This window comes from Tateyamaria sp. Alg231-49 (assembly GCF_900143535.1).
GTDB lineage: Bacteria > Pseudomonadota > Alphaproteobacteria > Rhodobacterales > Rhodobacteraceae > Tateyamaria.
The window spans coordinates 1-57,671 of sequence record NZ_FRFA01000020.1 but is presented as its reverse complement, the minus strand read 5'-3'; the positions used below and the strand labels follow the sequence as shown (position 1 = coordinate 57,671).

Sequence of the window (57,671 nt, the reverse complement as noted above, 5' to 3'; positions counted from 1 at the left end):
CCAGATTTTGCATCCATGCATCAACCGATGAAAATTGGTGATGAGCTTGTTTTCTTTGTGGAAAACAAGTTTCTGGGCGTGCCTTACAAGGTCACTATGGGTCCGTCGCGAAAACTCAACTACGCGCCCGTGGCTATGGCGGAATAGGTCTGGGACCAAGATAAAAAGACTGGGACCCGACGGTCAGAGCGGCTTGAGTATAAGCACGCCTGAAACTGTCCGTGGGCCAAACAAAAGAGCAGTGAAAACGCTTGGAAAACGCTTCTTTTGATGACTGCGCCTGCTTCCTTTGGCGCGGTGGAACGCCCGACCGTTCGTCCGGACGGGCATTCTTTTCCCAGCATCCCAACAACCAGCTTGGTAAGCGAACTGACGAGTAGATGAGCGCAAAAAAGGCGGTGCGATGGGCGAGCGCACGAGACGTCGGCGCATGAATGCCCGTCGCACACTGGAGAACTGGCTTGCATAGTCCATCGGATGTAGGTGTTTTATGATTGGAAATTCGGATCTGGCTTCGTCTGCGAAATTGGACAAAACGCTAAAAACTGATGTGACTATGGTGATCGAGATGACACAAGTAATGCCAGACCAAAAATTGGGTTTTCTGACAGGCAGAGGCGGACGCTGCGGCCCAAACCTCGCCGTATTGGCGACAGCGCTGGTCTGCATTGGTGGTCAGTGCGCCGCCCAATCTGGGCCTTTCAAAAATGGTGCTGCCGTTCCTGAAACTGAAACGGCCGAAGCTGTCGGCGTTCGCAACGGCTCGTTCATTGTTGCTCCGATTCCGTTTTCCAGCCCATCCCTCGGCGCGGGGTTGGCCCTGGGTGGTGCTTATCTATTTCGCGCGGATGAAGGGTCAAATTCTTCCACAGTCGGGTTCGGCGCATTCAAGTCCGACAATGATAGCGAAGGCTATGCTCTTGGCTGGGACGTGAATTTTGGCAATGGAGAATGGACGACCAGCTTTCTTTTGGCTGATGCGAACTTGAACTATGACCTCTATGTTGCTGGTTTTCCAATTCCGGTCTCGCAATCCTTGCAAGGATACACGATTGGGTTTGCGCGCTCCATTTCAGAACAAGTTGAGATTGGAATCGGGATTGGTTACGGCGAGTCGGAAGTGCAGTTGCGCGGCGGTGGCGCTCTGCCGCCAATATTGGAAGCTGCCACTCAGCTAAAGCTTGCGCGACTTACGTTTGATGTCGAACGCGACTTTCGAGATGACAATTTCTATCCGACCACCGGGTCGCTTTCCACAGGATCACTGATCTACGGGCGTGCAGTTGACAATGGAGAGCTGCACTACGGAAAGCTTGTGCTCACATCCAATTACTACTGGCCGGTTACCGAAAAAGGGGTCCTCGCCGTCCGTGGATCGGTCTGTGCCTCGACGGACGAAGCTCCTTTCTTTGACAGTTGCGCTCTTGGTGGGGTGGATGCCTTTCGCGGGTACGTTGCGACTGAATTCATCGATAACGCACTGTTATCTGCCCAAGTGGAGTATCGAGGCCGATTGACTAACCGATTGGGGTTTGTTGCCTTCGCGGGCATCGGTAGCGTTGGCGAAGACTTTGGGGACGCTTTAGGAAATGATCTTAAGGTTGCGGTTGGCATCGGCGCACGCATCCGTCTGTCCAAAACTTTCCCCGTCGATTACGCAATTGACCTGTCCTACAACGAGGCTCAAGAAAGCATCCTGTACGTTTCAGTGGGTCAGAGGTTTTGAATCGCGCTTGGTAAAACCAATCCCGTCGATGTCGGAACAAGCCCAGATACACCCCGCGGCACTACTCTCGATTGTCAGAATATACCCTTGTTCACCGCATTGAGTGGCCGCCGCTAGCGGCCCTAGGTTTGAGATATATTTATTAATATCAGAAGTTTATTGGAATCGTGCATACCGTTCTGGGCTTTCAGAGCTGTTGGCGGCATGACCTCAAAGCACAGCAACTTGAATTCTGGACAGAAAGCTTCATCGTCCCTAATGTCGTTACATAGGAGATCATTGATGTGTCATTGATCTCTGTGTCGAGAGACAAAAGAAGCCTTGTACAAAAACAAACCAAACAAGGCGCGTCAGGGAGGACGATTATGAATAGACTGCTCGGAACATCGATTGTTTCCGTTTTTTTGGCGACGGGAACGGCCGCTCTTGCATTTGAATGTGTGCGACCGGAAGCGTCGTTCGATAAGCCTGATGGGTTCCCGGAAAGGGCCCTCACCATGGTGGTTCCATACGGGCCCGCAGGTGGTTCGGGGCAAGTTGCGGCGGCAATGGCTGAGGCTGTAACCGAATTGACCGGCGTTGCAATCAACCGCGACCACAAACCCGGTGGGTCGGGTACGGTTGGCATGACCGCTTACATGGCGTCGCCTGCAGACGGCTACAACGTTCTTGAGCACATTGATGACGCGTCATCTGCACATGCGTTGGATTCCTCGGTGCCCAACCCGGCCTCGGATCTGATCCCCCTTGTGGTCAGCCAGGTAACCTTCTCGCAAATCTATATCCGCACCAATGAGGACCGCTTTTCGGACTGGCCCTCATTTGTGGAATGGGTGAAAGCGCAAGACGGCAAAGCGACGATCGCCAACGTGTCCAAAGAAGGCTCGATGGAGCGTGTGACGATGAAGTTCATCACAGACGCCAGCGGGATGACAATCCAGCAGATCTCGTTTGACAAAGGCGCGCCGCGCTATGGCGCCCTGCTGGGTGGCCAGGTCGACGCGCTCTTTGAACAACCGGGCGACGTGCGCAACTTCCTTGATGCGGGTCAGTTCAAGCCGATCCTCACCATTTTTGATGAGCGTCCAGGCGTGTTTGCCGACACACCAACGCACCGTGAAATGGGCATGGATTTCGACCCACTGCTGCGCTTCCGCGGTTTTTATGTGCATGCAGATGCGCCAGCAGACCGTGTGGAGTGGCTGAAATGGGCTTTCCAGCGCGGATATTGCGAAGACAGCTATCAGTCGTTCAACGAAAGCAAGTTCATGACCGTGATCGACAGCTATCGTGATACTGACGGTGCCCGGGAACTGATCGACCGCTCTGTTGAGCAATACCGTGATGTCTACAAGGCCATGGGCCTGGATGTGAAGTAAATCAAGCGGTTAACGCATTGCGTGGCGCCTTTGGGCGCCACGTTTTTTATGGGCAGGTTGGGGAAGCTATCATGGGACGTCTGAACCGTTCGCATCTGATCGAAGCTGTTGTGTGGCTTTTGATTGTGGCCGTGTTTTACGCCTACTCATTCGAGTTCAATCAACCGATCGAGATTTATATCTTCGGGGCCACAGCATGGCCGCGCGTTGTCATTGCGCTGCTTTTGATCGCGACCATCGGCAACGTCTACTATCAATACAAGAATGGTTCAGACTCACAGTCCGGTATCGTCGGAGCGACGCCAGATCAGGATGATGGTGCGGACTTCAGTGACAGCTCCACATTGCTCCGAATGTTGGCAGTGCTGTTTACGCCGTTTGTGTTTGCGTGGCTTCTAAAACCAGTTGGCATTTACTTCAGCGCGCCATTCTTCATCGCAGCGATTATGTGGCTTTTTGGCGAGCGTCGCTGGAAGGCAATACTGATCATGACACTCGTCATCTATGCAATCTTCATCGGTCTATTTCTGGTGGTGCTGAATGCGCCCTTGCCGCAAGGCAACACCTCGCCCTTCTATGATTTCAGTGCGTGGATCCTGACCATGAACACCAAACTACAGGCTATGTGGTAACACGATGATCGAAAATTTTCTCGCCGGATCGGCTGCCCTATTCGGCGATCCATTCACCATCGGCATTTTTGTTTTCGGCGTTATCGGAGGTATGCTTTTCGGAGCGATCCCGGGCGTCAGTATGCTGACCCTTGCCGCAATTCTGCTGCCGTTCACGGCATCTTTGGAACCAGCGCAGGGTGTGATGTTGTTTGCTGTCATTTACTGTACTGGTACGTATGGTGGGGCGATTACTGCGATCCTGTTCAACATTCCCGGCTCGCCAGAAAACGCGCCGACCGCCTTTGACGGTTATCCTATGACGCAAAAGGGCGAGTCTGGCAAAGCTGTCGGCGCCGCAGTTTTGTGTTCAGCTATCGGCGGTATTGCCTCGGCTCTGGTGATGATGGCGGCAACGGAGCCTTTGGCCAACTGGGCGATCCAGAACATCGGTCCACCAGAGATTTTCGCGCTCGTGTTTTTTGGGCTTGCTGTGGCGTCATCCGTGGGTGCACGCACCATTTGGAAAGGCTGGATGTCGGTTCTGATCGGTCTTTTGATTTCCACCATTGGTCAGGACCCAGTGGGTGGCATCAACCGCTATAATTTTGGTTTGACCGATCTGGCCGCTGGCATTGCTTTTGTCCCTGCGATCCTCGGCTTTTTTGCGGTTTCAGAGATATTTGTGCAGGCCGAGCGCACGGCAGCGGGCAAGTACAAAGCTCCCAAGGTCAGCATGGCCTTTCCTTCATTCCTTGAACTTTGGATGCATAAATTTGCTGTTCTGCGGTCGATCCTAGTTGGGTTCTTCTGTGGCATCCTGCCCGGCATTGGCGCCACACTGGCTGCCTTCATGGGGTACGGCGAAGCGGTGCGCTGGTCCAAGAACAAAGAAGAGTTCGGCAAAGGTAAGCTGGAAGGCGTCATTTCATCCGAAACCGCCAATAACGCGGCCACAGGGGCGGCAATGATCCCGCTTCTGGCGCTTGGTCTGCCGGGGGGGGCGCTGACCGCAATGATGGTTGCGGTGTTCCAGATGCACGACCTGCAACCCGGCCCGTTGGTTTTTTACACCTCGCCTGATCTGATCTGGGTGGTGTTCGCGGCCATGTTTTATGCCAACCTTTCAATCCTGATCATTGGCGTTATCGAAACCAAGACGATCCTGAATCTCTTAAAAATCCCGTTCCAGTTCTTGGCCCCACTCATCCTGATGCTCGCCACGATTGGCGCCTATATCAGCCGGGGTCTGGTGCTCGACGTGATCGTGATGTTCCTCGCAGGCATCCTTGGCTACCTGCTGCGCCGGACCGGATTTTCGATCCCCGGAATCGTGCTTGGTTTGATCCTTGGCACAATCGGCGAGCAGAACTTTGCGCAAGGTATGCAGATGGTTCACTACGATCTTGGCACATATTTCTCGCGCCCGATTTGTTCGGTCCTGATTGCGGCAGGCACTTTGACGCTGCTGACAAGCGTGTATAAGGCCTTTGCCCCCGCAAAAAAGCCAGCCTGACTGGTTCTGATCTGTGAAAAGGATGCACTGATGAGCGATGACAGCATTCAGGCAATCGTTGCCCGTTCCCGCGCGGCCCAAGCACGTTACGAGGCAAACGGATCGCAAGCCCGATACGATCGTGCTGCACAGGCAGTGGCTTGGGCCATCATGGAACCCGCGCGTAACAAAGAGCTTGCAGAGCTTGCCGTGGCAACCACGGGCCTTGGAAACGTGCCGGACAAGATTACCAAAAACCATCGCAAGACGCTGGGCCTGATGCGTGACATTCAAAACGCCAAGACCTTTGGTGTGGTGTCGGACGATGCGGCCACGGGCATCACTGAAATTGCCCGCGCCAAGGGTGTTGTTGGGGCGATTGTGCCTTCGACCAACCCAGCCGCAACGCCGGCCAACAACATCATCAACGCGTTGAAATGTGGAAACTCGATCATCGTCGCGCCATCGCCAAAAGGGGTGGCGAGCGCTGAGCGGCTTCTTGGCTTTATCCATGCTGAATTTGCAAAGATCGGCGAAGACCCCGATCTCGTACAAATGGTCCCGGCACCCGGATCAAAGGAAAAAACTCAATCGCTCATGGAATTGTGCGATATGATTGTGGCCACGGGCAGCCAGAACAACGTGCATCGTGCGCAGACTGCGGGGACACCGGCCGTGGCCGTTGGCGCGGGCAACGTTGCGGTGATCGTGGACGAAACCGCAGACCTAGCCGCTGCTGCCGAAAAGATCCGCGCATCCAAGTGTTTTGACAACGCGACATCCTGTTCGTCGGAGAACTCGGTCGTCGTGGTCGATGCCATCTACGACGCCTTCGTGGCCGCGATGGCAGGGGCAGGCGGTGCGCTTGTGGTTGATGAAGCAGGCATTGTTGAAAAACTCTGGCCCGGCGGTCACCTGAACCGAGAAGTCATTGCGCAAGACGCAGACAAGATGATTGCAGCGCTCGATCTCGATGTACCCGAGGGCACCGACTACATCGCGGTGACGACTTCTGGCATTGGGCCGGACCACCCGTTGTCAGGTGAGAAATTGAGCCGGGTTCTGGCGCTCTATCGCGCCTCCGATTTTGATGATGCGGTCAAGGTCGCGCGCGACATCCAGCTGCATCAAGGCGCAGGCCATTCCGTTGGCTTGCATTCAACCAATACAGATCGACCAATGATTTTGGCCAATGCGATCCCGACCAGCCGGGTCATCGTCAATCAGGCGCATACCTTTGCCACGGGCGGTTCTTTTACCAACGGCATGCCGTTTTCGCTGTCGATGGGATGCGGGACTTGGGGCGGCAATTCGGTGAATGACAACGTCAACTACCGCAACTTCCTGCAATCAACAAAGATTGTGCGCGAGATCCCAGAAAATGAACCCGCTTTGGAAGACATTTTTGGAACCTACTGGGAAGAAACAGGCAAATGAAGTTGAGCACGGCCTTGCCGCCTGAGGGCACAGTTCGTGATTGGCTGAATGCCCGCGCCGATGCTGGTGGAACAGCGATCACCTTTCCCGAAACAGGGCAAGAACTGAGTTGGGCTGAGCTAAGGGCAACTGCTGCCGAAACAGCGGCTGATCTCACGTCCCAGGGCATTGAAAAGGGCGAAAGCATCGCTGTGGTGCATCCCAACGGACTGGAGGGGGTCAAGGCGCTCTACGCGGCGCTCTATGGCGGCTTTCGTGTCACAATGATCAACCTTGCTGCTGGTCCGGACGCGATTGGCTATGCGCTTGATCATTCCGGGGCGCGCGTTGCCTTCGTGCATGAGGCACAAATCGAGATGTTCAATGCGGCCCGGCCAGAGCGGATGTCGCTTTATGCCCCGACAGGCGGCTTGGCAACGCTGCATGATCTGAACGCAAGCGACGACGCGCTTTTGATGTACACGTCCGGGACCACGGGCCGCCCCAAGGGGGTGGTACATACCCATTCCAGCCTGCTCGCCGGTGGCTGGACCGTCAGCAAAGCCCATCACCTTACACCCGACGATCGCGCCTTTGGTGTGCTGCCGTTCTACCACATCAACGGGCTCTGCGTTTCCGTGATGGGCAGCCTCGTGTCCGGCGGTTCGCTTGCGATGGTATCGCGCTTCTCTGCCAGCCAGTTCTGGGATCAGGCAGAGAAAGGCGGGATCACATGGTTCTCTGTTGTACCGACCATCATTAGCCACCTGTTGCACGGCAAAGCGGATCCCTCAGACGCGCTCAAATCGCGATTGCGTTTCGGGCGCTCCGCGTCCTCGGCGCTTGCGGTCGAGACGCAAAACGCCTTTCAGAAGCGGTTTGGCATTTCGATTGTCGAAACCATGGGCCTCACCGAAACAGCCGCGCAATGCCTGTCCAATCCCCTTGATCCGGCACAGCAGAAAATTGGCTCTCCCGGCTACGGCATCGGCAACGATGGACGTATTGCAGATGAGAAAGGGCAGCTTTGTGCTGTTGGCGAGGAAGGAGAGATTCAAATTCGTGGCCCGAATGTCATGAAGGAATACCTTAAGAACCCCGAAGCGACGCGTGAGACTTTCATCGGAGACTGGCTGCGCACAGGCGATCTGGGCCGCATCGACGCAGATGGGTTCATTTTCGTGACTGGTCGATTGAAAGAGTTGATCATCAAGGGCGGCGAGAACATCGCCCCGCGCGAGATTGACGAAGCACTCTATGAACATGGCGACGTTGTTGAGGCGGCAGCTTTTGCCCGTCCGAACCCGGAGTATGGCGAAAGGGTCGAAGCGGCCGTGCGCCTGAGCGAGGGCTCGTCAGCCACGGCGGATGATCTGCTGGCCTTGTGCATAGAGCGTGTTGGCAAGTTCAAGGCCCCGGACCACGTGCATTTGATGGACGAGCTACCCAAGGGGCCTTCGGGCAAAATCCAGCGACTGTACCTGAACGAATTGCTGTACGGCAAAGGGTAGCTTGGGCGCGTTTAAGCGGCCAATCCGTTAAAGATCAACCTGATCCCCATCAGCAGGAATGCGATCAGCACGGCCTTTCTGAAAAGGTTCTGCGACACATGGGAGCGCAAAAGCTCCCCGATCCGATACCCGACCAGAACGACCATCAGCACAAAAACGGACTGTAGGAATACCGGAAAGGTCAGGACCCCGGCCACAATCTGACCTGCACCCAGCGGCAGAACCCCGCACAGGAACAAAAATCCGGTTGCGCCGATAAAGCGTTCTTTGTCAACGTCCCGCGCCACCATGTACATCGCGACAGTCGGTGACCAGATCGAACTTATTCCGCCAAGCGTGCCGGATATGACGCCAAACACGGCTTGCCATCCACGGCCCGGTCCGATGCGCAATTTGATGCCCAGCAGCAAGTTCAGAGAGAACAGAACCATCGCTATGCCAATAGCTACCGTCAAAAGAGCGGTCGGATAGTCTGCGATGAACATCGACGTGACGAATATGCAGACGACGATGGCCAGCGCGAAAAGCCAGTATTCCTTGGCGATATCCCACTTTTTCGGCGCGCGCGCGAATTGGAGTGAGTTGGTGCCAAGGATGGATAGCCAAAGCAATGGGATGGCCTCGGTTGGTGGCATAAGAAGGGTAAGGAACGCCATCGCAGCGGCCGGAAGGCCGATGCCAAGGAACCCTTTGATGATGGCCGCCCCGAGGAAAATCAGCCCCACCAATGCGACATAACCCGGATCTGTGATCTGGAATATCTCAGACCAAGCGCTCATGCTGCGCAGGTCCGAAAATGGGATTTCGTAAAGTTGACGGACCGGGAGGTATTAGTATGTACTACCACCTCAACAGCATCCGTCCGAATATGGAGCAGGCCACTTTATCGGCGCGTGATCTGACCTCTGGCAGTTTCTCATTCGGCTTTTACTTTCATACCGAACAGTCTCCCCTTTGAACCGGAAACAAGCAACGGTTTTGGCGAATAACATGCCGTCATAACGACATTTTTTTGCAGATCAGACCGCGTGAGCATGGCTGACTTGGCAGCCACTCAAGATGAATGAACCGGCAGTAAACCACGCTTTCGCCGTCCGGACGGACCATCTGTTCGGGTCGTCCGCCGGATTGGATCAGGCAAAACCGCTACCAACAGCAGTTGGCAAAAGTCATAGCTGGTGGTCAGGTGATAACGTCAGGCGCGGTGCGGCCTGTATGGCTCTCAATCCCGATGATGCTGTGGGCGGCTGCAATCACCGAGGCGAGGGCTTCTTGTGGCTCAAGGTCCAGTTTATTTGTCTCGAGCGTTTCGAGGTAGAGGCGCAGAGTCGCCCCGCTGGTTCCAGTGCCCGATAGACGCACCACGAACCGCGCACCACCTTCAAACACAACCCGCACACCTTGCTGCGCAGACGTGCTGCCATCAACCCGGTCAAGGTAGGTATAGTCATCCGCATGCGCGACGGTCAAAGGCCCTTCGCTGCGACCCGCCAGCCCGCTCAACGCGCCGCGCAACTCGGTCATCAGCGCGTCGGCCTTGGCCGTCTCAATCGCCTCGAAATCGTGGCGGGAATAATAGTTGCGGCCAAAGCGCGTCCAGTGATCTGCCATGATCTGCGGCACGGATTTGCCGGTCGCTGCCATAATGTTCAACCACATCAGAACGGCCCAGACGCCATCCTTTTCGCGGACATGATCAGACCCGGTGCCAAAGCTCTCTTCACCACACAGGCTGACCCGCCCATCATCCATGAGATTGCCAAAAAATTTCCAACCGGTCGGCGTTTCGTAGCAATCCAGCCCCAACGCCTCGGCCACACGGTCCACAGCAGCAGAAGTCGGCATGGACCGGGCGACGCCTTTCAGACCATCCGCATATCCGGGTGCCATATGCGCATTGGCCGCAATCACGGCCAGAGAGTCAGAGGGGCTAACATAACAGCCGGGGCCAACGATCATATTGCGATCGCCGTCGCCGTCAGATGCACAGCCAAATCCCGGCGCGTCCGCACCCATCATCTCGTCCATCAACTCGTGCGCCCAGGTTGGGTTCGGGTCCGGGTGCATGCCGCCAAAATCGGGAAGGGGAGTGCCGTGTGTCACTGTGCCTTTGGGTGCGCCCAGTGCATCCTCAAGGATCGCGCGGGCATAGGGGCCAGTAATGGCGCACATGGCATCGAACCGGATCGACAAGCCGCCCGAAATCATCTTGGCGATGGCAGGGAAATCAAAGAGGCTCTGCATCAGGTCGACATAGGCCGCAACTGGATCAACGATTTCGACCGTCATGCCGCCCAATGAGCTGACACCGATGGTCGACAGATCGACAGAATCACCTTGCCAGATGTGATAGGTATCGATGGTTTGCGTGCGTTCAAAAATCGCGTTTGTGACTGCCTCGGGGGCGGGGCCACCATTGGGCATGTTGAACTTAATCCCAAAATCCTCGTCGATGCCGCCGGGATTATGGCTGGCTGACAGGATTATCCCGCCATCTGTTTGCATCGTGCGGATCAGGTGGGATGCTGCGGGGGTAGAGAGAAGGGCATTTTGCCCTACAATCGCGCGCGCCGCGCCATTGGCCGCAGCCATAGACAAGATGGTCTGCGTCGCGACATCGTTGTGAAAACGACCATCACCACCAACAACCAGCGTCTTGCCAGCCACGCCGCCAATCCCGTCAAACATCGCCTGCACAAAGTTCTCGAGGTAATGCTCGCCCATGAACACGCGGCACTTTTTGCGCAGACCCGAAGTGCCGGGCTTTTGTCCCTCAAACGGGGTGGTCGCAATGCTCACTTTGCTCATTGGTAGGTCCTCTTAGTGTATTGGCGCCAGCGTAAAGACTGAAACGGACAAGGCGCTGACATGCACAGTCTTGCCAACAAGGCAGTAAGGGCCTTCATCTGGTGCGGCAGTGTTCAAAATCCGTTCCCAAGTCTTGTCTGGGGCGCAGGGGGGCAGGACAACGTCCTGATCCTCATCGTTGTTGAAGACAAGAAAGATCACGTCGTCCGAGGCCGCGTAGTAGGGCGTGGTCGAAGATGTGCGTAACTCTACTCCGATGGTCTTTGTGTCGGGGTCTTCCCAGTCTTCTCGGGTTGGTGCCGTGCCGTCAGGCAAGCGCCAGAACACATCTGGTTTACCATCTGCGCTGCGTGGTCGCGAATGCAGGAAGCGGGCCTGACGCAGCACTTTGTTGTCGCGGCGCAGGGCACTCAGGCGCTGTACAAAAGCGAGCATGTCCTGATCCGCACTGCCCCAGTTCACCCAACCCAGCGGGTTGTCCTGCCCAAAGGTGTTGTTGTTGCCATCCTGCGAATTGCCGATCTCATCGCCGGCCAAGAGCATGGGCGTTCCCTGCGATAAGAAACCGGTGGCCAGCAGGTTGCGTTGGCGCTGGGCACGGGCGGCGTTGATCTCGGCATCGTTTGTCGGGCCTTCGACGCCCATATTGTCAGACCAGTTCGCATCCGTGCCGTCGCGGTTGGCCTCGCCATTGGCATGGTTGTTTTTTTTGTCATAGCTCACCACGTCGCGCAGGGTCATGCCGTCGTGACAGGTGATAAAGTTGATAGAAGACGTGGCCGCACGTCCAGAATGGTCAAACGTATCTGCACTGCCTGTCAGGCACCGGCCCAGCTTGCCTGTCAGGCCCGCGTCGCCCCGCCAAAACTTGCGGATGCCGTCGCGAAACTTGTCGTTGTATTCAAGGAATGGATGCGGCCAATTGCCGAGCTGATATCCTCCGGGCCCCAAATCCCATGGCTCGGCGATCAATTTAACACGGCTCAGGACGGGGTCCTGCCCCAGTGCATCCAGAAACCCACCATTGCGGTTGAACCCTTCGGTCTCGCGGCCCAACACGGTGGCAAGGTCAAAGCGGAACCCGTCCACATGCATGACCTCAACCCAATAGCGCAATGAATCCATGATCATGCGCAATACCATCGGGTGACGGACATTCAGTGTGTTTCCCGTGCCCGTGTCGTTGACGTAATAGCGTTGGTCTTCCTGAAGGCGGTAGTAAGACAGGTTGTCGAGGCCGCGGAACGACAAAGTCGGTCCCAGATGATTGCCCTCTCCGGAGTGGTTGTAGACCACGTCGAGGATCACTTCGATTCCGGCGGCATGGAACCGGCGCACCATGGTCTGAAATTCCCAGATGCCCGCCTGATCCATGTAACGCGGTTCGGGCGCGAAAAAGCCAATGGATTGGTAACCCCAAAAATTTGAAAGGTTCGCATCCACGAGGAACTTGTCGTCCAGAAAGGTATGCACGGGGAGCAACTGTACAGTCGTTACGCCCAGCTTGGTCAGGTGTTCCAGCACCGGCTCGCTCGCCATGCCAAGGAAATGGCCCCGTTGGCCGCGGCGCAGACCGGGGAATTCTGCGGTCATGCCTTTAACGTGGGCCTCATAGATCAGCGTTTCCGACCCGCTGATTTCCGGTGGGGCGTCCTTGCCCCACTCAAAACTTGGGTCCACCACGACCGAGCGCGGGACGTATGCCGCGCTGTCGCGGCGATCATAGCTGAGGTCTGCGGTCTTGGCGCCGATACTATAGCCCATGACTGCGTCGTTCCACGCCACTTCGCCAATGATGCGCTTTGCATAGGGATCCAACAGTAGCTTGTTGGGATTGAACCGATGCCCGTTTTCGGGGTCGTAAGGTCCATGCACACGGTAGCCATAGGACGTTCCCGGTGTCAGCCCGGCGACATAGATGTGCCAGACGTCTCCGTCCCGCTCCATCAGCGGAATGCGCGCAATCTCGATCCAGCCGTCATGGTCAAACAGGCACAATTCCACCCGCTCAGCATGTTCGGAAAAGACAGCAAAGTTGACGCCTTCGCCGTCAAAGGTGGCCCCAATTGGGTAGGGACGGCCGGCAGACATCGAATGATGTTTTAGAACCTTCGGCAGATCGTGCTGTGCGGAGACATTCACTCGGTAAGCCTTTCATACAGTGCAGCATATGCTGCGGACGAGGCCTCCCACCCCAGATGCTGCTTCATTCCCCGTTTTTGCAGGCGGGTCCAGCCTGATTTATCGGCAAACATGTCCGTGACACGACGCAAACAGTGGCCAAAGGCCAAAGAATCCACCGGATGAAACTGAAAACCCGTCGATGCATTCGACGATTGCGCCATGACGTTGGCGTTGATCACGCTGTCAGCCAGCCCACCTGTGGCGGCCACAACGGGCACTGTGCCATAACGCAAACCATAAAGCTGAGTCAGCCCGCAGGGTTCAAATCGCGAGGGCACCAACACTGCGTCCCCGCCCCCGAACATGCGATGCGACAGCGCCTCATCATAGCCGATGCGCAAACCGATCTTGCCGGGGTGATTGCGCGCAAGCAGGCGCATCTGATCCTCGATGGCCGGGTCGCCACTGCCAAGGATAGCAATGCCTCCGCCCGAGGCCACAAACTGCCCTGCGCAATCCGCGATCAGGTCCATCCCTTTTTGCGAGGTTAGGCGGCTCACGATGATGGCAAGCGGGCCGGTGATGTCCGACAAGCCGAATTCAGCCATCAGAGCTTTGCGGTTCTTCGCCTTGCCCTTTAGCGATGTGCTTGAATATGGCGTGATCTCTGGGTCCGTTGCCGGGTTCCAAACGTCCATGTCGATGCCGTTTAGGATGCCGCTTAGATCGCCCGCACGGTGTGCAATCAATCCATCCAGCCCCATGCCAAATTCCGGGCGCATCAGCTCGGCCGCATAGGTCGGGCTGACAGTCGTGATCGCATCGGCATCGACCAGCCCGGCCTTCAACGTGCTGATCTGGCCCCAGTATTCCAGCCCCTCCGATGTGAATTCGGAAATTGGCAAGTCCATCGCTCCCAGCATCGCCGCCGGAGCCAATCCCTGAAAAGCGATGTTGTGCACCGTCATCACCGTGGCGACATCATGGTCACCACCCAACTTCAGATAGGTCGGGGCCAGCCCGGCTTGCCAGTCATGGGCATGCAACACTTCGGGACGCCATCCATCGCTCAGCCCGTCGCGCGCGATGCATGCCGCAGCATAGGACAGGGCGGCAAAACGGACCGGATTGTCCGGGAAATCCGTTGGATTGCCATAGGGACCGCCGGGGCGGTCATAAAGGTGCGGCGCATCCAGCAACAGCACATCAACGCCGCCCGCGACACCCGCCAATACGCGCGCAGGTCCCCCCATCAGATCCTTGAACGCAAAAACCTTCTTCTTGGCGCCAGCTTTAGCAACAAGACCGGGATAGGCAGGCATCAAGGTGCGCATCTGCCACCCCGTCTGCGCCAACCCTGCAGGCAACGCGCCCGCCACATCCGCAAGGCCCCCGGTTTTGATCAGGGGCACACATTCGGAGGTGACGGACAAAACGCAACGCATCGGTTATCCAAGTGCCGCCGCGCGGGCCGCGATCATAGGTTTGGTGATCAAAACAACGCCCCCATCCGACACGCGGAACCATTTGGCGTCCTCGACTGGATCTTCGCCAACCACCAGACCGTCCGGGATGTGCACCCCCCTGTCGACCACACATTTGGTCAGTTTCGCTTCGCGCCCGACCTCAACATAGGGCAGGGCCACTACTTGGTTCAGCGAAGAAAACGAATGGCTGCGCACGCCTGTGAACAGCAGGGATTCAAGGATTTCAGAGCCCGAAATGATGCAACCGCCAGACACCATGGAAGACACCGCCATACCGCGGCGGTTTTCTTCGTTATGGATGAACTTGGCTGGAGGCACGCTTTCGGCATAGGTCCAGATCGGCCACGAGTTGTCATAAAGGTCCAGCGGCGGAGTGAACTCGGTCAGGTCGATATTGGCGCGCCAGAACGCGTCAATCGTGCCGACGTCGCGCCAATAAGGCTCGGCTTCAAGGCCGGACTGCACACAGCTATCCGAGAACCTGTGGGCCTGCGCCTTGCCGCCTTTGACCACCTGCGGAATAATGTCGTTGCCGAAATCATGGGCCGAATTGGGGTCTTCCATGTCCTGGATCAGCAGATCACGCAGGAAGGACCATTTGAACACGTAGATGCCCATCGACGCGAGCGCGTGATCCGGATCTCCGGGAATGGCGGGGGGATCGGCAGGCTTTTCCAGAAAGTCAGTGATGCGGTCGGCTGCGTCGCAATGCATGACACCAAAGGCAGTTGCCTCCATCCGGGGCACGGTCAAACAGCCAATGGTGACGTCAGCGTCGGTGTCCACATGCTGTTGCAGCATGATCTCGTAATCCATCTTGTAGATGTGATCCCCGGCCAGAACGACAATGTAATCAACGTCATAGCTGTCGATGATGTCGATGTTCTGGGCAACTGCATCAGCGGTGCCAAGATACCACTTGTCTTCGGATGTCCGCTGGCTGGCTGGCAGAATATCAAGGTATTCGTTCCGCTCAGCCCGCAGAAAACCCCACCCGCGCTGGCAGTGGCGGATCAGGCTGTGGGCCTTGTATTGCGTGGCGATGGCCATCTTGCGGATGCCGGAGTTGAGCGCATTGGACAGTGCGAAATCCACGATCCGCGTCTTGCCGCCGAAATAGACCGCTGGTTTGGCGCGGCTGTCTGTCAGCTCCTTGAGGCGACTGCCCCGCCCACCTGCAAGCACAAAGGCCATGGCGCGATTTGACAGGCGCTGGTTGGGTGTTGGTTTCATGTGTCGTCCTCCCCTTCGATCAAGATAACCGCCGACAGGGGCGGCAATGTGACATTGGCCGAATGGGATTGCCCCATCCATTCAACGGCCTCGGCGTGCACTCCTCCCAGATTGCCACGCCCGCCGCCGCCATATTCGACGCCGTCTGTATTCAATGCCTCGCGCCAGAACCCTTTACCGGGCAGGCCGATCCGGTGATCTGAGCGTTCTACCGGCGTCATGTTCAGCACGATGATTGCGCGTGGGTCATCTGACCCGCCTATGCGCTGATAAACGTAGATCGAGTTTTCCATGTCGCCGCCGTCGATCCAGCCAAATCCACTGGGCCGGCAGTCATTGAGGTAGAGCGCTGGCGTCGAGCGGTAAAGCGCGTTGAGGTCACGCACCAATGTCTGGATGCCCGAATGGGCAGGCGCGTCCAACAAATGCCAATCAAGGCTCTGGTTATGGTTCCACTCGTCGCGCTGTGCGAATTCCTGACCCATAAACAGCAATTTTTTGCCCGGATGGGACCACATAAACCCATAGTAAGCCCGCAGGTTTGCGAATTTTTCCCAGTCATTGCCGGGCATTTTTTCCAGCATCGACCCTTTGCCATGCACAACCTCGTCATGGCTGATCGGCAGCACGAAGTTTTCCGAAAACGCATAGGCGATGCCAAAGGTCATCAGGTGGTGGTGGTATTTGCGGTTGATGGGTTCCTCTTCCATGTAACGTAGGGTGTCGTTCATCCACCCCATGTTCCACTTGAACCCAAACCCGAGGCCGCCGTGATAAACGGGGCGGGAGACACCGGGAAAGGCTGTGCTTTCCTCGGCTACGGTCATGATACTGGCGTCTTCGCCGTAGACGAAAGTATTGGTCTCTTGCAGGAAGGCGATAGCCTCAAGGTTCTCGCGACCGCCATGCGCATTGGGCACCCATTCGCCCTCTTTGCGCGAATAGTCGCGGTACAACATCGAGGCGACAGCATCCACACGGATGCCGTCCAGATGATATTCTTCCATCCAGTACAGCGCGTTGGAGCGCATGAAGTTCACCACTTCGCGCCGCCCAAAATTGAAGATCAGGGTGTTCCAGTCCTGATGAAATCCTTCGCGGGGGTCGGAATGTTCATACAGGTGCGTTCCGTCGAATTGCGCAAGGCCGTGTTCATCGGTCGGGAAGTGCGCCGGCACCCAGTCCAGCAGAACGCTGAGGCCTTTGTTATGGGCGGCAGTGACCAATGCGCGGAACTCATCGGGTGTCCCGTGACGAATGGTTGGCGCGTACATCCCAACGGGTTGGTATCCCCACGAACCGTCAAAGGGGTGCTCAGTGATCGGCATCAACTCGATATGGGTAAAGCCCATGTAGGCGACGTATTCGACCAGATCTGTGGCCAATTCCTCGTATGATAACGGGCGGTCGCCCTCCGCACGTTTCCAGCTGGCAAGGTTCACTTCGTAAATGCTGATGGGCACATCTGTGTTGTGACGCGCAGCACGCCCTTCCATCCACGCGCCGTCTTTCCAATCATGTCCCGCAATGTCGCGCACAACGGATCCGGTCTTGGGGGGATGTTCAGAACCAAACCCCACTGGATCTGCTTTGAGCGGCAGATCACTGCCATTCGCGCGAATTGCGTATTTGTAGACATCACCGGGCATTACACCCGGAACAAAAATCTCCCAAACACCCGAAGCTCCCAACCGCCGCATCCCATGGCGGCGCACATCCCAAACGTTGAAATCGCCAACCACGGCGACGCGTTCGGCGTTCGGGGCCCAGACTGCAAAATGCACGCCTGCCACCCCGTCGATCTCTGTAACGTTTGCACCCAGCGTTTTCCAAAGACGGTGCATCGACCCTTCACCAAGATAGTAAAGGTCGTCGTCGCTTAGAACCCGGCCAAATCGATAAGGGTCTTCAAACGTCCAATTGGTTTCGCCCGCGGTGGCGCTCAGCCGGTAAGGCTGATCCTTTTTCAAAAGGGTGCAGAAAAGACCCGGAGCATGTTCAACAGGCTCTAGGGGAGTATTTGTGGCCTTGCCTGTTATGCAGGTGACTGTATCGGCGCCGGGCACAAAGACATTGAGCGCAAAGCCCTCAGGATGCACGCGCAAACCCAGAAACTGGAACGGGTCGGCCAGATGCCCGTCCAAAAGGGCTGTCACCACGTCCCAGGGCGGGGCGGCCTTGAGGGCCATGTCGCGTGTCAGAAGTTTGGCCATGCGAGTGCGGTCTTTCCGGTCCTTTGCGCCCGCCCTTTCTCAGGTCAGGCGGCTTCAGTGTTTCATACTACCCTAGCCGAAAGCGCCTGAGATGACACAGCGCTTCTGCCGGGTGGGCTGCGGCGCTTATCCAAGCGCGCTTTGGTCTGTCCCAGTCTCTAGATAGGCGTAGCCATAGGGTGGCAGTTTCAGGCGTCCTTTTTCCAACGCACCAGCGGGTGTTCCGACCAGAGCAGCGTCGCCACTTACTCGGACTGACTGAGGCTGATCAGATAGGTTGAAGACACCTGTCAGACTGCCCCCCTCATATGTCCGGCACACCGCCAACAAGGGGTTGCGGACTTTAGGAAATGTTGTTTCGCCAAAGCTCAATTCGGGCCGGGATTTGCGGAACGCCAAGGCGGCGCGATAGGTGCCCAAAACCGAGTCATTCTTGCCCTCTTGGCCAGCAGTTGCATGGGCCGCTTGCGGTGGTTTGACCGGTAGCCAAGGCTCACCCGTCGAAAATCCGGCATTGGGTTGGCTTTCGTCCCACACCATTGGCGTGCGGCAGCCATCGCGGCCCTTGTTGTCGGGCCAGAAGCCGATGTTGCCGAGGTCCTGAAGCTCGTGAAACTCGATGTCGGTCTCTGTCTGCCCCAGCTCTTCACCCTGATAGATACCAAGGGTGCCGGGAAAGCTGACCAGCATGTTGATTGACTGGCGCGCGACGGCGTCTTCCATTTCGGGCGTTTTGGCCCAGCGGGTCACATGGCGTTGTACATCGTGGTTTGAGAACGACCAACAGGGCCAGCCATCAGGGGCGTCCCGCATAAATCCTTCGATACAGTTGCGGAAATGCTTTGGCGAATGGTCGTGGCTGAGCATGGCGAAAGAATAGGCCATGTGCAGCTTGTCATTGCCGGATGTGTATTCGCCCATGATCTCAATCTGGCGCAGGCCATCTTCGCCCACTTCGCCAATCATCATCCGGTCGTCGTATTTGTCCAGAAGAGTGCGCAGTTTCTTGAGAACTTCAAGGTTTTCAGGCTGTGTCTTGGAATGGATATGCCGTTGCGCGCCGTAAGGGTTGCCGGGAAACTCCTTGTAGCGTGACGCCGGATTGTTGCGAAGCTGTTTGTCGTGCACATAAAAGTTCACGGTATCCAGCCGGAAACCATCGACGCCGCGCTGCAACCAGAAATCCATCGTTTCCAAGAGCGCCTCGACCACTTCCGGATTGTGAAAGTTCAAATCCGGCTGCGAGACGAGGAAGTTGTGCATGTAATACTGGCGACGACGGGGGTCGAACATCCAAGCCGAGCCACCAAAAACTGACGGCCAGTTGTTGGGCGCGCTACCATCCTTCTTGGGGTCGGCCCACACGTACCAATCTGCCTTGGGGTTGGCTTGGTTCTGGCGGCTTTCTTCAAACCACGGGTGCTGGTCGGAACTGTGGGACAGCACCTGATCGATGATGACCTTCAGGCCGAGATCATGAGCGCGCGCCGTGAGTGCGTCAAAATCCTCGACCGTGCCGAACAGTGGATTGACCCCGGTGTAATCGGACACATCATAGCCCATGTCCTTATCGGGCGAAGTAAAGAACGGGGACAGCCAGATCGCATCCACCCCAAGCGAGGCAACATGATCCAAGCGGCGCGTGATCCCGGGCAGATCGCCGATGCCGTCACCATTGTCATCCTGAAAGGACCGAGGGTAGATCTGATAGATCACCGCGTCTCGCCACCATTCGCGCATCCTGTGTCTCCTGAAACAGTGAAAGGCCCCGCAGTAGGGCCCTTTGTTAGCGCTATCAATATGCAACAAAGTGATTCAAGACAACCACCAGACAACCAAGCGATGCAGTTCTGTCACAGGTTTTTGGGCATACATTTGCATACTGCGAACGCACGAACTCGATCGAATATGCGACGTCGTTTGAAAGACAATGCGCGTATCGGTTTGGGTGTGAGCATCGCTTCACGCGATCAGCACGTCTTTGCCAACCCGATTAGACCGGGGTGCCCGCAAGTCTGTCGCTAAACAGCGCGCAGTGCCACAGGGGCCGGGCGTGTCGCCGTTTGCATGTCATCCATGCGGCGTAGAAACAGGATTGCCGGGCTGACAATGCCTGCCCGCGCAATCTGTTCGACCAAGTCGGGGGCGGCACATTCCAGCACCTTTTGGTTTGCGCGCTGGGCGTTGCTGACCGCTGTCACTTGCACGTCATCGACCATTCCAGCCTCGCGCAGGACATCTGTGATCTGCGCCGCACTTTGTACGCCCATGTAGACTGCGACATTGCTGCGCGCGCTTAGGTGTTGAACCCAGTCGGGACGTTCATTCGCTTCCGCCTTGCGCCCAGTGGTCAGAACCAGTGTGTCGGTCTTGCCCCGTTCGGTCAGGAAACCGCCCACGGCGGCGGCCGCCCCGCTGGCTGCCGTCACACCGGGCACGATTTCGTAAGCCAGCCCGGCCTCGGCAAGCGCCTCAGCTTCTTCGGCACCTCGCGCAAACACACCCGGGTCCCCACATTTCAATCGGACAACCCGTTGTCCGCGCAAGGCGGCGGACACGACAAGGCTATTGATCCGATCTTGCGGCCATGCGTGGCACCCCGGCTCTTTGCCAACATAGACCCGTTCAGCATCCCTGCGGGCCAGTTCCAGAACGCCGGGATCAACCAACCGATCATAGAAGATCACATCCGCTTCTTGCAGACGCTGCACGCCGCGCAAGGTGATCAGGTCACTGCTGCCCGGTCCTGCCCCCACAAGCGCAACAGGGGCGGGGGCCTTTTCAGGCACTTTGCCGGACGCGATGACCGCCTTGATCGCCGCGGCGACGGCGGCATCGCCCTCTTGGCTGTGCTGATCACGTAACGGCCCGTCAAAAACCCAAGCCCACAAATCGCGACGCTGCCGTGGGCCGAGGCGTGCGGCAGCAAAGCCCCGTAAACGACCGGCAAGGGCGGCCAGATCGCCCAAGCGAGGCTCCAGCATCTCTTCCAAACGTGTCTTGATCTGACGGGCAAGAACAGGCGCGGTGCCTTCGGTCCCGATGGCGACGACAACCGGGTCACGGTCAATGATCGATGGGGTTATGGCGTCGCACAATTCAGGCTGGTCGACCACATTCACCACTGCGCCACCTGCCTTCGCCAGCATGTGCAAGCACGTATCCTGCGCTGGACAGCCCGTGGCGACAAACACCAACGCCGCATCTGCAAACTGAGCAGGCGTGATGGACGCCCGGCTCCACGTGATTTTCCCAGACTGCGCCAGACTGTGCAACTCGACATCCAATCTGTCAGCCAACACCTCGATCCGCGCCTCAGTCTTTAGCATCAACCGACACTTTTGCGCCGCCTGTTCGCCGCCACCCACAATCACAACGCGACGGCCCGTCATCTTCAGGAACATTGGAAAGGTTTTCATGGGGGCAAAGCTCCTGTTTTACTCGGCGGCAATGGCGTCTGTGGCCGGCAGCAAAAGCCCGGCGAGCTCGGGGCGGCAGGCCCCGCAATTGGTGCCTGCACCTGTTGCTGCACTCAATGCGTCAATACTGGTGGCCCCTGACGCCACAGCCCGGCGCAGGTCATTTAGCCCAACACCCATGCAGGCGCACACGGTTGCACCGGGATCAAGGGCCGCGCCACGCGCGCGCCCCGACAGCGCGTCCGTCACCTGAGCCTCAGTCCCAATCAATGCGATGGCATGGGCCCTCGACACGGCGACCGGGCCAGGCGCACAGAACATGACCGCGTTCAATTTGCCTTCAACGCGATGTGCGATACGGACAAGCCCCGCCGTTCTGTCGTTCATTTCGCTGATTTCGCCGCCCTGCACTGATGTAAGGACTTTGAATGTCGCGAGTGCATCGTTGAGAGGTCGCCCATCAGCTACTTCTGCCTGCCAGCCCGTGGCTGTGCGGGCGACGGCGCAATAGGCCCCGTATTGGTGGACGGGGTGCGCAGAAGCGACAAATCCATACCAAGCCGCATCAAACCTGCGCGCCGAAACGCGCCCTGATTTGAGGGCTGGCTGACCTGACACCGGATCGACGCGGGTGTGCACCACGGCATTTACGGGACCGGACGCGTTTCGCTGGCGAGTCCAGTGCATCGGGGCAAACAGCGCGCCTTTGGAAACCCGATCCGTCGGAAGGGCGCGCAGCAGACTGCGGTGGCCAACCGCTTCAATCTCGATCAATTCAGTCGCGCCAACTTCCAGGTTTTTGGCATCATCGGGGTGCACTTCGACATATGGCTCGGCCATATGAGCGCCAAGGCGTGCGGATTTCCCGGTCCGGGTCATCGTGTGCCATTGGTCGCGAATACGCCCGGTGTTCAGCTGAAATCCGTTGGCGACATGGGCCAAAGGCGCTGAAATCGGCAGCATGCGCGCGCGTCCGTCAGGGTGATAAAACCCGCCATCTTCAAAAAAACGTCCACCGGCGCTTTTTTGGTTTGGAATGGGCCACTGTGCTGGCGCAAAAGACGCATAATCCGCGTCGGATATGTCAGCCAACCCACTGATATCAAAATCACGCCCAAACTGCGTCACTGTCGCTGACAATGCGGCGTATTCCCGAAAAACAGCAGCAGGACTGTCAAAGTCAAAGGCAGCGCCATACCCCATCTTGCGGGCCACATCGCAGATGATTTGCCAATCTGGACGGACCATGCCAGGCACCGGCAGAAATGCGCGCTGGCGCGAGATGCGGCGTTCAGAATTTGTGACGGTGCCGTTTTTTTCGCCCCAGCCTGCGGCGGGCAGCAGAACGTCCGCAAGATCGCAAGTATCCGTGCGCACCATGATGTCCGACACCACAGTAAATGGGACATGCCCAATCGCTTCAGCCACGCCAGCCGCATCCGGCAAGCTGGCTGCAGGGTTGGTGGACATAACCCACAAGGCTTTGATCTTGCCCTCGGCGCAGGCCTGAAACAGATCCACAGCCTTCAAGCCCGGAGCCGTACAAATTGTAGGGCTTCGCCAGAACGCCTGCACTGTGTCGCGATGCTCTGCATTTTCGATGTCCAGATGATTGGCCAGCATGTTGGCAAGCCCGCCCACCTCACGCCCACCCATTGCGTTGGGCTGGCCAGTGACTGAAAACGGCCCCATGCCGGGCCGCCCGATGCGGCCGGTTGCAAGATGACAATTCAGGATTGCGTTGACTTTGTCAGACCCGCAGGCGGACTGATTGACACCCTGCGAATAGACGGTAACCACTTTCTCGGTGCCCGCCCACAGTGTATAAAACTGGGCCAACGCATCCGCGCTTAGCCCGCTGTCACGGGGATCACTGCTCTCGGCCGCGGCAACTGCTGCGCCAAACCCATTCACGTGGTCGTCGATGTAAGCGGCATCGACATGCCCCTCTGCGGTGATGTGCGCAAGCAACCCATTGAACAGCGCAATGTCTCCGTCCGGGGCGATCTGCAGGTGGAGATCGGCCAGTTGCGTCGTCGCGGTCCGGCGCGGATCGACGTTGACCACACGCATATTCGGCCGCGCGGCCTTGGCTGCTGCGATGCGTTGATGCAAGACGGGGTGGCACCACACAAGGTTCGACCCCACCAGTACGATCAGGTCCGCTTCTTCGAGATCCTCATATGTGCCTGGCACCGTGTCACTTCCGAACGCGCGCTTATGTCCGGCAACGCTGGAAGCCATGCAAAGCCTTGAATTCGTGTCAATATTTGCCGATCCAATATAACCCTTCATCAGCTTGTTGGCGACATAGTAGTCTTCGGTCAGCAGTTGGCCCGAGACATAAAAGGCGACGCTGTCAGGCCCGTGATCGCGAATGGCGTCGGAAAATCGGTGCGCGACCAGCTTGATCGCACTGTCCCAATCCACATCTTCACCACCGATGCGAGGGGCCAAAAGGCGCCCATCAAGGTCAATCGTCTCACCAAGCGCCGAACCTTTGGAGCACAGCCGTCCATAGTTCGCGGGGTGATCTGGATCACCCTTTATCTTGCCATCCGGCGAGGCGATCACCCCACACCCTACACCGCAGTATGGACAGGTTGTGCAGGTGCTCATGCCGCTCGCTCACTGCGCAAACGGGTAGCATCCAACAAGATGCGCCCGGCTTCGACACGGGCAGGGTAGGTGGCAACCTCCCCCTCATCCGCGCCCTGAACATGGCCCGTTTCCAACGAAATCACCCAATTATGGAGCGGGCAGGTCACCGCAGATCCATGCACAATGCCCTCCGCCAACGGCCCGGCCTTGTGGGGGCAGGTGTTGTCCAGTGCAAAGACCTGATCAGAGGCGGTGCGAAACACTGCAACACAACCTGCACGCGTTTTGACAACCCGTGCACCCCGCAAAGGGATGTCAGAAAGGGCAGCAATATCAATCCAGTCACTCATTCCGCGGCCTCCAGAGTAAGGTTCGCCACCGGCTGATAAGTTTCAGCTCTTTTGATAACGTGTTCGGCCCATGGATCCTTTTGATAGACGGTCTGAGACAGGTCGAACCGTGCCACCAAAGCCGCGCGCTCTTCGGGGTCGGAAATACGCTCTCGTATCCACTCGAGCCCCACCTTGTTCATCCACTTGTAGATGCGATCAAGATACTTGGCGTTCTCACGATAAAGCTGTGACATCGCCTTGATGACCGCGATGGTTTCTTCTTCTGTCGGCACGTCAATTAGGCGCTCGACTTCGCGCACATCCATGCCCGCTGCGCCACCGATTCCGATCTGATAGCCACTGTCGACACAGACGATACCGATGTCCTTGCACGTGGCTTCGGCACAGTTTCGCGGACAGCCAGACACGCCCAGTTTCAGTTTGTGCGGCGTCCACGCGCCCCACAGCGCTTTTTCAAGTTTGATACCAAGGCCAGTTGAATCCTGCGTTCCAAAGCGGCAGTGATCCGTGCCCACACAGGTTTTGACCGTGCGCAGACCTTTGGAATAAGCGTGACCAGACACCATGCCAGCGTTGTTCAGATCAGACCAGATGGCGGGCAAATCCTCGCCCTTCACGCCCAACAGGTCGATGCGCTGACCGCCAGTGACCTTGACGGTTGGCACGTTAAACTTGTCCGCCGCATCTGCGATCGCGCGCAGCTCATCCGGAGTGGTGATGCCGCCCCACATCCGGGGAACAACGGAAAAAGTACCGTCTTTCTGGATGTTTGCGTGTTTGCGCTCGTTTATGAACCGCGATTGCGGGTCGTCCAGATATTCCAACGGCCAGTCCGCAATCAGATAGTAGTTGAGCGCGGGGCGACACACATGGCAGCCATCAACGGTTTTCCACGCGCACTCCTGCCAGACCGCAGCCATGGACTTGAGCTCTTGCGACTTGATCATCCGCCGCACGTCCTCGTGGGACAGATCGCAACAGCCGCAGATGGGTTGCGCGGTTGGCATCACGAACGCGTCGCCCAAAGTGACGGCCAGTACCTGTTCGACCAATCCCGTACAGGTCCCACAGGACCCCGACGCCTTGGTTACAGAGCGTACGGCCCCTAAATCTGTTGCGCCGCCCGCAATCGCATCTTCAATCGTTCCTTTGCAAATGCCGTTACAGCCACAGATTTCCGCATCACGCGGTAAGGCTGCAACGGCCGCTAACGGGTCCAGGGGGGCACCCCCCTGATAGGCGGGGCCAAAGATCAGTGTTTCGCGCATGTCCGAAATGTCGGTCTTGTCGCGAATAAGGCCAAAGAACCAATTGCTGTCGGCCGTGTCGCCATACATCACCGCGCCGATAACTACGTCGTTTTCGATGACAAGGCGGCGGTACACGCCGCGCCCCGGATCACGGAACACGATGTCTTCGCGCCCCTCGCCATCGGCGAAATCTCCAGCACTGAACAGATCACACCCCGTCACCTTCAGCTTTGTGCTCAACTCTTTCTGAACAAACGCAGCCTCTTGTCCCATAATGGTCTGTGCGGCGACTTTCGCCTGATCATAGAGCGGTGCGACAAGGCCAAATATCGCGCCCTCATGTTCGACGCATTCCCCGACGGCCAGAATATCAGCATCCGAGGTCACCATCTGGTCATCGACATGAATGCCGCGCCCGACGGCCAACCCAGCCTCTTTGGCCAATGCAACGTTCGGGCGAATGCCCACGGCCATCACGAGCAGATCGCAAGGCAATTCCGTGCCATCATCCAGCAACAAGGCGCGCACCCTTCCGTTTGTGCCAAGGATCTCACTGGAATTCGCCTGACACATCACTTTGATGCCCTTGTCCACCAACGCTTTGCGCAGCAAATAGCCTGCGGCCTCGTCCAACTGGCGCTCCATCAGGTGGCCCATGATGTGCACGACAGTGACGTCGACACCGCGCGCGGCCATGCCTGCTGCGGCCTCTAGCCCCAGCAGACCACCGCCAATCACGACAACCTTGTTGTCCGCACCCAAGCCCATCATCCGTTCGGTGTCTTCGAGATCGCGGTAGGCAATAACACCTTCCAGATCGTGCCCGGGCAGGGGGATCATGAACGGGTTTGAACCCGTGCCAAAGATCAGCTTGTCGTAGGGCAGCACATCGCCGTTCTCGGCAGTTACCGTTTTGGCCGTGCGGTCAATTCCTTTGACCCGTTCGCCAAAGCGGCAGGTTACACCATTGGCTGCGTACCAGTCAGAGTCGTGGGTCACGATTTCTTGGTATGTCTTGTCACCTGCCAAAACGGGAGAGAGCATGATGCGGTTATAGTTCCCGCGAGGCTCTGCATTGAACAGGGTCACGTTCACGTCTGCGTCTGAGTCAAACAGGTGCTCCAACGCGCGGCCTGTGGCCATACCTGCGCCAATGACGATGATGTTCTGAGACATTTACCTTACTCCGCTGCTATCGCTGAAGGTTTGGATTTGGGACTACCACCAGATGTCGGAGACTTGGGTTTTGCCCCGTGCTCGTATTCCTCAAGGAAATCGAGCACGTCCTGCCGGTAGTTGTAGTAGTCGGGGTGCTCGAGCAGCGCCTTGCGCGTGCGCGGGCGCGGCAGGTCAACGTCCACAATCTTGCCGATGGTGGCTTGAGGTCCGTTGGTCATCATCACCACGCGGTCAGCCAGCAAAATCGCCTCGTCTACGTCATGGGTGACGCAAATGGCAGTGACCTTGGTGCGGGACCACACCTCCATCAGCACCTCTTGCAACTCCCAGCGGGTGAGGCTGTCGAGCATCCCAAATGGTTCATCGAGCAACAGCAACTTGGGCGAAAGAGCAAAAGCGCGGGCAATGCCGACACGCTGTTTCATCCCGTTGGACAGGCTGTCAGCCTGCTTGTCCATGGCGTCGGCCAAGCCCACCCGCTCAAGGTAGTAATCGACAACATCCTGCCGCTCAGCCCGGCTGGCAGAGGGGTAAACCTTATCCACCCCAATCGCCACATTTTCGCGGGCCGAAAGCCATGGGAACAAATTGGGCGATTGAAACACGACGGCGCGTTCCGGATCCGCGCCTTCCACGTGACGGCCATCCAACTTGATCGCACCCTTTGAAATCTCGTTCAGACCAGCAGCCATTGTCAGCACGGTGGACTTACCACAGCCCGAGTGGCCGATCAGCGAAATGAATTCGCCCTTGTTGATCTTCAGATCGAAATCCTCAACCACGGTCAGTGGGCCCTTGGGGGTCGGATAGACCTTGTGAAGCATCGAGAAATCGAGGAACCGGTTTTCGATCATGCCCTTTTGGGCATCAACAACGGCATTTGGCACACCGTGGATCGGGGTCACATCGGGCAGTATCTTGCTGCCTTCGATCTTGGCCTCAATCCCCACATCCATCAGGTATTTGGTCACATCCGCGCGCAGGCGCTTGAAGGCGTCATTGTGGTTCATCTCCATCCGGTCGCGTGGGCGCGGGATCGTAACCTTGAATTCCTGTCCCAAGGTGCCGTCCGGGTTCAGCGCAATGATGCGGTCGGCCAGAATAATAGCTTCATCGACGTCATTGGTGATCAGCACACAGGTCTTTTTGTCCGCTTCCCAGATGTGCTCGATCTCGTCCGCAAGATTGGCGCGGGTGAGGGCATCGAGGGCTGACAACGGCTCGTCCAGCAGCAACATTTCGGGGTTCATGGCCAAGGCGCGGGCGACGTTAACGCGTTGACGCATGCCACCGGACAGTTCCGCTGGACGGCGCGTTGCAGCGTGGGACAGACCAACCATGTTCACATAGTGATCAACCTTTGCCGCGCGCTGTGCCTTGCTCAACCCACCGTGCACTGTGTCCACAGCCAGACGCACATTGCCGTTTACCGTTAGCCAGGGCATCAGCGAATAGCTTTGAAAGATCACGCCGCGTTCAGGGCCGGGGCCGGTGACAGGGGCACCCTTAAAGGTCACAGCTCCGGATGTCGGCGTATCCAGTCCGGCCATCAGGTTGATCAGCGTGGTCTTACCTGACCCTGAGAAACCCAGCAGGACAAGAAATTCACCCTCCTGAACCTTAAGGCTGATGTTCTTCAGCACGTCCGTGCGGTGAGTACCCGAGCCGTAAGATTTGGAAACGTTGTCAAAAACAATCATGTCGGTCACCGGTTGTTCGTGAAGGTGAACATGGACTGGATGGCGTACATCAGACGGTCCAGGAGGAAGCCGATGATGCCGATGGTAAAGACAGCCACCATGATCTTGGCGAGGCTTTGAGAACTTCCGTTCTGGAATTCGTCCCAAACGAATTTGCCCAGACCGGGGTTCTGCGCCAGCATCTCAGCGGCAATCAAAACCATCCAACCCACACCCAAGGAAAGACGCAGGCCTGTAAAGATTAGCGGCAGGGCCGACGGCAGCACCAGTTTGGTCACCTTGGTCCATGTGTTCATTTTCAGAACTTTGGAGACACTGACGAGGTCTTTGTCGATGCTCGACACACCCAATGTCGTGTTGATCAGTGTGGGCCACAGCGAACACAAGGTCACCGTGATGGCAGAGTTGAGAAACGATTTTGCGAACCAGCCGTCGCTCGCATAGGTCGCAGAAACAACCATTGTCACGATCGGCAGCCAAGCCAGTGGTGAGACGGGTTTGAAAATCTGGATCAGCGGGTTGATGGCCGCGCTCACAATCGGGCTCAGGCCCGCCGCGATACCCAGTGGAATCGCGATGACTGACGCAAGAAGAAAGCCGAAGAATACCGTCTTAATCGAGGTCCAGATTTGATCATAATAGGTCGGCTTACCGGTATAGATGCGTTCCTTGACCCGGTCCTCTTTCCCCTCAGCGATTAGCTTGGCATTGCGCTCATCCTGGCGGACATAGAATGCTGCTTCTTTTTCGCGTTCACGAATGGCGTCATCGTTTAGGTTGCCGACCTGCTCCCACACCTGCACAGGGCCGGGGATAGCGCCCAAAGATGTCTGGACCGTCGGGGCCAGCGCAGCCCAGGCCGCCAGAAACAGGCCGATGGCAAGTAACGGAATGCCAAGCAGACGCCAAATCTCTTTGCCTTGGGCGCGCGGGTTGTCGCCAGCGGCGGCTCGCAGAACTGGCGTCAGCCACGCTAAGCCCAGAACCTGAAACCATTTGTCCGCCGTATTGATGCGGGTAAAGAAACGCTGGCGGCGGACCTCACGTGCGTCGTCCTTAAGGTCGGATGGGTCAATGGCGGTCATGTCAGGTGTCTCCTGGCTCTGATGTCTGGCGCGGTCCGGCGGGGGAAGGCCGGGAAAACTGGCGATGCTGCGCTGCACGTCAAGTGAACAGGTTGTGCGCGCGCGGTGCGTCGGGTTTGATGGGTTGCTTTGCGGCGGTGCGGCGCAAGGTGGGCATGCTGCCCACCTCCCTTTGTTCTGGCCTAACCTTCGACTTTATTGCCGACGACCTTCTGTTCTCCCTTCAGGCCGATCGGCAGGCTTTCGAGGTAAGCGTTGGGCGCTTTGCCGTCATAGGCAATGCCGTCGATGATATCCTCGGCAGGGGTCGCCGCTTTGAAACCATCGCTGTTCCAGGGGAAGTCCGCCTCGTTGGCCAGACCTTCGTCTACCAGCATGCGCGCGGCTTCCAGATAGATGGTGGGTTTGTACACTTCGGCCGCCGTGTCGAAATACCACTGGTCAGATTTCGCTTCAGCAATCTGACCCCAGCGACGCATCTGCGTCAGGTACCAGATGGCGTCCGAATAAAACGGGTAGGTGGCGTTGTAGCGGAAGAACACGTTGAAGTCCGGGGCGGGGCGGCGGTCGCCTTTTTCGAATTCAAAGAAGCCTGTCATCGAATTTGCGATCACTTCGTAATCCGCGCCCACATATTCCGACCGGGACAGGATTTCGACAGCTTCCTCACGGTTGGCGTTGTCGTTCTCATCCAGCCATATGGCAGCCCGGATCAGCGCTTTGGTGATGGCAAGCGTCGTGTTCGGGTTCTCTTCGGCAAACTCTGCGTTGATGCCAAACACCTTCTCAGGGTTGTTCTTCCACATGTCATAGTCGGTGATAACGGGCACGCCGATGCCTTTGAACACGGCCTGCTGGTTCCATGGCTCGCCCACGGCGTATCCATAAATTGTGCCCGCTTCCATTGTGGCTGGCATTTGTGGGGGCGGGGTCACGCTCAACAGGACGTCCGCGCCGATTTGACCGGACACATCTTCGGGGCTGTAAAAGCCGGGCTCAAGCCCACCAGCAGCCAGCCAGTAGCGGATTTCGTAGTTATGTGTAGAGACAGGGAATACCATGCCCATGTTGAAGGGTAGGCCTTGGTCTTTGTAATCTTCAACCACAGGTGCCAGCGCTTCGGCACTGATCGGATGCTGCGGACGGCCATCATCCATCAGCGGCACGTGTGGCTTCATCTCTTCCCAGATTTCATTGGAAACGGTGATGCCGTTGCCATTCAGGTCCATAGAGAAGGGCGTGATGATATGTGCTTTGGTGCCGTATCCGATGGTCGCGGCCAGTGGTTGTCCCGCCAGCATGTGCGCGCCGTCCAGCTGGCCGTCGATGACACCGTCCAGCAAAACCTTCCAGTTGGCTTGCGCCTCAAGGGTAACAAACAACCCCTCATCTTCGAAGTAACCGTTCTCATATGCGATGGCGAGCGGTGCCATATCCGTCAGTTTGATAAATCCAAACGTCAGCTCGTCCTTTTCCAGATCAAGCAGTTCGGCATGTGCCACCGACCCCAAAAGGGCAGCAACAGTTCCAACAGCAGTCAGTAGTCGTGGCATAGTTTTTTCCTTGATAAAAACGAAAAAAGCCGCCCGATCCGGACGCGAGGGAGGAGGAACGCGTTACCCGGGTCGAGCGGCTTTGCTCTTGATTTAAGAGCCTCCTACTGTGGAGGCGGTGAGAAGCAGCTTTGCTTCGTTGGATTGAATGTAGCGTGCCCTAAAGTTTGCGGACAACAAGGTTTTGGTGTTTTAACGAAATTTTATTCTGCAATGCAGCATTTGCTCAAAAATTCATCACTCTAAAGGCGTGAAATCATAGATTTTGCCGTCAAAGAAAGCATCTGGCCCAAGAATCATCTGACCCTTCGTGGACGCTACGGCTGTGGAATGCGCCAGCGCTCCCTCAACTTTGGCCGATGCACCCGGCATATCGACGCCCAATGGCCCCAAATGCATACGGTAAGAATCGGGCCGCATCGTACTTTGGGCGACTTCGATGGCGTGAGAACGGTCGATGCCAGAAAGGTGGCTGATCTGCTCTCCGATCCACGCCGCCTGACTGCGCCATGGGAAGTTTGTGGCACGGTCATAGAACCGTACAAAGTCGGGGACGTGCACAGGCGGACCACCGGCGCGCGTTGCAAACCTGCCGGTCAGAGCATGCTCCACTGCGGAAACAGGCAGGCTCAGGTGCGCGCTGCGCTCAAGGATTTCGATGGCCAGCACCCGGTTTTCGGGCTGGTCGAGCCAGCGTGCCGCGCGTGATACGGCCCGCATCAGACCGGATACTGAAGCTGCATTGTCATCGATCCAAACGCGCCGGGCAGCGAGGACCTTTTCTGGTGCCTGCGCCCAGATAGCCACGCCAGGCAGGATCAATTCGCCGACACCTGCGTTGACAGCTACAGAACCCCACGGCTCTCCGACGCAAAACACATCCAACTCGCCTGAGGAAACGGCGTCCGCCATCAAGGGTGGTGGCGTCGTTATGATCTGCATGTCCGAGGCCCCGCCTGAATGCCTGATCCAGTACTCAAACAGCAATCGGTGCATCGAAAAGGGAAAAGGAACGCCCACCCGCAAAGGCCGGTTCAACGCGGCGAGCATGGGTGGAGCGGTGGCCTCGGGATTGTCAAAACCGCCATGCCACCCCTTGGCGCGCATTGCGTCCGCCATCATCGACGACACACCGATCACCGTCCCGTTGGCCGACAGCACCATCAGCGCGTCTACTTGCGCCGGTGGTCCGCTCAGGCCCAGAGACATGGCCGTCGGCATGGGCGACAACATATGCGCGACATTCAGATGCCCCAGCGCCAGTAAATCGCGCAGCGCCGCCCAAGAGGGTTGCGGCAACAGGTTCAGTTCGATCCCCTCATCCGCTGCAAACCGCAACTCTTGCGCGACGATCAGCGGGGCGCTGTCCACCAGAGGGACATAGCCGCAGTTCAAAACTGTCGTGCTCATGACAGCAGGTCCGACGCCGTCAGCAAGGCTTGGGCGACATCAATTACCTTGCGATTTTGGGACATCGCCGTTTTGCGCAAGAGGGCATATGCCTCTTCCTCACCAATTCCACGCGCGCGCATTATCATACCCTTGGCGCGATCAACCGTTTTGCGGTCGGCCAATGCCTGTTTTGCGGCCTCCAGTTCCAGTCGCATCTGACTCATCATCTTGAACCGCGCGATGGCAGTCTTCAGCACTGGCCTTATCCGCTCAGGTTGCAATGCGCCGACCACATATGCCGACAGGCCCGCAGTTACGGCGGCTTGGGTCATCTCGTCATCAGAATGGTCCACAAACATAGCCACGGGTCGGCTTTGCGCGTCCGACGCAACGCTGATCTGTTCAAGCGCGTCGCGGCTGGGATTGGCCAGATCAATCAGAACAAGGTCAGGGTTCAACGCACTCAGCTTGCGTGCCAACCCAATGACATCGCCCAAGACGACGACATCTTCCCAACCGTCTTCGGTGAGCGCATCAATAATTTCGCGCGCACGCGCCGGGTCGGATTCGACAACTGCAATTTTCATGTCACTGGCCACAACCGTCGGTCCGACAGACGACGTGCGCTGCCAACGGCGGCATGTCATTTTGGGCTGTATTTGGCTGTGGGCTGCTCACAAAAAGATGTAAGTTCGGGCATGCTGCCTGATTGTTGGGCGCATTGAAAATCGCATCTGGTGTACGATACTTTTTACCCTCAAGGTGCGCAGGACGAACAAAACCTTGGACAGGCAGATGCAGATGGCAGCACCCAAACAAGACTCTTATGATGTCGTCATTATCGGTGGCGCGATGATGGGCTCATCCACGGCTTGGTTTTTGACCAATACGCCCGACTTTGACGGCTCTGTTCTCGTGATCGAGCGGGACATGAGCTATGCCAACTGCTCCACCGCCCACACCAACAGTTGCATCCGCCAGCAGTTTTCGACCGACCTCAATGTGCGCATCAGCCAGTTCGGAGCGGAGTTCATTCAGAACGCACGCCAACACATGGGCGGGGATGACCGCATGCCGGATCTCCAAATTCGCAATTTTGGCTATATGTATCTGGCCGACACGGACACCTTCGCCGACACCTTGCGCAGCAATGCCAAGGTGCAACATGCCGCAGGCACGCCGACGCAATTGCTGTCCCCGGATGAGATCAAGGCGGCCTATCCCTTCTACAACGTCGATGACATCGTGCTGGGATCGATCAACACCCAAAATGAAGGGTATTTTGATGGCGCTGCGATCTTTGACTCGTGGCGCAGGCAAGCGCGAGAGCAGGGCGTGGAATATGTTGAGAATGAAGTCGTCAATATAACGGTGAACGCCGCAGGCACCCGGGTGGACAGCGTGACGCTGGCCAGTGGGGAAGTCATCGCGTGCGGGCAAGTGGTCAACGCTTCGGGGCCAAGGGCCGCGCGGACGGCTCAGATGGCGGGCATCAGCGTTCCGGTCGAACCGCGCAAACGGTTCAGCTGGGTATTCTCGGCCCAGAATCCGCTGGACCGCGACCTGCCGCTGACAATTGATCCCTCCGGTGTGCATGTACGCGAGAATGGTGGTGGTACCTATCAATGCGGTGGGCACGCGGATGTTGATCCTGCTGTTGATCTGGACGATTTTGTGATGGATCACAGCCTGTTTGAAACACACGTCTGGCCGATCCTCGCCACGCGCATCCCCCAGTTTGAGGCGATCAAGGTGACCAGTGAATGGGCCGGGCACTACGCCACCAACACATTGGACCACAACGCGATCACTGGCCCTCATCCCGAAATAAGCAATTTCATCTTTCTGAACGGTTTCTCCGGGCATGGGCTACAGCAGTCACCCGCGATGGGGCGAGGGACTGCCGAATGGTTGACTCATGGTGCCTATCGCACGCTGGACCTTACACCATTCCACTATGACCGGGTTGTGCAAAGCCGCCCGATCCTTGAAAAAGCAGTGATCTGAGAAAAAGGGCGTACAAATGAAGAAACTGGTTCTGACAGGTGCCGCAGGCAGCCTTGGGTCGCGTCTGCGTCCGGTTTTGGCGGCGATGTGTGATGAGTTGGTATCGACGGATATCGTGGACAGCGTCGAAGAACTGGCCGCCAACGAGACCTATGTAAAAGCTGACATCGCGGATATGGGCGCCGTCGCCCCCCTTCTGGAAGGGGCCGATATGGTCATTCATTTTGGTGCCGTCGTCGATGAAAAACCATTCGAAGAGTTGCTCGGCCCGAACTTTGTCGGGGCCTATAACGTTTGGGAGGCCGCATATCGCCACGGAGTGCGCCGCGTCGTTTATGCGTCGTCGATCCACGCGGTTGGCATGTATCCCAAGAACGAACACATTGGCATCGACGTGCCGCACCGCCCCGACACCTTCTACGGGCTGGCCAAGTGCTTTGCCGAAGATCTGGGCCGGATGTACTGGGAAAAGCGCGGGATCGAATCCGTTTGCCTGCGTATTTATTCCTGCGCAGATGTCACCAACCCGCGTGCAGTGGGCAGTTGGCTGAGCTACCCCGACATGATCCGCCTGGTGAAACGCGCCATCGACACGCCGATCACAGGGTTTTCAATCATCTACGGCATCTCGGACAATGACCGTGCACCGGTGGACAACACAGGTGCGGCGCATTTGGGCTACCGTCCTCAAGACAATGCCGAACAGTTCGCCGAAGAGATTTACGCGAATTCAGACCCGCTTGATCCACAAAACCCGTCGCATTACCGCCACGGCGGCCCGTTTGCCGGGATCGAACTGGGCAAAAGCGCGATGTCAGCACTGAACCTGAAAAAAGACGACTAATGCGGATCGACAACCTGCAATACTGCAACTGGTCGGAAAAGATATTTCGTCAGATGCGCGAGGGTGCTGTCGACGCGGTTCATGCCACCATCGCCTATCACGAGAATTTCCGCGAAACCGTGCTGAACTTTGAGGCTTGGAACCGCTGGTTTGAACTCTACCCTGACCTGATCACCAAAGGGCTGGTGGCCAGCGACATAGACGCTGCCAAAGCGGCTGGAAAAACAGCGATCTTCTTTGGCTTTCAAAACCCCAGCCCAATTGAAGACGACATTGGGCTGGTTGAAATCGTACACACATTGGGTGCGCGGTTTATGCAGTTGACCTACAACAACCAGTCTTTGCTGGCGACCGGGTGTTATGAGGCAGAGGATACAGGCATTACCCGTATGGGTCGTCAGGTGATCAAGGAAATGAACCGGGTTGGGCTTGTGGTGGATATGAGCCACTCGGCGGATCGCTCGACCATTGAGGCGGCAGATATCTCGGAACGGCCCATCGCGATCACCCACGCCAACCCTAACGACTGGCATCCCGCGTTGCGTAACAAGCGAGATGATGTGATCCGTGCGGTTACTGAAAACGGCGGGATGTTGGGCTTTTCCCTCTACCCGCATCACCTCAAGGACGGGTCAGGCTGCACATTGCAAAGCTTTTGCGAAGCAGTGGCGCGAACGGCAGAAACCTACGGCACTGACCGTATCGGGATCGGGTCGGACCTGTGCCAAGACCAACCGGATAGCGTCGTTGAATGGATGCGTGTGGGTCGATGGAGCAAAGAGATCGACTACGGCGAAGGCTCTGCCAGTGCGCCGGGCTTTCCGCCACAGCCAGATTGGTTCCGCGACAACCGTGACTTTGGCAACATTGAAGACGGGCTGCGCGCCGTTGGCATGGATGCAGAAGACGTGTCAGGAATTATGGGCGGCAATTGGTATCGCTTTTATTCCGAGAATTTTTCGCCACGTCCCTAAGCGGCGTCGCAAACAGAACGGACAAGGCAAGCCTGTCTCAGTTGTCTGGCGAAAAGACACAAAGGAACACTCCCATGAAAATCGGATTTATCGGGCTCGGCAACGTTGGTGGTAAACTGTCGGGCAGCTTGCTGCGCAACGGGCATGACGTTGCTGTGCATGACCTCAATGCGGACTTCGTCGCGCAAAAAGTCGCGGATGGGGCCACTGACGGCCAAAGCCCGGCCCATCTGATGCAGACCTGCGATGCAGTCATCACCTGCCTGCCCAGCCCAGCTGCGTCGGCTGCAGTGATGGAGGAAATGCTACCTCATGTTGGTCCTGGGAAAATCTGGATGGAAATGTCCACGACAGACGAGGCTGAAGTCAAACGCATCGCTGCCCAAGTCATCGCAGCAGGCGGGGCTGCGGTCGATTGCCCTGTTTCTGGCGGGTGTCACCGTGCAGACACCGGCAACATCGCGATTTTTGCAGGCTGTGACCGTCCCACATTCGAACGCATCCTACCGTTGCTGACAACCATGGGTCGCCGCGTGCTGCACACAGGTGATTTGGGCAGTGCGTCGGTGCTGAAAGTGCTGACGAACTTCCTTGCCACTGCCAATCTGGTCAGCGTGGCCGAGGCCCTGACCGTCGCCAAGGGCGCAGGCATGGACCTTGGAGTGGCCTATGAGGCGATGGCAATCAGTTCGGGCACTTCGTTTGTGCATGAAACCGAAGGACAGGTGATCCTAAACGGCAGCCGCGACATTTCTTTCACCATGGATCTGGTGGCCAAAGACATTGGTCTGTTTCAGGACGTGGCAGACCGGGCCGGGGTGCCGCTGGAGCTTAACCCCCTGCTGATCGAAATCTTTCAGGATGGAATTGCGCGATTTGGACCGCGTGAATTGTCGCCGAACATCATCAAACGGCTCGAAGAGGCGACCGGCCTTGATGTCACCGCGCCGGGCTTTCCATCGGAAATGGTCGATGACGAGCCCGAAGAAGTGGGTGGCGAAGTCATCGTGCGGCGATGACAGAGCCAAGGATAGCCCTTGTGAGCAGGCAAACCGCGGGCTAGGTGCGTCAGATGCTGAACGATCAAGACCCAAACACAGTCCTTGCCACCATAACCGCCTCTCCCGGGCGGCGCATTTTAGGCATCGGTTCGTTGTGGATACTGTCTTTGATGGTGATCTATGTCGCCATCGTGCAACCCCCTGAATTGGGTTGGCAGCTGTTCCTGTTCGTGCTGGGCGGCGGGTCAATCTGGATTGCCGAACTGATGCGGCGTGCGACGGCTGTCACCCTTGAACTGACGCGCGAAGAATTGCGTGACTCTATGGGCGTGGTTCTGGCGCGCATCGACGAGGTCACGGGGCTGGATCGTGGTATGTTCGCTTTTAAACCGTCAAACGGTTTCCTGTTGCGACTAGACAATAAAAAGCCCAGAGCATGGCGCCCCGGGCTTTGGTGGTCTTTGGGTTCGCGGATCGGGGTCGGCGGCATGACCCCGGCACATGAGGCCAAATTTATGGCCGAGATTATAGCCAGTCTGCTAGCTGAGCGCGGTATAGACTGACCCGTAAGTTAGGATGATCCGTCATCCCACAGAACTTGTGGTGCATAGCGCGGCCGCGTGAAAACAAAGTTGTGGATTTCGCGCGTTTGCAGACCTGTGTTGAATGGCGGGTCGTAATTCACGAACGTCTCAACAACCACAACGGTTTCATTGTCAGGCATGACCGGGAGATCCTCACTCAAAGCCTGAATGGCGTCGTCGCTCAACGCTGGCATCCAGCCTTTGTTCTGTGACCAGTATTTCTTGTACTCGTCCGTGTCGGCGTCATAGGTCACACTGGTGACGCGCAAGGCCACGTCAGTGTCTTCGTTTGCCGTCAAGTAGGCCAGCATTTCCCGAGATCCATCGAGATACCCGTCATCAATGGGGGCTGTTTCGCGCGAGATAACGTCGCCGAGCGTGTAGGCCGCTTTTTGATTTAGCGAGTGTTGGCGATAGGCGTCAAATATCGAGAACATCGACAGATAACCCCAGAACAGAACGGGCAAGATCAATACGAGTTCGACTGAGATGCTGCCCTGTTCGTCCTTACGGAACGAGCGAAAAAAGTCGCGCATGAGGGTCATTATCCTGGCTCCTGTACAAATCCGGACAGCGACACCATTTGGGCGCGGCCGGTTCCGTCCTTGGTAAAGGCGTAGCCCATTCCCGTGGTTGGGAAGACGGGTTTGAATACATAGCATGCGCGCAACAGCATCAGCTGGTGTTCAGCACCATGTACGAACGAACGGGATGGTGTGACCGGTTGGGACACATCCGCGCAATCGGCGGAGCCTGCAAAGCCAGTGAACGAACGTGGGTTGATCGGGTTCATCTCTAGCTTGAGTGCGTTGTCGCAATCCGTCAGGAAACCAGCAAAGTCACAGACCATCTGTTTTACGTCGCTGTGCGTATAGTTGGCCCCAGTGTTCAGGCGCACATTGCGCACGGCCATGTCCAACCCACGGTCCAGAAAGTTCTGGCGCAGCGAATATATGCCCATTTCGACCGACGTCATGAAGAGCGTGAAGAGAAGGGGCACGGCGAGGGCGAATTCGACCATCATCTGCCCGTCTTCCTTGCGCCCAAAGCGGCGCAGGAATTTTGTGGCGTTGCGGATCATTGTGTCAGCCTCAGTTGGTTGATTTGTTTGGCGATGGATTCAAAGGCATCGCTGATCTCCACACCTTCCACTCGGAAGAAGTGGCTTGGGGACGAGGCGCAGTTTTCCATCACGCCAGCGGAGTGGTTCGTGACCTCAAAGCCGATGGACCACACAACAATCCCTTGGTCTTTGGCAGCATCACAGATGTTTTCCAGCATATCGTCGGCTTGGGCAGACGTGTATTTGGTGTAGCGCCAGTTACTCCAGCTGCCTCCAACATAGTTGTTGAGGTACCAATACAATGGGTAGCGCGACCAGTGCACATAGTGGCTTGCCTGGGCGTAGTACCAAGGTTGGATGCGAACTGTATTAACGTTCTCACCATCCGTCATCAGAATGACAGTCTTGAGTGTTTCAACATCGTCGTAGGCGGCCGGGCGGTTCGAGAAGTTCGCATCGATCCGATTGTCCAGCGACAACGCCTGTGTGATTGGCTTGAAGCTGGGGTCAAGCAGGGCGACGCCCCATTTCATACCCAGATGGATCGAGGTGTTCGCGCGCGCGCGATATTGGTCGATCCGGCCCTTAAGCAGGTCGGCATCCTGCGTGTAGGCTAGGATTTCTTCAAAATCCTGCTCGGGGCAACCAGGGTTGTCGATCGGGTATGAATAGCCAGAGCTTGCCTCAAAGTGCTGCATTTGCTCGTAGGCCTTGCCGAAATCGAGGGCGGTCGAGTTAAAGTCTTCGATCTCAAAGTCCACACAGTACGAAAAGTCATGCACATGGTTGGTCTGCAGTTCGTCAAAGATTGGGAAACCAGCGTTCACTTGTGCCGTGTAGGGGATCAACGACATGGAAATCAGGTTTTCGGTTTCGTCACGGATTACGGTATCGACGAACGTCTTTGCTGCGTCCTGCAGGTTCTCCATTTTGCTGCTGGATCCCATCGAGCCCGATATGTCCAACACCATTGAAATTTCGACGTTTGCAACTTTTTCTTCGGCCTGGCCTTTGGCGGGCACGGTGAGTTCGTCGACGCCCATCAAACGCATGAACTGGGTGGGTGTTGTGGTTCTGGCTTGCACCGTCACCGTGCGGTAGTTCAGTCCTTCATCAACGGTCACAGATGTCAGGTATTCGGACATCCCCGCCTTTTCGAAATAGTCGTTTACGACCGCTTCTGGGTCCAGCGTCTGATCGAGGTCGGCAGCAGCCAGCACGGCCCGATCGACAGTGGCTTGCACCCGTGTGCGTTCCATTTCGTTGCGCATCAGGTCGACGCCGATGCCGCCGACAAGAAGCATCATCATCAACATCATGATGGCGAACATCGTCATCGTACCGCTCTCATCGCGCGCAAACCGTGTGGCGCTGCCTTTAAGCGCGGCCATGGATGCTGATCTCGAAGTCGTGTCCATACGCATGATACACCTTACCTGTTATACGATCTGTCGCCCCCGGGCGTGCTCGTCCAACTATCGGTGTGCGCTTTGAATGTGTCCGAATTCGGGCAAAAGGGCGAAAGCTGTGTGATCATTTAGATGCGATCGTGCGCAATCGGGTCGACAGCAAGGTATTGTTTACGAAGTGTTAACCCTTTGGCCTAACAGCCCAACCTATGCGGGTGTTTACACAATCTGCACAAAAAGTTGGCAGTAACATGCGGAACCGTCATAGTCTTATCGTAGGCCGCATTTCTGGCCATTTTGTGCTCAAACAAGGAATACTTCCATGAACACCCCAAAAGAGCCGACATTTCGCGAAAGCGTGGATATCATGTACAATCGCGCTGTTGCGCTGATGGATTTGTCCCCGGGACTCGAGGAAAAGATACGCGTCTGTAATGCCACCTATACTGTGCGCTTTGGGGTCCGCCTGAGGGGCGAGTTAAAGACGTTCACAGGATACCGCTCTGTGCACTCCGAACACATGGAACCGGTCAAGGGCGGCATTCGCTACGCAACAGGTGTCAATCAGGACGAGGTTGAGGCGCTTGCTGCGCTGATGACGTACAAATGCGCATTGGTTGAGGCCCCGTTTGGCGGTTCAAAAGGTGGTCTGTGCATCGACCCGCGCGAATATGACGAGAATGAGTTGGAGCTGATCACCCGCCGCTTTGCCTATGAGCTGATAAAACGAGACCTGATCAACCCGTCCCAAAACGTACCTGCGCCCGATATGGGCACCGGAGAGCGGGAGATGGCGTGGATCGCGGACCAGTACAAGCGGATGAACACCACGGATATCAACGGCACCGCTTGCGTTACAGGCAAGCCAACCAACGCAGGTGGTATTCAAGGCCGGACAGAAGCGACGGGGCGCGGTGTGCAATACGCGCTGCAAGAATTCTTTCGTGACGCCGACGGAGTGAAAAAAGCAGGTATGTCCGGCACTCTGGATGGCAAATCGGTTGTCGTGCAGGGCCTTGGCAACGTGGGCTATCACGCGGCCAAGTTCCTGAGCGAAGAAGATGGCTGCAAAATCGTTGGCATCATCGAAAGGGACGGCGCATTGACTGATCCAAATGGCCTGGACGTGGATGCCATTCGCCATTGGATCGCCGGCCATGGCGGAGTAGCCACCTATCCCGGAGCCACATATGTAGAAGATGGCGCGTCAGTCCTCGAACTGGACTGCGACATCCTGATCCCGGCGGCCCTTGAAGGAGTCATCAATCGTACAAACGCTGCACGGGTGACGGCGCCACTGATCATCGAGGCGGCCAATGGCCCAGTGACGGCGGGCGCGGATGAAATTTTGCGCGGCAAGGGCACAGTGATCATTCCGGACATGTATGCGAACGCCGGTGGTGTCACCGTGTCATACTTTGAGTGGGTCAAAAACCTGTCCCACATCCGCTTTGGCCGGATGCAGCGCCGTCAGGAAGAGGCCCGCCACCAGCTGATCATCGACGAACTCGAAAGGCTGAGTTCCGACAGCGGCATCGGTTGGGAGCTCAGCCCCAACTTTAAAACGAAGTACTTGCGCGGTGCGGGTGAATTGGAACTGGTCCGCTCAGGCCTCGATGACACGATGCGCACGGCCTATCAGTCGATGGCAAGTGTTTGGCACGAACGCGGGGACGTCGATGATTTGCGCACGGCTGCCTATCTGGTCGCCATCAGCAAGGTCGCAGACAGCTACCGCGCCAAAGGGCTCTAAACATGGACGAGGCCGGTTGATCGATCGGCCTCACTCTTCGGGTAACCCAGCCAAGCGCAACCCTTCAGAATACCGTTTGCCGCCCTTTGAGTTGGCACAATTGTTTGTGGCCTGCCAAACCTTGATCGTCCGGTCCGGCTCAAGAGCGCGGTATTGGGCCAAAGCTTTGCGGGCTTCCTCCATTCGGTCCGATCATACGAGAATAGCTCACAACATCAGCCGCCAGAATAGCCGCAAGCTTGAGCGTGGTTGGCGGAGGAGCTGGGTTGGTCATCGCTCAATTCTTGGGGTGATGCTAGGCCAATTTCAATGATGAAATCGTGTGTGACCAGTTCAGAGCATCAACTTGTTTTAGCGATCCCGTTCAACCGGCGCCCACTGCGCATCAAACAGTCGCTGACAGACCGAACCATGTCGAAAAGTTATAGGGTTGGGTCGCACCCTCTTGCTACACCTGCAAGGATGTTGATGGTGTAGGGTCATGACATGAGCGGAGGTGCGCATGCGCTTTTCAGGACTGAAAGTCCTTGCCGAGGGGCTGACAGGAAACAAGGGATGGGGCCCGCACTGGCGCAGCCCTGAACCAAAAGCCGAATACGATATTGTCCTTATTGGGGGCGGTGGACATGGTCTGGCCACGGCACACTATCTGGCCAAAGTGCATAGGCTGACCAATGTCGCGGTGCTTGAAAAAGGCTATCTTGGCGGGGGCAATGTCGGGCGCAACACCACCATCGTGCGCGCCAACTACATGCTCCCTGGCAACTCCGAATTCTACTCTCACTCGCTCAAGCTGTGGGAAGGTCTGGAAGAGGACCTGAACTATAACGTCATGCATTCGCAGCGCGGCATCATCAATCTGGTGCACTCGGACGGCCAGCGCGATGCCTTTGTGCGGCGTGGCAACATGATGGTCGGGCAGGGTGACGATGCCGAGATGCTGGACGAAGCCGGTGTGAAAAAGCTGCTGCCGATGATCGATTTTGAGCAGACCCGCTTTCCCATCTTTGGCGGGCTTTACCACAAACGCGGCGGGACAGCGCGCCATGACGCGGTGGCGTGGGGCTTTGCCCGGTCTGCATCGGATCGCGGTGTGGACCTGATCCAGCAATGCGAAGTGACAGGCATCGATGTCGAGGGTGGCGTGGTCAAAGGCGTGCAAACCACGCGCGGTCCGATCCGTGCCAAAAAGGTCGGCATGGTGGCCGCAGGACGCTCGTCTCAGGTGGCGGCGATGGCTGGAATGCGTCTGCCGATTGAGTCTCATGTGTTGCAGGCCTTTGTGACCGAGGGGCTCAAGCCGTGCCTCGATCACGTGGTCACCTACGGCATGGGCCATTTCTATATCAGCCAGTCAGATAAGGGCGGGCTCGTCTTTGGCGGCGATCTGGACATGTATTCCAGCTATGCCGCGCGTGGGAACCTGCCTTTGGTCGAACACGTGACCGAGGCCGCGATGACCCTCATGCCCCAGATCGGCAAGGCGCGGATGCTGCGCAGTTGGGGTGGGATCATGGATATGTCTCCGGATGGTTCGTTCATCATGGACAAGACCGACATCGATGGTTTGTTCGTAAACACAGGCTGGTGCTACGGCGGGTTCAAGGCGACCCCAGCTTCGGGACACACTTTTGCACACCTGCTGGCGACGGGCACACCACATGAAACCACTGTGCGACACCGTCTGGATCGTTTCCGTACAGGGGCCGGGATCATGGACGAAGAGTCCACCGGCTCGCAACATAACCTGCATTGAAGGATGGTTGAGATGACGGGAGCCTCCGGCGGGGATTTTTTTAAATCAGAGAAGAGATGGACGCAGTGCCATCAAGGAGACGTCTGATGCGGCTGCGATGTCCGATTTGCGGCGAGCGCGATGTGCGTGAGTTTTACTATCAGGGGGCGGCCGTGATGTTGGAACGCCCTGCTCCGGATGCCGGTGAGGCGGCATGGGATGACTATTTGCATCTGCGCGAAAACCAGCCCGGCGATTTTGAAGAGTTGTGGAGCCATGATGCGGGATGCGGCGCGTGGTTGAAGGTGGTGCGCAACACGGCCACCCACGAAGTGAAGAGCGCGGATCTCGCCGCAGGGGGCAAGGGATGAGGGTTGCTGGTAAGGGTCTGATCGACCGCAACACGTCGCTGTCTTTTCGTTTTGACGGAAGTACCTATCGCGGGTTTGCCGGTGATACGCTCGCCTCGGCTTTGCTGGCCAATGACGTGCGCATGGTGGGTCGGTCGTTCAAATACCATCGTCCACGCGGCATTCTGACCGCTGGCTCTGAAGAGCCAAACGCATTGGTCACCGTTGGCAAAGGCGGGGCCACCGACCCGAATGTGCGCGCCACGGTGCAAGAGGTTTACGAGGGACTTGAGGCGCGTCCGCAGAATGCTTGGCCGTCGCTTGGTTTCGATCTGCTGAGTGTCAACGACCTGGCTGCGCCCTTTTTGGGAGCCGGTTTTTATTACAAGACTTTCATGTGGCCCCGTGCGTTCTGGGAAAAGGTCTATGAACCTGCGATCCGCCGCGCGGCAGGCCTGGGTGCGCTTGGCCCGGTCAAAGACGAAGATCACTATGAAAAGGCATATGCGTTCTGTGACCTGTTGGTGATCGGGGCTGGGCCTGCTGGCTTGATGGCAGCCTTGGTGGCCGCCAAGTCCGGGGCACAGGTTATACTGGCGGATGAAGACAGCTTGATGGGCGGGCGCTTGAATGCCGAGACGCTTGAGGTGGATGGCAAGCCTGGATCGCTCTGGGTCGCCGAGACCATAAAGGCCCTGTCTGCCATGGAAAATGTGCGACTGATGACGCGCACCACCGTCACGGGCGCTTATGACGGCGGCACGTTTGGCGCGTTGGAGCGGGTTGGTCATCACGTCCCGGACATGCCCAAGGGCGGGGTCAAGGAAACCTTCTGGCGCATTGTCGTCAAGCGTTCGGTTCTGGCGGCAGGCGCGATCGAACGCCATATCGCGTTTCAGAACAACGACCGGCCCGGGATCATGGGCGCGGGCGCTGTGCGCGCGTATCTTAACCGTTGGGGCGTGGCTCCGGGCAAAGCGGTCACCGTTTTTGCCAACAACGACGATGCGCACCGCACTGCTCTGGATATGGTTGATGCAGGCGTACATGTCGCAGCCGTCATCGACAGCCGTGCGGATGCCAAGGCGCTGGGCGACTACCGCGTGATTGCGGGTGCCATGGTGTCGGGCAGTTCCGGGCGCAAGCGGCTTGAAGCCGTCAGCGTGCAGACGGGCGCGGGCGTCGAGAACATCATGACTGACTGTCTGGCCGTCTCAGGCGGTTGGAACCCGACAGTGCATATGACCTGTCATATGAATGGGCGGCCCACTTGGAATGCTGATATCGCCAGCTTCGTCCCGACCCCGGGCTCCATTCCCGGAATGGAAGTGGCAGGTGCGTGCAATGGTGCGTTTTCGACGGCGGCGTGCCTGTCCGAGGGGGCAGCGGCGGCCAAAGCGAGCCTGAAAGCAATGGGCATGACGATCGCGGACGTTGCATTGCCATCCGCAGAGGACACGCCTTACGCGGTCTCTCCTCTGTGGGCTGTACCGGGCAAAGGGCGGGCATGGCTTGATTTCCAGAACGACGTCAGCGTCAAGGATGTCAAACAGGCGGCAGTGGAAAACTTCACCTCAGTCGAACATATGAAGCGCTATACCACCCAAGGCATGGCGACGGATCAAGGCAAGAACTCAAACGTGACCGCGCTTGCGTTGCTGGCGGACGCGACCGGGCGCGGTATCCCCGAGACTGGCACAACGACCTTCCGCCCGCCCTTTAGCCCCGTGGCGCTTGCCGCGCTTGGTGCAGGCGCGCAGGGTGCTGGGTTCGCGCCTGAGCGGAAGACAACCAGCCACCGGGCCAGCGTTGGCATGGGTGCCCCGATGATCGCGGTGGGTTTGTGGTATCGCCCCTCCTATTTCCCCACCGCCGGAGAAACCACATGGCGCCAGTCGTGTGACAGGGAAGTCGGCTATGTTCGCAAGGCTGTGGGGGTCTGTGATGTTTCGACCCTTGGCAAGATCGACATTCAGGGCCCAGATGCCGCCAAGCTGCTCGACTTTGTCTACACCAACATGTTTTCGACGCTCAAAGAGAACCGCGTGCGCTATGGCCTGATGCTGCGCGAAGATGGGTTCGTCATGGATGACGGGACCACGGCGCGGCTGGGCCCAAACCACTACGTGATGACCACCACGACGGCGGCGGCAGGCCAGGTCATGCGCCACCTCGAATTTGTGACACAGGCGCTGCATCCCGAATGGGACGTGCGGATCATGTCCGTCACCGAGCAGTGGGCGCAGTTTGCTGTAGCCGGACCAAAGGCGCGGGATCTGCTGAATGGTTTGTTGGATGAGACACTCGATGTCGAGGCGTGGCCTTTCATGGCCTGCGGCCCCGTCAGCGTGCAAGGTGTGCAAGGGCGTCTGTTCCGCATCTCATTCTCGGGCGAACACGCCTACGAACTTGCGGTGCCGTCTCGCTATGGCGACGCGATGTTTCGGCAACTGCTCGCACAGGCCGAGGCGATGGACGGCGGGGCCTACGGGATGGAGGCGCTCAACGTCCTGCGGATCGAAAAGGGATTCATTACCCATTCCGAAATCCATGGTCGGATCAGCGCTCAGGACATCGGGATGGGACGGATGCTGTCGCAGAAAAAGGACTTTATTGGGAAAACCATGGCCCACCGCCCCGGCTTCCTTGCAGAGGGACGCGAGCAGTTGGTCGGGATGAAACCTGTGGGTGCAGTCAAACAACTGACCGCCGGCGCACATATCTACAGCGATGGAGAAGAACCGGTGCGCGCGCACGATCAAGGCTATGTGACATCTGTCGCGTTCTCTCCGACCTTTGGGCACTACCTTGGGCTTGGCTTTGTTCAGAACGGGTTGTCCCGGCATGGCGAGGTTTTGAACATGGTCGATCATTTGCGTGGCATTCAAACCCGGGTGGAACTGTGCGACCCGGTGTTCTTTGACCCGGAAGGAGGGCGCACCCGTGGCTGATCTGATTGCAAAAACGCCTCTGGACGGCATGGAGGTAAAGACTATCGGCAGGGTGGCGTTGGTCGAAGTTGATTTAGGCGTGCTCACCTCGATTGCGCCCTTTGCCGGGCAGGCCAAGGCATTGGGCGGTGCGTTCAAGGCAGCCCACGGATTCGCATGGCCGGCCCCGCTGCGTGCCACTGGCAAGGCTGGTGCGCGGGCGATCTGGTTTGGTAAAGATACGGTAATGCTCGCTGGGCCGGAACCGGATGCAGCCCTTAACGCGTATGCCGCGATGACTCTGCAAAGCGATGCCTGGACGAGCGTGACCCTGACGGGTGCGGATGTGAAGGCGGTTCTGGCGCGGGTTGTCCCTGTCGATGTCTCCGCCGCCCATTTCAAGCGGGGGCATTCGGCGCGCACCCAAATCCAGCACATGAACGGGTCGGTGACACGGATTGGTGCGGACAGTTTCTTGTTGATGGTATTCCGGTCCATGGCTGGCACGCTTCTTCACGATCTGGAAAGAGCCATGGAAAGCGTCGCGTCGCGCGGCTAAAACTTCAGGAACGATTCTTCTGTTCCGGAGCCTGCCATGACCCGATTTGCACTGATCCTTGCCACCGCTGCCTTTGCGACGCCCGCTTTTGCGGAAGACAAGAAAGAGACCTGTGCTTATCAGGCCGAAGTCGTCAAAGCGATCCAGACTGCGCGTCTGGAACGGGTAGCAGAGCGCGATGTACAGGATCACATCCTTGCTCAGTCGCCCACATGGCCCGAAAAATACAACAACGTCATCCCCTTGATCACACCTTGGGTCTACGAGCAAAAGCGGAAGGTGATCCGCAACGAAGACCTGGGTGCCGGTTGGAACGAGTTGTGCCTGCAACAATAGGGTTTCGGACTCGACTCTGACCCTGTGCGCCCCAATATTATAAAGCATGAGCCTGCCCCCTGGATTTTTGGACGAACTGCGCACGCGCTTGTCGCTTGGGCAGGTGGTCGGGCGCAAAGTCATGTGGGATGCGCGCAAGTCCAACCAAGGCAAGGGCGATCTGTGGGCGCCGTGCCCGTTCCACCACGAAAAGACCGCCAGCTTTCACGTCGATGATCGCAAGGGCTATTACTACTGCTTTGGCTGCCACGCCAAAGGGGACGCCATAAGCTTTGTGCGCGAAACCGAGAATGTGGGGTTCATGGAAGCGGTTGAGATACTGGCTGGTGAGGCCGGAATGCCGATGCCTGAACGCGACCCTCGCGCGCAGGAAAAACAGGATCGCCGCACACTGCTTGCGGATGTCATGGAACAAGCCGTTCAGCATTTTCGCCTGCAGCTGAAAACGGGCGCGGCCTCTGAGGCTCGCGACTACCTTGAACGGCGCGGGCTTGATGCAAGTGCTCAGGATCGCTGGGAAATCGGATTTGCGCCAGATGCTTGGCAAGGGCTTTGGGATGCGCTCAAGGCCAAAGGGGTCGAAGATGATCTGATCCTTGGCGCAGGACTGGCCAAACCCAGCCAAAAAGGTGGCAAACCTTACGACACGTTCCGGGCGCGTATCATGTTTCCGATCCGGGACGCCCGCGGGCGCTGCACGGCCTTTGGGGGCCGTGCGATGGACCCAAACGACAATGCCAAATATCTGAACTCGCCCGAAACCGAACTGTTCGACAAGGGGCGCAGTCTTTATAACCACGGGCCTGCGCGTACGGCTGCGGGCAAGGGGCACCCCCTGATCGTGGCCGAAGGCTATATGGACGTGATCGCGCTGGCTGAACACGGGTTTGGCGCATCCGTTGCCCCGCTTGGGACGGCCATCACGGAACACCAGTTGGCCATGCTGTGGCGTATTGCAGATGAACCGATCATCGCGCTAGATGGCGATACGGCAGGCCTGCGCGCCGCCATGCGGCTGATCGATCTGGCCCTTCCGGCGCTTGAGGCGGGCAAATCTCTGCGTTTTGCACTGATGCCCGAAGGGCTGGACCCAGATGATCTGCTCAAGGCACAAGGGACGGGCGCGCTGCAAAAACTGTTGGATGAAGCTATCCCTATGGTCCGTTTGCTGTGGCAACGCGAGACTGAGGGCAAAGTCTTTGACAGCCCTGAGCGCAAGGCTGCGCTCGACAAGGCATTGCGTGACAAGATCAAGCTGATCCAAGACCCGTCGATCCGTCAGCATTACGGGCAGGAAATCAAAGACTTACGCTGGGATTTGTTCCGCGCCAAACGTGGAGCCGCTCCTCAGGCAGGCGGCGGCTGGCAGGGCGGAAAAGGCAAGCGTGGCTGGCAAGCCCCACCGACGCCAATGCCCAGCACAAAGTCGTCAGCACTGGTGGCGGGCGGCGATCACGTGGGCGTTCACTTGCGTGAAGCGGTCATTCTGGCGGCACTGATCGCGACACCGGATGTGGCGGATGAGTTCGAAAGCGGATTAGAGAGCCTCAATTGCGCCGATCCAGACCACGCCACCTTGCGGGACATGATTTTGCGTCACGCGCATAGCGGCAAAGATGCGTTGCGGGAAAATATTTTAGGCGCTCTGGGGCCACAAACCCTTGATAACCTGATGTCATCGCGCCATGTGGCACTGATACCTTGTATCCGCACACCAGGCGACAGCGATATGGCCCGTATGACCGTGGCCGAAGAGCTCGCAAAACTCAGCGCGGTGAAGGGACTGGACGCCGAAATCGCGGATGCGATGCAGGACCTGGAAGGGGTCGCAGACGAAGGGGTGACCTGGAGGCTGGGACAAGCTGCAGCCGCCGCCGAAAATGCAACCCGTACGGGCAAAGAGGACAACGCCGAATACGACGTTAGCGCGAACGGTGCGCGAATCAGTAAGAGCGAACGTGACGCGTTTGCCTCCCTGATGGACCAAATCAGCTTTTCCAAGCCAAAGCGGTGATGCGTTTTAGCCTCAAACCATTAGGAAAATAGCGGTAAGAGGGTGGCCGAATCACCCAGATAACGAAATGATTCTTTAGCGATTCGGGCAAGCGAATCGCCTATGAGCCCCGACGAAGGAGCCCAGCATGGCCGCGAAAGACACGAACGAAGATTCAAAGACAGACGATCAGGACAATGAGCACTCGCTCGATATGAGCCAGGCCGCTGTCAAAAAGATGATCGGCGAGGCCCGCGAGAAGGGTTACATTACCTATGATCAGCTCAACACAGTACTGCCGCCTGATCAGGTAAGCTCCGAACAGATCGAAGACGTGATGTCGATGTTGTCCGAAATGGGCATCAACATCATCGAAGATGAAGAGGCCGAAGAGGAAGAGCAAAAAGGCTCGACCGATGTGACCACCACCGAAGGCATCCGCGATCTGACGCTGGGCGCCACGGGTCAGGAAAAGCTCGACCGTACAGACGATCCCGTCCGCATGTATCTGCGCGAAATGGGCAGCGTCGAGCTTTTGAGCCGTGAGGGCGAGATTGCGATCGCAAAACGGATCGAGGCCGGTCGTAACACCATGATCGCGGGCCTGTGCGAAAGCCCACTCACCTTCCAGGCGATCACCATCTGGCGCGACGAACTCTTGTCCGAAGAGATCCTGCTGCGTGATGTGATCGATCTTGAGGCGACATTCGGAAACCAGATGGGCGAAGAAGGCGAGGAGACCACAGAACCTGTGGTGCCAACCGCCGGTGCACCCGAGGCCAAAACCGACGACAGCCCCGAACTTGATGCCGACGGCAACCCGATTGCCAAAGACGACGATGACGACGAAGACGAACAGGCCAACATGTCGCTTGCCGCGATGGAGGCGGCACTTAAGCCGCAAGTGCTTGAGGCTCTCGACATCATTGCCAACGACTACGCCATGCTGTCCGAAATGCAGGACAGCCGGATTTCGGCGACCCTGAACGAAGATGGCTCTTTCTCTGACAAGAACGAGGCGACCTACCAAAAGCTGCGGTCCGAAATCGTGCTGTTGGTCAATGAATTGCACCTGCACAACAACCGTATCGAGGCATTGATCGACCAGCTTTACGGCATCAACCGCCGTATCATGCAGATCGACTCGGCCATCGTGAAACTGGCCGACCAGGCCCGCATCAACCGCAAGGAATTTGTCGATTCCTATCGTGGTCGCGAACTGGACCCCAACTGGCTGGAAGAAATGGGCGAAAAGTCTGGCCGCGGCTGGCAAATGTTCATTGAACGCTCAGCCGGTAAAGTTGACGAGCTGCGCAATGACATGGCGCAAGTCGGTCAGTATGTCGGCCTCGACATTTCTGAATTCCGCCGCATCGTGCAACAGGTTCAGAAGGGCGAAAAAGAAGCCCGCCAGGCGAAGAAAGAAATGGTGGAGGCCAACCTGCGTCTCGTCATCTCTATCGCCAAAAAATATACCAACCGTGGCCTGCAATTCCTTGACCTCATTCAGGAAGGCAACATTGGCCTGATGAAGGCGGTCGACAAATTCGAATATCGCCGCGGTTATAAGTTCAGCACTTACGCCACATGGTGGATCCGTCAGGCGATCACCCGGTCCATCGCGGATCAGGCGCGCACCATCCGTATCCCCGTGCACATGATCGAAACGATCAACAAGCTGGTCCGCACTGGGCGCCAGATGCTGCACGAGATCGGCCGCGAACCCACGCCTGAGGAACTGGCCGAAAAGCTGCAAATGCCGCTTGAAAAGGTCCGCAAGGTGATGAAAATCGCCAAGGAACCGATTTCGCTCGAAACCCCAATTGGGGACGAGGAAGACAGCCAGCTTGGCGATTTCATCGAGGACAAAAACGCGGTCCTGCCTCTGGATTCCGCAATTCAGGAAAACCTGAAGGAAACCACGACACGCGTGCTTGCCTCGCTCACTCCGCGTGAAGAACGTGTGCTGCGCATGCGCTTTGGTATCGGGATGAACACGGACCACACCCTCGAAGAGGTCGGCCAACAGTTCAGCGTGACTCGCGAACGTATTCGCCAGATCGAGGCGAAAGCGCTGCGCAAGCTCAAGCACCCGAGCAGAAGCCGCAAGCTGCGTTCGTTCCTGGATCAGTGATGCACGCCTAAAAGATCCAAGGCCACGGACGGGCATCCCCGTCTGTGGCCTTTTTCGTTCCAACTGCAAATGTGATGCGATGAGGTAACCAAATGTCCTTTTTGAAAAAACTATTTGGCGGTGGCAGCGATGACCCGAGCGAAACAGCGGGCGAGACCTATAAAGAGTTTCAAATCACGCCGACACCCCAGCGCGACGGCACTCAATACCGTATCTGCGCCCGCATCGAAAAAGAGGTCGATGGCGAGACGCTGAGCCACACGCTGATCCGCGCCGACACAATTGGCGACCTGGACGAGGCCGCCGCGGCCTCAATCGCCAAAGCCAAACAGATGATCGACGAACAGGGTGATAGGGTGTTCCGCTAAAAAGGGGCGCTATATGCAAACGACCTTCACACTCCAAACCAGCGGTCAGGGCCTTTACGAATTCACCCGGGACGTGGCTCAGTGGGCAACGGGTACCGGTCTGCTCACCCTGTTTGTGCAACACACCTCTTGCTCGCTGCTCATTCAGGAAAACGCGGACCCCGAGGTGCAAACCGACCTCACTGCGTTTTTTGGCAGGCTCGTGCCGCGCAGCACGGATCCTTCGATGTCCTACCTGACGCACACCTACGAGGGTCCCGACGATATGCCGGCACATATCAAGGCGGCTATGCTGCCCGTTAGCCTGAACATCCCGGTTTCGGGCGGATGCCTTGCTTTGGGCACATGGCAGGGCATTTACCTGTTCGAACACCGCGATGCCCCCAAAACCCGTCGTGTTGTGGCGCATTTGCAGTGACCGCCCATGCGCCAAAGCGTGCGCATTGACACCAGCACGACTATCAATACGCCGCAAAAGGCTTATTCTGGGCACAACAAGAGGAGTAGTTTCATGTCCAAATCTTTGGCCCTTGCCGCGCTGCTTGCCGTTCTGACACCGCTGAACGTCAATGCTTTTGGAATTGCGACGCTAGAAACCTTTACGATTCCAATTGTGCCACTTGATAAGACGACATTCGAGGCGATCGAAGCGGACGGTGCAGGTGGAACGCAAATGTGGTGCGCAGCTGGGATATTCGCCACGCGCGTCCTCGGTATGACCAACGGCGAGATTTACATAAAACAAGCCCGCGGACCGTCCGTCGCTGCTCAGGGTCGAAAGGGTGTCGTGTTCACAACGCAAGAAGTGCCCAATGCGTCCAAGTCCTATTCACAGGGCGTGCAAACCACCGGCAAGTCGTTTTCTGCAGGTCACGCCCATTCGCTTTGCTTCGGGAGCGACTTTCGTGTTGTACGTATCCGCCTGCCAAACGGGCAGATTGTCCGTCGATGAGACTGGGCAGACACCGCTTATCTAGCGGTGCAATTTCTGGACTACCCAAAACCTAGGCAACCTCGTATAGTTTCGTGGAATAGGGGGCAAACCTCTACCACTGGCAGGATTTGTAAGAGGGGGATGGGCGATGCGCTGTCCGTTTTGCGGAAATATAGACACTCAGGTGAAAGACAGCCGTCCCGCAGAGGATCACGTATCCATCCGGCGTCGTCGCTTTTGTCCAGCCTGCGGTGGGCGCTTTACCACCTATGAACGCGTGCAGTTGCGTGATCTTGTTGTGATCAAATCCAATGGCAAGCGCGAGGACTTCGATCGCGACAAGCTCGAACGCTCCATCCGCATCTCAATGCAGAAACGTCCCATCGATCCCGAGCGGATTGATCAGATGATCTCCGGCATTGTCCGCCGCTTGGAATCCATGGGGGAAACCGACATTCCGTCCAAGACCATCGGTGAGATTGTCATGGAAGCCCTGCATCGGATCGACACGGTCGCCTATGTGCGCTTTGCCAGCGTTTACAAGAACTTCCAGGCTGCGGATGACTTCGACAAATTCGTGCAGGAACTGCGACCCGACAGCCAATCAGACGAGTGAGCGCGCGCAGCGACACTCGCTTCATGGCGCTCGCCCTAAGCTTGGGGCGGCGCGGGCAGGGGAACACGGGTTCCAATCCTGCTGTTGGCTGTGTGATCGTCAAAGCGGGGCGGATTGTTGGACGCGGCTGGACTCAGCCGGGTGGAAGACCCCATGCCGAAACCCAAGCTTTGGCGCAGGCGGGTTCGGCGGCCCAAGGCTCCACCGCCTATGTCACCCTTGAACCTTGCGCGCACCATGGCAAGACACCTCCCTGTGCGGAGGCGTTGATTGACGCAAAAGTTGCGCGCGTTGTCGTCGCTTTGCAGGACAGTGATCCACGCGTGGATGGGGCTGGCATTGCGCGGCTGGAAAAGGCTGGGATCGACGTCGAAACAGGCGTTTGCGCGGACGAGGCCGAGGCAGATCTGACCGGGTTTCTTTTGCGCACGGAACAGGGCCGTCCGCTTGTCACACTTAAACTTGCCAGCAGCTTTGACGGTCGGATCGCAACAGGTACCGGCGAAAGCCAGTGGATCACGGGACCCGAAGCGCGGCGCGTTGTGCACGCCATGCGCGTGCGCCATGACGCCGTCATGGTGGGCGGGGGCACGGCACGCCATGACGATCCGTCGCTGACGGTACGTGGGCTCGGGGTGGATCATCAGCCTGCGCGTGTGGTGGTATCGCGTCGTCTTGATGTCCCGCTGCTTGGCAATCTGGCCCGCACGGCGCGCGAAATCCCTGTCTTGTTGTGTCACGGACGGGACGCCGACCCGATGTTGCAAAAGACATGGGCTGATCTAGGCGCGCACTTGGTTTCATGTGCTGCGCGGGGCAGCCAGCTTGATCCGCAGGACGTGCTGAAACAACTGGGTGCCTATGGGCTCACGCGGGTATTTTGCGAAGGTGGCAGCGCGCTGGCCGCCGCGCTGATCGAGGCGGATCTTGTGGATCGACTGGTGGGCTTTACTGCGGGTGTCGCGATTGGGGCTGAGGGGTTGCCCAATATCGGGGCGCTTGGTCTTGGCAAGCTGTCAGAGGCTGCACGGTTCGATCTGGACGCTGTGCGGCGCATCGGCCCGGATATCTGCCACGAATGGCGCCGCGCGCTCTAGCGCCACAAGTGCGCGCGACTGGCCAGCAGCCCTTGCAGCTTTGACAATGCACGATTTGACCATCCCGGATGGGGCACCGCGCCACTTGCCAGACGCTCGGCGACAACCTCAACAGGGCAGGGCAGGCCGGTTACAGGGTCAAAGTAGCGTGGGTAATCGATCAACGCGGCATGAACCAAGCCTGTCAGCGTGACAGTCTCACGTCTCCGCGGGGGCACGTCACCGTGATCGGTGCTAAGGCCCCAGCCTGCATAAAACGGAACGCCCACTGTGACGACCGAAACGCCGCGCAACAAAGCCTCGAACCCGGCGAGAGAGGTCATGGTCCACAACGTATCCACAGCGCCCAGAAGGGCCGCAATGTCACTTTGATCGGCCACCACATCTGCCAATTCGCTCGCATCAAACGCGCCGGCGCGCAGGCCTGCCTCTACGTCCGGGTGGGGTTTGTAGATCAGCGTAGCGTTTGGATGTGCCGTACGCGCCGCCTCCAGCAGTGCGCGATTGGTTTTGATCTGACCGGTGCCGGTCCGGATCGACGCATCGTCTTCGACCTGACCAACAACCAGAACACGCGGACCTTCCGGCAATTCAGGGAGTGCACCGCCCAGATTGTACTTGCTGATCTGGTCACGCGTGAGCGCTCTTATCAACGCCTCCGCCCGTCGCGCCTGATCGGGGCGCAGAGTGCTGCGCATTTGGATCAGCTTTTCAAGGCGGCTTGGGCGGGACGGATCATAGTAAATGCCCAGATCGTCTGTCACCAGTGACAGGGGCGGCACCAGTTCAGCGCCCAATCCTTTTGAGCGCAGAAATCCATCCTCAACCCGCAGTGCGGCCTGATGGCCCACCTCGGCCTTGCCCGCCCAAACCATCCATGGGCGTGCGCTGGCGCGGGCGGCTGCAGGGTCATCAATGAATGTCATCGCCTTGTAGCGACCAAACACCTTCTGCATGGGTTTGCGTTTCCACATGCGCATGCCGCTTGCGACCCAGCCTTTGTGATCTTCGCGCCATGCGCGGGTCTCGGCCGCGAGCGTCTCGATCGCTGTCTCAATCTCGCACAGACTGTCGCGAAACGGATCGTACCACTTGGGGTAAAGCATCATCGCGCCGGTAAACAGCTGCGCCCGTGTCAGCTTGCGTTGACGGCGCTGCACCGGAAATTCATCACCGCTCAGACCCCACCCTGCGTAAAACGGCTGACCAAAGACCCGCGGTTTATGTCCCGTTAGCATCGCCTCAAACCCAAGGCCGGAAGAGACCGTGTAAACCGCGATTGCCCCCTCAAACAGGGCCCACGGGCTGACTGGATCGCGCAGCAATTCCACCCCATCCCCGGCGTCATCAGCGCTGAAATAGCCCTCACGAAAGCCTTGCTCGGTTTCTGGGTGCATCTTGATCACAATCCGCGCACCGGGGTGTTCGTCGCGGGCAACAAACAGCATCTCAAGGAAACGGTTGCGATCCGCGCCAGAGGCCGTGACGGACGCGTCTCCGCGCGTCTGATCGATGACCAGAACATAGCCGGGTGCGGGCACAGGGGTGTCGGGTTCAAAGGCTGTGTATTTGCTTAGATGAGCCTCTTGGATGCGTGCGATGCAGCCGCGGGCCCGGTCCAGCAGCGCCGTGTCATCCAGCGGATGTTTGGCCAGCATATCCTCCAGATCGGAGGGGCGCGCCGCATCAAAATGTGCGCCCTTGCTGTCCATGAGTAACCCAAGAGGTGGGGCACCGACACGCCCGGGGAACAATGAACGCAAGAAAGCGTCCTCAATCCTCAGCACGGGCGTGTTGCGTTTGGCGGCCACGGACAGACCGCGATGGGCAGTCGGAGAATTCCCCCAGATCCCGACCAAATCATCAGCGCCGGGCAGGCCAAGGGACACACGGTACCCCGAAAGGCTCAGAATACGACGCACTCGGGTCTGGGTCAGAAAACCGCCGTTATAAACGTAAAGCCGCCGGGCCTTTTCAGGTCCGGCGGTGGGAATGAGAGTTTGTGCCACGCAGTGTGCCCTTGGCGATGGTTATTGACCAAGGCTCGACAAAGCATCCAACGAAACAGCCGGACCAGTAAGAGCACCAAGGATCTTGCTGAACTGAGCATATGGGGCTTCGGTGACGTAGATTGTGTCGTCATCGCGGATGACGAAGTCGCGGGCCTGAAACAATCCGTTGGGCTTGGTCAAGTCCAGTACATAAATAAGGCGCTGGGCACCAACCAGATCATTTCGACCCAGAACAGCATTGGATATCTCTTCTGGCTCATTGCGCAGGACAAAGATGCCCGTTGGGTCAGCGGTTGCCGATTGCAGACCTCCGACCTGTGCAATGGCTTCAAGCGCACTCAGGTCCTGCGAGAAAAACGGAACGCGCGCCTGTCCGCCTGTGGCGCCGAGCGCGGTAAATGCGCGGGTGTCTTCTTCGACAAGAATGCGGTCACCAC

Annotated in this window: 46 protein-coding genes and 1 pseudogene (1 of these 47 running past the window's edge); 25 read left to right on the top strand and 22 right to left on the bottom strand. The window is 57.6% G+C overall.

The genetic code is table 11. The annotated features are described in order from the left end of the window. The 7 genes from DHN60_RS19915 to DHN60_RS19885 all read left to right on the top strand — a co-directional run. Positions 1 to 147, top strand: the end of a protein-coding gene (locus DHN60_RS19915) for a hypothetical protein (protein WP_108839070.1). The gene continues 300 nt to the left of window position 1, outside the view; the window shows 147 of its 447 coding nt (coding positions 301–447); its start codon lies beyond the left edge, outside the window; the stop codon is at positions 145 to 147. A gap of 343 nt (positions 148 to 490) precedes the next feature. After that, positions 491 to 1,726, top strand: a complete 1,236-nt coding sequence (locus DHN60_RS19910) for a BamA/TamA family outer membrane protein (RefSeq protein ID WP_108839069.1) — start codon at positions 491 to 493, stop codon at positions 1,724 to 1,726. 497 nt (positions 1,727 to 2,223) lie between these two features. Next, entirely contained in the window at positions 2,224 to 3,105 is an 882-nt protein-coding gene (locus tag DHN60_RS19905; RefSeq protein WP_199913708.1) for a tripartite tricarboxylate transporter substrate binding protein, read from the top strand. A gap of 71 nt (positions 3,106 to 3,176) precedes the next feature. Continuing rightward, on the top strand, positions 3,177 to 3,737 hold the full coding sequence (locus DHN60_RS19900) for a tripartite tricarboxylate transporter TctB family protein (protein WP_108839067.1): 561 nt from the start codon (positions 3,177 to 3,179) through the stop codon (positions 3,735 to 3,737). 4 nt (positions 3,738 to 3,741) lie between these two features. Further along, complete coding sequence (locus DHN60_RS19895; RefSeq protein WP_108839066.1) at positions 3,742 to 5,232, top strand: tripartite tricarboxylate transporter permease; 1,491 nt, start codon at positions 3,742 to 3,744, stop codon at positions 5,230 to 5,232. 30 nt (positions 5,233 to 5,262) lie between these two features. Continuing rightward, on the top strand, positions 5,263 to 6,648 hold the full coding sequence (locus DHN60_RS19890) for an aldehyde dehydrogenase family protein (RefSeq protein ID WP_108839065.1): 1,386 nt from the start codon (positions 5,263 to 5,265) through the stop codon (positions 6,646 to 6,648). After that, entirely contained in the window at positions 6,645 to 8,138 is a 1,494-nt protein-coding gene (locus tag DHN60_RS19885; protein ID WP_108839064.1) for a class I adenylate-forming enzyme family protein, read from the top strand. Before DHN60_RS19890 ends, DHN60_RS19885 begins: the two co-directional genes overlap by 4 nt. A gap of 11 nt (positions 8,139 to 8,149) precedes the next feature. Here DHN60_RS19885 and DHN60_RS19880 read toward each other — a convergent pair whose 3' ends face one another. The 16 genes from DHN60_RS19880 to DHN60_RS19805 form a co-directional block, all read right to left on the bottom strand. Beyond that, the gene (locus tag DHN60_RS19880) at positions 8,150 to 8,917 is read right to left on the bottom strand and encodes a sulfite exporter TauE/SafE family protein (protein WP_108839063.1); all 768 of its coding nucleotides are present in this window, start codon (positions 8,915 to 8,917) and stop codon (positions 8,150 to 8,152) included. Positions 8,918 to 9,320: 403 nt separating this feature from the next. Continuing rightward, positions 9,321 to 10,946, bottom strand: coding sequence for an alpha-D-glucose phosphate-specific phosphoglucomutase (locus tag DHN60_RS19875; protein WP_108839062.1), 1,626 nt, complete (start codon positions 10,944 to 10,946; stop codon positions 9,321 to 9,323). A 12-nt stretch (positions 10,947 to 10,958) separates the two neighbouring features. Further along, positions 10,959 to 13,037, bottom strand: a complete 2,079-nt coding sequence (glgX, locus tag DHN60_RS19870; protein ID WP_108839061.1) for a glycogen debranching protein GlgX — start codon at positions 13,035 to 13,037, stop codon at positions 10,959 to 10,961. 47 nt (positions 13,038 to 13,084) lie between these two features. Further along, positions 13,085 to 14,515, bottom strand: a complete 1,431-nt coding sequence (glgA, locus tag DHN60_RS19865) for a glycogen synthase GlgA (protein WP_108839060.1) — start codon at positions 14,513 to 14,515, stop codon at positions 13,085 to 13,087. Between the two features lie 3 nt (positions 14,516 to 14,518). Next, a complete protein-coding gene (glgC, locus tag DHN60_RS19860; RefSeq protein ID WP_108839059.1) occupies positions 14,519 to 15,790 on the bottom strand; it encodes a glucose-1-phosphate adenylyltransferase in 1,272 nt (423 codons plus the stop codon). Next, positions 15,787 to 18,003 (bottom strand): 1,4-alpha-glucan branching protein GlgB, encoded by a 2,217-nt coding sequence (gene glgB, locus DHN60_RS19855; protein ID WP_234423721.1) that lies wholly within the window; start codon positions 18,001 to 18,003, stop codon positions 15,787 to 15,789. Before glgB ends, glgC begins: the two co-directional genes overlap by 4 nt. A gap of 126 nt (positions 18,004 to 18,129) precedes the next feature. Continuing rightward, positions 18,130 to 19,743, bottom strand: coding sequence for an alpha-glucosidase (locus tag DHN60_RS19850; protein ID WP_108839058.1), 1,614 nt, complete (start codon positions 19,741 to 19,743; stop codon positions 18,130 to 18,132). Positions 19,744 to 20,024: 281 nt separating this feature from the next. Continuing rightward, positions 20,025 to 21,422, bottom strand: coding sequence for a siroheme synthase CysG (gene cysG, locus DHN60_RS19845; RefSeq protein WP_108839057.1), 1,398 nt, complete (start codon positions 21,420 to 21,422; stop codon positions 20,025 to 20,027). Positions 21,423 to 21,440: 18 nt separating this feature from the next. Next, complete coding sequence (locus DHN60_RS19840) at positions 21,441 to 24,041, bottom strand: nitrate reductase (RefSeq protein WP_108839056.1); 2,601 nt, start codon at positions 24,039 to 24,041, stop codon at positions 21,441 to 21,443. Then, positions 24,038 to 24,373 carry a nitrite reductase small subunit NirD gene (gene nirD, locus DHN60_RS19835; RefSeq protein WP_108839055.1) on the bottom strand — a complete coding sequence of 112 codons (336 nt, stop codon included), beginning with the start codon at positions 24,371 to 24,373 and terminating at the stop codon, positions 24,038 to 24,040. Before nirD ends, DHN60_RS19840 begins: the two co-directional genes overlap by 4 nt. After that, entirely contained in the window at positions 24,370 to 26,802 is a 2,433-nt protein-coding gene (nirB, locus tag DHN60_RS19830) for a nitrite reductase large subunit NirB (RefSeq protein ID WP_108839054.1), read from the bottom strand. Before nirB ends, nirD begins: the two co-directional genes overlap by 4 nt. A gap of 5 nt (positions 26,803 to 26,807) precedes the next feature. Beyond that, positions 26,808 to 28,505, bottom strand: a complete 1,698-nt coding sequence (locus DHN60_RS19825) for an ABC transporter ATP-binding protein (protein WP_199913707.1) — start codon at positions 28,503 to 28,505, stop codon at positions 26,808 to 26,810. A 5-nt stretch (positions 28,506 to 28,510) separates the two neighbouring features. Beyond that, positions 28,511 to 29,590, bottom strand: a complete 1,080-nt coding sequence (locus DHN60_RS19820) for an ABC transporter permease (RefSeq protein ID WP_108839078.1) — start codon at positions 29,588 to 29,590, stop codon at positions 28,511 to 28,513. 182 nt (positions 29,591 to 29,772) lie between these two features. Then, positions 29,773 to 31,143: a CmpA/NrtA family ABC transporter substrate-binding protein gene (locus DHN60_RS19815; RefSeq protein ID WP_108839052.1), complete on the bottom strand. Its 1,371-nt coding sequence runs from the start codon at positions 31,141 to 31,143 to the stop codon at positions 29,773 to 29,775. A gap of 237 nt (positions 31,144 to 31,380) precedes the next feature. Further along, entirely contained in the window at positions 31,381 to 32,553 is a 1,173-nt protein-coding gene (locus DHN60_RS19810) for a CmpA/NrtA family ABC transporter substrate-binding protein (protein WP_108839051.1), read from the bottom strand. After that, positions 32,550 to 33,134, bottom strand: coding sequence for an ANTAR domain-containing response regulator (locus DHN60_RS19805; protein WP_108839077.1), 585 nt, complete (start codon positions 33,132 to 33,134; stop codon positions 32,550 to 32,552). Before DHN60_RS19805 ends, DHN60_RS19810 begins: the two co-directional genes overlap by 4 nt. A 202-nt stretch (positions 33,135 to 33,336) precedes the next feature. Between DHN60_RS19805 and DHN60_RS19800 the strand changes: the two genes are divergently transcribed. The 5 genes from DHN60_RS19800 to DHN60_RS19780 all read left to right on the top strand — a co-directional run bounded on the left by DHN60_RS19800 (position 33,337) and on the right by DHN60_RS19780 (position 37,924). Then, positions 33,337 to 34,542, top strand: coding sequence for an FAD-binding oxidoreductase (locus DHN60_RS19800; protein WP_199913706.1), 1,206 nt, complete (start codon positions 33,337 to 33,339; stop codon positions 34,540 to 34,542). 16 nt (positions 34,543 to 34,558) lie between these two features. Then, positions 34,559 to 35,386 (top strand): NAD(P)-dependent oxidoreductase, encoded by an 828-nt coding sequence (locus DHN60_RS19795; RefSeq protein WP_108839049.1) that lies wholly within the window; start codon positions 34,559 to 34,561, stop codon positions 35,384 to 35,386. Next, complete coding sequence (locus DHN60_RS19790; RefSeq protein WP_108839048.1) at positions 35,386 to 36,360, top strand: membrane dipeptidase; 975 nt, start codon at positions 35,386 to 35,388, stop codon at positions 36,358 to 36,360. Before DHN60_RS19795 ends, DHN60_RS19790 begins: the two co-directional genes overlap by 1 nt. Positions 36,361 to 36,434: 74 nt before the next feature. After that, the gene (locus DHN60_RS19785) at positions 36,435 to 37,379 is read left to right on the top strand and encodes an NAD(P)-dependent oxidoreductase (protein WP_108839047.1); all 945 of its coding nucleotides are present in this window, start codon (positions 36,435 to 36,437) and stop codon (positions 37,377 to 37,379) included. A gap of 53 nt (positions 37,380 to 37,432) precedes the next feature. Continuing rightward, on the top strand, positions 37,433 to 37,924 hold the full coding sequence (locus DHN60_RS19780) for a hypothetical protein (protein WP_108839046.1): 492 nt from the start codon (positions 37,433 to 37,435) through the stop codon (positions 37,922 to 37,924). Between the two features lie 8 nt (positions 37,925 to 37,932). Here DHN60_RS19780 and DHN60_RS19775 read toward each other — a convergent pair whose 3' ends face one another. The 3 genes from DHN60_RS19775 to DHN60_RS19765 are packed head-to-tail and all read right to left on the bottom strand — an operon-like array spanning position 37,933 to position 40,399. After that, positions 37,933 to 38,490 carry a TadE/TadG family type IV pilus assembly protein gene (locus tag DHN60_RS19775; protein WP_108839045.1) on the bottom strand — a complete coding sequence of 186 codons (558 nt, stop codon included), beginning with the start codon at positions 38,488 to 38,490 and terminating at the stop codon, positions 37,933 to 37,935. Then, a complete protein-coding gene (locus DHN60_RS19770; protein ID WP_108839044.1) occupies positions 38,490 to 39,026 on the bottom strand; it encodes a TadE/TadG family type IV pilus assembly protein in 537 nt (178 codons plus the stop codon). Before DHN60_RS19770 ends, DHN60_RS19775 begins: the two co-directional genes overlap by 1 nt. After that, entirely contained in the window at positions 39,023 to 40,399 is a 1,377-nt protein-coding gene (locus tag DHN60_RS19765; protein WP_234423720.1) for a TadE/TadG family type IV pilus assembly protein, read from the bottom strand. The genes DHN60_RS19770 and DHN60_RS19765 overlap by 4 nt, the downstream gene beginning before the upstream one ends. A gap of 340 nt (positions 40,400 to 40,739) precedes the next feature. Here DHN60_RS19765 and DHN60_RS19760 point away from each other — a divergent pair, with 340 nt between their 5' ends. After that, positions 40,740 to 42,170: a Glu/Leu/Phe/Val dehydrogenase gene (locus DHN60_RS19760; protein ID WP_108839042.1), complete on the top strand. Its 1,431-nt coding sequence runs from the start codon at positions 40,740 to 40,742 to the stop codon at positions 42,168 to 42,170. Between the two features lie 139 nt (positions 42,171 to 42,309). On the opposite strand, the gene DHN60_RS22860 is transcribed toward DHN60_RS19760, so the two are convergent. After that, positions 42,310 to 42,444, bottom strand: a complete 135-nt coding sequence (locus DHN60_RS22860) for a hypothetical protein (RefSeq protein WP_255415591.1) — start codon at positions 42,442 to 42,444, stop codon at positions 42,310 to 42,312. A 228-nt stretch (positions 42,445 to 42,672) separates the two neighbouring features. On the opposite strand from DHN60_RS22860, the gene DHN60_RS19755 reads away from it, so the two are divergent. The 12 genes from DHN60_RS19755 (at position 42,673) to ribD (ending at position 55,222) form a co-directional block, all read left to right on the top strand. Continuing rightward, positions 42,673 to 43,926 (top strand): sarcosine oxidase subunit beta family protein, encoded by a 1,254-nt coding sequence (locus DHN60_RS19755; RefSeq protein ID WP_108839041.1) that lies wholly within the window; start codon positions 42,673 to 42,675, stop codon positions 43,924 to 43,926. 86 nt (positions 43,927 to 44,012) lie between these two features. Beyond that, positions 44,013 to 44,276 carry a sarcosine oxidase subunit delta gene (locus DHN60_RS19750; RefSeq protein WP_108839040.1) on the top strand — a complete coding sequence of 88 codons (264 nt, stop codon included), beginning with the start codon at positions 44,013 to 44,015 and terminating at the stop codon, positions 44,274 to 44,276. Further along, on the top strand, positions 44,273 to 47,206 hold the full coding sequence (locus DHN60_RS19745) for a sarcosine oxidase subunit alpha family protein (RefSeq protein ID WP_108839039.1): 2,934 nt from the start codon (positions 44,273 to 44,275) through the stop codon (positions 47,204 to 47,206). Before DHN60_RS19750 ends, DHN60_RS19745 begins: the two co-directional genes overlap by 4 nt. Further along, entirely contained in the window at positions 47,199 to 47,744 is a 546-nt protein-coding gene (locus DHN60_RS19740; protein ID WP_108839038.1) for a sarcosine oxidase subunit gamma, read from the top strand. Before DHN60_RS19745 ends, DHN60_RS19740 begins: the two co-directional genes overlap by 8 nt. A gap of 36 nt (positions 47,745 to 47,780) precedes the next feature. After that, on the top strand, positions 47,781 to 48,080 hold the full coding sequence (locus tag DHN60_RS19735; RefSeq protein ID WP_108839037.1) for a hypothetical protein: 300 nt from the start codon (positions 47,781 to 47,783) through the stop codon (positions 48,078 to 48,080). Between the two features lie 46 nt (positions 48,081 to 48,126). Further along, entirely contained in the window at positions 48,127 to 50,094 is a 1,968-nt protein-coding gene (gene dnaG / locus DHN60_RS19730; protein WP_108839036.1) for a DNA primase, read from the top strand. Positions 50,095 to 50,221: 127 nt separating this feature from the next. Further along, a complete protein-coding gene (gene rpoD / locus DHN60_RS19725; RefSeq protein WP_108839035.1) occupies positions 50,222 to 52,207 on the top strand; it encodes an RNA polymerase sigma factor RpoD in 1,986 nt (661 codons plus the stop codon). Positions 52,208 to 52,299: 92 nt separating this feature from the next. Then, the gene (locus DHN60_RS19720; protein WP_108839034.1) at positions 52,300 to 52,575 is read left to right on the top strand and encodes an HlyU family transcriptional regulator; all 276 of its coding nucleotides are present in this window, start codon (positions 52,300 to 52,302) and stop codon (positions 52,573 to 52,575) included. A 13-nt stretch (positions 52,576 to 52,588) separates the two neighbouring features. After that, positions 52,589 to 52,993: a secondary thiamine-phosphate synthase enzyme YjbQ gene (locus tag DHN60_RS19715; RefSeq protein ID WP_108839033.1), complete on the top strand. Its 405-nt coding sequence runs from the start codon at positions 52,589 to 52,591 to the stop codon at positions 52,991 to 52,993. A 93-nt stretch (positions 52,994 to 53,086) separates the two neighbouring features. Beyond that, positions 53,087 to 53,527 carry a hypothetical protein gene (locus DHN60_RS19710; RefSeq protein ID WP_159089303.1) on the top strand — a complete coding sequence of 147 codons (441 nt, stop codon included), beginning with the start codon at positions 53,087 to 53,089 and terminating at the stop codon, positions 53,525 to 53,527. A gap of 130 nt (positions 53,528 to 53,657) precedes the next feature. Next, entirely contained in the window at positions 53,658 to 54,125 is a 468-nt protein-coding gene (gene nrdR / locus DHN60_RS19705; protein WP_108839031.1) for a transcriptional regulator NrdR, read from the top strand. Next, a complete protein-coding gene (gene ribD / locus DHN60_RS19700) occupies positions 54,122 to 55,222 on the top strand; it encodes a bifunctional diaminohydroxyphosphoribosylaminopyrimidine deaminase/5-amino-6-(5-phosphoribosylamino)uracil reductase RibD (protein ID WP_255415589.1) in 1,101 nt (366 codons plus the stop codon). Before nrdR ends, ribD begins: the two co-directional genes overlap by 4 nt. On the opposite strand, the gene DHN60_RS19695 is transcribed toward ribD, so the two are convergent. Both DHN60_RS19695 and DHN60_RS19690 read right to left on the bottom strand, forming a co-directional pair. Then, complete coding sequence (locus tag DHN60_RS19695; protein WP_234423719.1) at positions 55,219 to 57,231, bottom strand: capsular polysaccharide biosynthesis protein; 2,013 nt, start codon at positions 57,229 to 57,231, stop codon at positions 55,219 to 55,221. The genes ribD and DHN60_RS19695 overlap by 4 nt on opposite strands. Positions 57,232 to 57,252: 21 nt before the next feature. Next, a pseudogene (locus tag DHN60_RS19690) lies at positions 57,253 to 57,671 on the bottom strand (polysaccharide export protein); the annotation flags it as partial.

Bases quoted from the DNA above. Each gene is read 5' to 3' on its own strand.
- DHN60_RS19785 (WP_108839047.1), top strand. From the start codon at position 36,435: ATGAAAATCGGATTTATCGGGCTCGGCAACGTTGGTGGTAAACTGTCG.
- DHN60_RS19780 (WP_108839046.1), top strand. From the start codon at position 37,433: ATGCTGAACGATCAAGACCCAAACACAGTCCTTGCCACCATAACCGCC.
- nirD (WP_108839055.1), bottom strand. From the start codon at position 24,373: ATGAGTGACTGGATTGATATTGCTGCCCTTTCTGACATCCCTTTGCGG.
- DHN60_RS19815 (WP_108839052.1), bottom strand. From the start codon at position 31,143: ATGCCACGACTACTGACTGCTGTTGGAACTGTTGCTGCCCTTTTGGGG.
- DHN60_RS19895 (WP_108839066.1), top strand. From the start codon at position 3,742: ATGATCGAAAATTTTCTCGCCGGATCGGCTGCCCTATTCGGCGATCCA.
- DHN60_RS19755 (WP_108839041.1), top strand. From the start codon at position 42,673: ATGCGCTTTTCAGGACTGAAAGTCCTTGCCGAGGGGCTGACAGGAAAC.
- DHN60_RS19890 (WP_108839065.1), top strand. From the start codon at position 5,263: ATGAGCGATGACAGCATTCAGGCAATCGTTGCCCGTTCCCGCGCGGCC.
- DHN60_RS19905 (WP_199913708.1), top strand. From the start codon at position 2,224: ATGGTGGTTCCATACGGGCCCGCAGGTGGTTCGGGGCAAGTTGCGGCG.
- DHN60_RS19800 (WP_199913706.1), top strand. From the start codon at position 33,337: ATGGCAGCACCCAAACAAGACTCTTATGATGTCGTCATTATCGGTGGC.
- DHN60_RS19715 (WP_108839033.1), top strand. From the start codon at position 52,589: ATGCAAACGACCTTCACACTCCAAACCAGCGGTCAGGGCCTTTACGAA.
- DHN60_RS19750 (WP_108839040.1), top strand. From the start codon at position 44,013: ATGCGGCTGCGATGTCCGATTTGCGGCGAGCGCGATGTGCGTGAGTTT.
- cysG (WP_108839057.1), bottom strand. From the start codon at position 21,422: ATGAAAACCTTTCCAATGTTCCTGAAGATGACGGGCCGTCGCGTTGTG.
- dnaG (WP_108839036.1), top strand. From the start codon at position 48,127: ATGAGCCTGCCCCCTGGATTTTTGGACGAACTGCGCACGCGCTTGTCG.
- DHN60_RS19765 (WP_234423720.1), bottom strand. From the start codon at position 40,399: ATGGCCGCGCTTAAAGGCAGCGCCACACGGTTTGCGCGCGATGAGAGC.
- DHN60_RS19810 (WP_108839051.1), bottom strand. From the start codon at position 32,553: ATGAGCACGACAGTTTTGAACTGCGGCTATGTCCCTCTGGTGGACAGC.
- DHN60_RS19770 (WP_108839044.1), bottom strand. From the start codon at position 39,026: ATGATCCGCAACGCCACAAAATTCCTGCGCCGCTTTGGGCGCAAGGAA.
- glgX (WP_108839061.1), bottom strand. From the start codon at position 13,037: ATGTCTGCCGGCCGTCCCTACCCAATTGGGGCCACCTTTGACGGCGAA.
- DHN60_RS22860 (WP_255415591.1), bottom strand. From the start codon at position 42,444: ATGACCAACCCAGCTCCTCCGCCAACCACGCTCAAGCTTGCGGCTATT.
- DHN60_RS19710 (WP_159089303.1), top strand. From the start codon at position 53,087: ATGTCCAAATCTTTGGCCCTTGCCGCGCTGCTTGCCGTTCTGACACCG.
- DHN60_RS19850 (WP_108839058.1), bottom strand. From the start codon at position 19,743: ATGCGCGAATGGTGGCGAGACGCGGTGATCTATCAGATCTACCCTCGG.
- DHN60_RS19735 (WP_108839037.1), top strand. From the start codon at position 47,781: ATGACCCGATTTGCACTGATCCTTGCCACCGCTGCCTTTGCGACGCCC.
- glgC (WP_108839059.1), bottom strand. From the start codon at position 15,790: ATGAAACCAACACCCAACCAGCGCCTGTCAAATCGCGCCATGGCCTTT.
- DHN60_RS19775 (WP_108839045.1), bottom strand. From the start codon at position 38,490: ATGACCCTCATGCGCGACTTTTTTCGCTCGTTCCGTAAGGACGAACAG.
- DHN60_RS19720 (WP_108839034.1), top strand. From the start codon at position 52,300: ATGTCCTTTTTGAAAAAACTATTTGGCGGTGGCAGCGATGACCCGAGC.
- rpoD (WP_108839035.1), top strand. From the start codon at position 50,222: ATGGCCGCGAAAGACACGAACGAAGATTCAAAGACAGACGATCAGGAC.
- DHN60_RS19745 (WP_108839039.1), top strand. From the start codon at position 44,273: ATGAGGGTTGCTGGTAAGGGTCTGATCGACCGCAACACGTCGCTGTCT.
- DHN60_RS19885 (WP_108839064.1), top strand. From the start codon at position 6,645: ATGAAGTTGAGCACGGCCTTGCCGCCTGAGGGCACAGTTCGTGATTGG.
- DHN60_RS19760 (WP_108839042.1), top strand. From the start codon at position 40,740: ATGAACACCCCAAAAGAGCCGACATTTCGCGAAAGCGTGGATATCATG.
- DHN60_RS19795 (WP_108839049.1), top strand. From the start codon at position 34,559: ATGAAGAAACTGGTTCTGACAGGTGCCGCAGGCAGCCTTGGGTCGCGT.
- DHN60_RS19820 (WP_108839078.1), bottom strand. From the start codon at position 29,590: ATGACCGCCATTGACCCATCCGACCTTAAGGACGACGCACGTGAGGTC.
- DHN60_RS19875 (WP_108839062.1), bottom strand. From the start codon at position 10,946: ATGAGCAAAGTGAGCATTGCGACCACCCCGTTTGAGGGACAAAAGCCC.
- DHN60_RS19900 (WP_108839067.1), top strand. From the start codon at position 3,177: ATGGGACGTCTGAACCGTTCGCATCTGATCGAAGCTGTTGTGTGGCTT.
- glgB (WP_234423721.1), bottom strand. From the start codon at position 18,003: ATGGCCAAACTTCTGACACGCGACATGGCCCTCAAGGCCGCCCCGCCC.
- glgA (WP_108839060.1), bottom strand. From the start codon at position 14,515: ATGCGTTGCGTTTTGTCCGTCACCTCCGAATGTGTGCCCCTGATCAAA.
- nirB (WP_108839054.1), bottom strand. From the start codon at position 26,802: ATGTCTCAGAACATCATCGTCATTGGCGCAGGTATGGCCACAGGCCGC.
- DHN60_RS19910 (WP_108839069.1), top strand. From the start codon at position 491: ATGATTGGAAATTCGGATCTGGCTTCGTCTGCGAAATTGGACAAAACG.
- DHN60_RS19825 (WP_199913707.1), bottom strand. From the start codon at position 28,505: ATGATTGTTTTTGACAACGTTTCCAAATCTTACGGCTCGGGTACTCAC.
- DHN60_RS19790 (WP_108839048.1), top strand. From the start codon at position 35,386: ATGCGGATCGACAACCTGCAATACTGCAACTGGTCGGAAAAGATATTT.
- DHN60_RS19840 (WP_108839056.1), bottom strand. From the start codon at position 24,041: ATGAGCACCTGCACAACCTGTCCATACTGCGGTGTAGGGTGTGGGGTG.
- DHN60_RS19880 (WP_108839063.1), bottom strand. From the start codon at position 8,917: ATGAGCGCTTGGTCTGAGATATTCCAGATCACAGATCCGGGTTATGTC.
- nrdR (WP_108839031.1), top strand. From the start codon at position 53,658: ATGCGCTGTCCGTTTTGCGGAAATATAGACACTCAGGTGAAAGACAGC.